Raw genomic sequence first — 55,209 nt, forward strand, 5'->3', positions numbered from 1 at the left:
ACCTCAACCAGAGCCGATGACGGCATTGGAATATGCGCGGCGTCACGCCGATGCGTGCGTGAAGGCGGATGTGGTGCCGGGGCCAGGTGTTCCGGATGGGGATGCCTGTGATGCGGTGGAGGCATCGCATACGCCGGATAAGCGGGACGATGGTTCGCCTCAATAAGCTGACATGTCTGGTCCGAAGATACAGGCAGCTCGCAGGCCGAGGGGCTGCCACGAGGGCGCTCCGCTGGATGCTGGAGATCCGTGGTTCAAGAGCATGCGAGATGCGGTCCGCGTGTCAGCTCACCGGCTCCGCACCGCGCTCCAAAGCGCTTCGCGCAAGGTGGTGCACTGTCGCATGCATTCGATGCGTGGGATGCGCGCCCGCCGGTACTTTGTCTGGGTCTGGGTCTGGCTCTGCATTTCTCACCGCAGTCGCAACCGTCATGCACATGCAGGGGTGCATCGCAAGGCTCCCATGGGGGCAGGAGTGCTCCCGATCCTTGGGCTCGGGCTGCGCCCTCGCCAGCGAGCCGGTGACCGATGACCGATGACCGATGACTACTGACTACTGACTACTGACTACTGACCAGTGACCAGTGACCAGTGACCAGTGACCCATGACCCATGACCCATGACCACACCCCAGCCAGGCGACGTGCCCGTCCACCCATCTTTTATCCATTCGACTTATGCCTTGTGAAACTCAAGAACTCCATCGTGATGCGCCGGCGTTTGACTTCTACTGCGAGCGCTGGACGCACGGCACGCGGCACCTGACGAAGGTGGAACGCTGCGACTACCTGGACCTGCTGCTGCACCAGTGGACGAATGACGGCCTGCCGGCGGACCTGGATCTGCTCGCCCGGTTGGTGGGGTATCGCAAAGGCTCGCAGATATCGCCTCTGGTGCTGGAGAAATTCCCCGTGGCAGCGGATGGGAAGCGGCGGAACGTGCGGCTGGAGACGGAGCGCGTGAAGCAGCGGGACCGCATCCGCAGCAAGCGGCAGGGCGCGGCCAAGACGAACGAACGACGCTGGGGAAGCAAGGCTGGAAAGGGGCGGGTGCCATCGCAGAACGAGTCTCATAGCGATGCGATATCGAGTCGCATAGCGACTCGCTCAGCGACGATTGAGCGACACGATATCGAGTCGCCACCACTCACCACCCACCACCCACCCGGAGATCCTGATATCTATCTATCTGTACCCCCGGAGGGGGCTGGCTGGCCGAAGACAGAGGACCAATGTCGTTCCATGGCTGCAGTTCATGGAGTAGACCCGGAGTATGCGGCCACCGTCTGGAATCAACATGAGTCCACGGGCGACTACACCCAGAAAGACCAGCATGGCAATGCGAGGCCGATATTGAAGTTTGCCAGCTACCTGAAGTTCCGCTGGAACTGCCGGTCGAGAAGGAATGACGACGCCAAAGCCCTGGAAAAGACGAAGGCAGAGCTGCGGCGCCAGGGGATGACGCAGAAAGCACCGCCATCAGCGCACATGCAGAGTCGTGATGGTGGGACTGTTGCGGCCGGTGTCCGAGCATCAGCACGTGATGTGCGAACACAGCGGTCCGGTGAAATCCCGACGGATGTGAGCATGGACAAGGTGAAGGTCTATCGATTGGAGGATTGTGAGCATGAGTGAGAGGTTGTTGTGCTGTTCACGCTGTGGCGGGCCTGTGGAAGGCGTGGATGCGATGGAGGCGGAGGCCCTGCGCTCCGTCTTCAACCGCGCTCCGCTGTTGCTGTGCGGGCCTTGTGAAAAGGCGGATGCGGAAGAGCTGGCGAAGAAGCGGGCGCCACGGCAGGCTCGTGTGCCCCAGGCGTGGCCGGAGGAGTGGCCCCGGCGATCCATCGCCGACCTGGAACATTTCAGAGAGGCTCCGCTGCGCATGGCACGCACGATTCAAAAGAACATCGAGGCGAACCGTGGCACCTTCGTGATCCTCGGCGATCGTGGCCGTGGGAAGACGGTGATGGCCACTTGGCTGGCGGAGCAGCGCCGGCAGCAGGGTCAGAGCCCGGGTGTATATGTGCGCTCGCACGATCTCTTCGCCACCATCCGCCGCGCCTGGCACCCGCAGAGCAAGGAGGATGAATGGGCCGTATTGGAACATTATCGCAAAACCCCGTTCCTCGTGATCGATGAATTCCAGGAGCGCAGCGAGAGCGAGTGGGAGAACCGCACCCTGGTGAACATCCTCGACCACCGCCACGGCAACATCCTGCCGACCGTGCTGATAGCCAATCTCTCCGCCGACGCCTTCGGCAAATCCGTGGGCGCCTCCATGGTCGACCGCATCTCCCAGACCGGCGGGATCGTGGAGTGCGGGTGGGGTGGATTGAGGGGGTGATGAGCCTGCGTGAGCAGCAGGCAGCGAGTGATGGAGAGGCAGTGGGCGTGCTCCATCACTTCATCGGGCCCGTCTTCATGGGAACGAGGTAGTATTCCGGTGGCCGGTACGAGCGGACGCCGGGCTTGCGGAAGCGCCAGGTGATGCGGTCGAACCACATGCTGAACTCGGTCCACTTCTGCTGGGTCGCGGTGTAGCTCTCGACCTTGCCGACGAGTTTGGCGGGATCGAGGTGATGGGAGTTCATCCAGTTTCTCGGCACATCGATCTCGATCTGCATGACGCCATAAGCCGGCACGGGAGGTGTGGGCTTTTCCACCCTGACGAGCCCTGTGAAGGTGAATTTGCTGTACATGCCGTACTCGGTATCCAGCGCACCCTGGGTCGCCAGTCGCAGCTCGCGCAGATACACGGGATAGGGCCGCACATTCCGCACCTCAATGCGGTAAGGCACCATAGACGTCATCGAGGGATCCGCCGGGTCCAAGAGCTTCATCCGTGGCGTGCCCTGCCCGAGGTAGCGCAACTCAAACGCATGCATCGAGCTCCAGGAGAGCACGATATACACTGCGGGCATGCCCAGCAACAGCAGGCACAAGACAAAGCCCAGCAGAATCTTGAGGCGGTGGGACATGGCCCTCCATACCTCACTCCCCTCTACTTCGCCACTGAAGGTGGTGGCTTGGGATTCGCTCTCACTTCATAGGTGGGAGGTGGGGTGCTTCGGGATACGGTGGTGACTTGGGGATTGCGGACGCGGACGTGGCTGCGGACGGCGGGTTCTTGGTAGGGTGGGTCGATGAGTTTCCAGCCGCAGAAGCGGAGGCCGAAGGGGGTGTCCTCCATGTAGACTTCCCAGGTGCCCCAGTGGGCGGTCCAGATTTCCTTGGTCCACCAGTAGTCGGCGTAGACCCAGACCTCACCGTTCTGGTGCTTGTTGAAGTAGGTGGGTGAGCCCATTTCCTCCTTCACTTCGATGGGCGTGGCGCCGAGGCGGAGGTTGGCGGGATTGCCACCCAGCTTGTAGGGCAGGACGCTCTGGCAGGAGGTGAACGCGGCGGCGCAGAGGACCAGCGCGGCCAGTCTGAGGCAGGGCTTCAATAGCGTGGACATGGTGATGAGGTGAATGCTTGTACTGGAGGCAACAGATAACGGGCCACGGGCAGCAGCGTGAGCCGGCGCCGCCGGAGTCACGGATCGCGCTTCCCAAAAATCTTCCAGGGCGCGAACCATTTCTTCTTCTTGGGATTGGTGTCAGGAGTGGGAGGCTTCTCCTTGATGGAGGCATTGCTGCCGCGCACTTCACTCATGGTGGGTGCGCCCTCGGGGACGGGCATCTGGTCGCCCAGGGCCATCTTCACCTTCTCATCCTCCAGCGGGGTGGGATTGTTGGGATCAATGATGCGAGGGGTGATGAGGTAGAGGCGCTGGAATTTGTTGTTCGTGACCCGCTTGTTTTTGAAGGGCAATCCCACGATGGGTATCTTGCTGATGATGGGGATGCCGGCTTCGTTCTTCACGTCTTCATTGCGATAGCGTCCGCCGATGAGGAGGCTTTCGCCATTGCGCACCACGGCCTGGGTGATGACGCGGTTGTCATTCGTAGCCACGGCAATGTTGGGATTGTTGAGCTCCTGGTCGGTGACGTTGCCATCCCCCACTTCGATGCCGAGGTAGACCTGCCGTGTGTCCGGCTTCACATGGGGGTCATGCGGTTCCTTGTCCATGATGCGGGGCAGCACCACGAGATCGAGGCCGGAGGCGACCTTGTACAAATAAGACTGCCGCTCACCGGCCACGGGCACCACGGTGCTGGTCTGGTCCGTCAATCTCGCGGGCTGGCTATCCAGGGTGAGCACGGATGGACGGGAGAGAACCTGCGCCTTGCCCCGCTGCTCGAGCGCGCGGATGTTCGACAGGATGGCGTAGCTGGAGCCGACGATGAGGGTGGTCTGATTGAGCCCCAAGGTGCCGGTGCCGAGTGCGGCGGGTATCTCGGGCGGGTCCTTGTCGAAGGGCGAGCCGATGATTTTTCCGGTGTTATCCGTATCGAAGAACCGGTTCCCAGCATTGAGGCCGATGCGATAAGGCACCTCGCGGCTCTCGATGTTCTGGGTGCCGCGAATCAGGAAGCTGCTCTGCCAGTCGAGTCCATCCGTGACCTCGATGTCCACGATCGCGGCGGTGATCTCCACCATGTGGCGCGGCACATCCAGCTCGCGGATGAGATCTTCGTAGTAGCTCCTGCGGCTTTCGAAATCCACGATGATCACCGCATTGCGCATGGGGTCCGAGGTGATGAGAGGTTCCCCTGCGGCGGGAGGATTGACGGGGTTCGCCAGGAGGATGGTCTTGAGTATCTGCACCACACCGGCACTCTCCTTCACGGCGACTGCGGTGCTCTGGCTGGTGGTCAGCGTGAGGGCGCGCAGGCTGCTGCTCTCCTGCTCTGCGCGGGCATAGCGCAGGGGGAAGAGCATGGGTATCATGCCTGCGGTATTCACCTTGGGCGGCTCCACATAAGCTTCGAGGCAGACGCCGAGGAGGGTGACGGTCTCCATGACGTGGTCCTTGTAGGCCTGGGGGCCATTCAAGGTCAGGACATCGCTGCCATGCACGGGCTCGGTGCCGATGATGCCTGACTTCAGCGCGGTCTTGAGCATGACGGCGTGGGCATCCGCCAGCTTGTATTTTTTCTCCAGCTTGGGGCTGGGCTTGTACACCACCAGCTTGCGCTTGCTCTTCAGGAAATATCCGTCGAGCCCGTTCTTCGCCAGGAGGTCGCACAGGAGCAGGCTGCGGGAGGGAGCCTCGGGAGGCTTGCACTCCTTGAATCCATCGAGGGACTGCGTGACAAATGTGATGCCTTCATCCTGACAGATAGCTTTGAGATAAGCCTCCAGCTTCTGTATCTCAGTTCCCGTCGGTGGTGAGATGGTCACCTTATCCTGCGGTCGCTTCCACGGGATGTCATGCAGTGGAGCTGCCTGGAGGATGGAAGCACACGCCACCACGGTGAAGATGAGCAGAGATGCCAGGCGCATGTGAAAGGGAGGACGGGAGGGACTCATGGATGCAGCATTCAAGAGGAGCAGGCGCACTTCATTCCGTTCAGGGATTCACAGCCTTGCCAGAGGTTTTCCCATCTCCCACGAGATCGTTGACTCCAGCGCCAGACACTTCCGGCAGAGGCAGGGACTCCAGCGGCCCCAGTGGATGCGGCCCTGTGGGCTTCACGAGACGCGGTGTGATGAGGAAGAGGCGCTGCAGCTTCACATTCACATTCCGCCGGTCTTTGAAGGCCAATCCCACGAGGGGAATGCGGCTCAGCAAGGGGATGCCGCCATCCTGCTTCTGCTCGGCATGACGATAGCGCCCGCCCAGCAGCAGGCTCTGCCCCTCACGCACCAGGGCGCGGGTGTAGATGGTGCTCTCAGAAAGGAAGGCGGTGGGCTTGTTCGCAGGCAGCACCGGTGTGGCCACAGCGGGGTCCACCGGCACGCCGGTCACCGTGTCATCCTGGATCTCGATCTCCAGCAGGATGAGCTGCTGCTCGCCGGGATTCTTGGGATGCATCACCACGGGCTTGATGCGGAGGGCGAGCGGCGCATTCACCTTGAAGAGGTCCGCATTGTGCTCGCCGGGCACGGGCAGGAGGAGCGAGTTGTTATCATAGAAGAGCGCTTCCGTATTCGCCACGGTGAGCAGCACGGGGCGCGAGATGACCTGCGCTTTTCCGTCGGTCGCGAGGGCCTGCAACCGTGCGGCCAGCTTCCCGCTGGTACCAGTGATGAGGGTGGAGGCATTCAACCCCACGGGATGGAAGACCTTGTCCGCGCCCAGGGTGCCCGCAGGTGTGGTGAGGACCTTCAATCCATTCGGTGATGCGATGCCGCCGAAGGGAAGACCGCCATCGAAGAGGGAGCTCGCCGTGCCCACGGCCTCGGTGATTTCCTCCTTGCCAAATCCAGCCCAGTCCACGCCCCACTCCACGCCGGAGTTCGCATTGATATCCATGATGGTCGCGCTGATCTCCACGAGATTGGGCGGCACATCGAGTTCATTGATGATGCGCTCGTAGGCCGGCATGCGCTCTTCCAGGTCGCAGATGATGATGCGGTTCGTAGCGCGTTCCGCGATGATGGCGCCGCGCAGCTCGGGCGCCTTCTCCTGGGTGGGCGCAGCCTCATGCATGGCGGCCGACTCCCCTCCGACCAGGCCCTGCCCCCTGCTGAAGACCGTGGCCTGGGTGGCCTCCTGCGGGATGAGGTCGCTCGGGTCCACACGCAGCACGCCCTCAGGAATCAGCTTCTCCACCGTGGGTGAGACACGCAGGCCGCGCCTATTGAGCAGTTCCGTGACTTGATCCTCGCCTCCGGCGAACTCGATGGGCCGGGATTCATTGGCACGCTCGCGCAGACTGGCAGCCTCGCGCAGCTGCGCGGATTCATTGATGCGAATGTCATCATCCAGCCTGCGGAGCTGGTCGATCGTCCCCGTGGGACCGGTGTATCCAGAATAGGCATATGGCTTGTAGTAGTCCGCACTCGTGGCGCTCTCCAGCAGGCGCGAGGCTTCCGTGAGCAGCAGGGCTTTTTCGAAATTGGCATCACCTCCGCTGGAGACGAGCTTCAGCGATCCTGCGCCGTACATCTTGTTCGCAATGGCCACGAGCGTCTTGGCCACACCGGGGATGCGCACTTCCGCGGGGAGGTCCGTAGCGGCATTCCCCGTCTTGGTGAGGGCCTGCCCTTCCACGGAGGCATGGCGGAGCTGGAAGGCTCTCATGCGCATCTTGCCAATGCTCACGCCCTTGTTCAGATCATTCTGGGTGGGGGCGGCCTCCAGCGTGCTCTCGCGAACGCGGGAGTTTCCAGCACCTCCGTCATCGGCAAGCGCATCACTGCCATCCGGCATGAGGCGGGCCCGCCTGCCCATGTCACTCAGGGAGCCGTCGTTGGGCGGCACGTGCTCGTGATGATTTGGAAAGGCCGGGCCGGTGGCTCCGGGGATGAGCACACCGGATTCCTGGCGGCCACCTTTGCCACCAGGTTTCTCCGGGGGTGGCGCGGGCGCCGTGTAGGAGCCGAAGAGTCTGGCGCGGCGCAGTTTCTCCAGCTCGCCATCGAGCTCATCCATGGCTCTGGGATGCCCCTCCGCGCGGCGTCGCGTGTCAGAGTAGGCTTCCATCTGCACATTGGACCGCTTGTTCAGCGGCGTCTTGTCATCGGGAACGTTCAGCGCCTTCTTCCACTCATCATCTGTCGCGGTGAAGTACAGCTCGCCAGACTCCTCCCAGGGGCAGAAGTGCAGCGTGGGCAGTTTGTCCGATGGCACAGCAGACAGGTGGAACCGCACGGGGTACTCGGCCGCCAGCCGATCCATCAGCTGGTGCAGGTTCTCAGGCTGGAAGCTGTCCCTCCACGCGGCGAATGACTCATTCACATGAGTCTCAGAGCGGGGGTCCTGGCCGTGCTTCGTCGCCCATGCGACGTGGAATGCCGACTTCCTCCAATCGAGCAGGGACTCATCATTCTTGGAGAATTCGATCTTCTCGACGAATGCCTTCTTATCACTCTGCGCGCTCTTGAGCACGACCAGAAGCTCCTTCAGATTGCCAGCACCTTGCACGAGGGTCCGCAGCTCATCCATCCTCGGGTCCGGAGCATTCGTGGCCGGGTCGGCTTCATTCGACGGATTGGGTGTAGCAGGATCACCGGCTCCTGGCAGTGCTCCCGGTATGCCACCACCACCACCCTGCCCGTTCTGCGGCAGTGCTCCCGGTATCTGCACTCCCGGAGGATGAGCAGGTGGGGGCGAGGCTGGAGTGCCGTGCTGTGCGCGTGATGCACAGGGAAGCGCCGCGACAAGCAGCGCGCTGAGGAAGAAGGTGGTGGAGGTCGCCGGTGAGAACATTGCGATGGGTTCGCCTCGATGAAGTCGGATCAGGATGATTAAAACGGGAGACCCCACGCGGTGGCCCAGCCCTTGATCTCCGCAAGAACGGTCGGAGTGATGCGCAGAGCCCAGTTGAACTCCACCGTGCCTGTGGTGTGGATGCCCACGGCATGGGCGACTCCTCCACTCAGGGTGAAGGTGGGACCGCCGCTCTGCCCATTCTCACTGTCAATCACGTGAGGCAGCACCGTGGCCGTGGGCGGACCCAACCGGCCTCCCGCCGCCATGAGTCGCTTGCTGTTATTGATGGAGGGATATCCGCCGAGAATCGTGGGAAGCCCCCAGAGCTGCTGATCTGCAAGGACGGTCAGCGTGAAGTGGGCACCTGGATGCGCTGCCGCCGGAGGCACCAGAATCAATCCATAGTCAAGGTGGGCACCCCAGTTGTTGAACCATCCTTGTGGAGTCCGGTACGCCATCGCACTGCTGGACGGCAGGACCGTCGAGCCATCGGCACGCAACCCCGGAAACACATTGACCTTGGTAGCTTTGCCAGCCTCATCCTCCAGGCAATGCGCTGCGGTCACCAGAAGACGCGGAGCTACATAAAAGGCCGTACCGCGTACCGCTCCCCCACCCGACCTCTCCACGGTGATATAGGCGACGGATGGCCACGGATACACCGTCTCCGTCACGAGCTGCATGTCATTATCCCCGTGGACGTTCTCCAGTCCGAAGTTACCCGCCTCCTCCAGTCCGGGGACATCAGTCTTCACCTCCTGCCTGACCTTCTTGACGATATCCGTGGGGATCTCGCTCAATCTCGCATCCATCTCCACCGGAGCTGCTCCTTCGCTGGGCGGCAGCTCACCCTCGAGTTTCTCCGACTGCCATCCTCTCCTGCCGCCTCTGCCATCAGTATGTTCCGAGGGACGCTCCATTCGCCCTCCGTGAAGGTTGCTTGGGTCTTGGGTCATGGCGGATGGGTGAATGGAAGGGGGATGTAGTGCCGTGGGTTATTTCATGGGGGTAGGAAATTTTGAAGCGAGTCTTTTGGGGGGAAGGGAGGAAAAACGCAAATGTTTTCTCCTTCCTTTTTTCCAAAGGTCATCAGGGAATGTTGGTGGACCCCATGCTGTAACCGTGCCAATGCGGACGGATTTCACGCCCGGAGCAGTTTGAATGATCGTGCAGCCATCCGGAGAGGCATGGTTGTGCACGTGCTGACATTACCCAGTGTGTTGCGGCAGGCCCAAGGAACGGGAACGCCTCGTTCCCGTCAGCGGTCGGCATGCCTGGTGATGCAGCATGTCGAGCGCCCTGTATTCCAATGAGTGCTGCGGCAGATACACGCCACAAACCTTTCACCCACGGGAACGAGGCGTTCCCGCTCCCTGGGCCTGCCGCCATGCCATCGATGAATTCATCGCGCCGGGACGACATACGACTGCATCCAGCGTGAGCGGTCCTGGCGCGCGAAGGGAGCGAGGTCGTGCTCAGCTCACTTCCCCGCGTGGTATTCCAACGGAGCGATGTGGCGATCTGGCTGCGGAGATTTCCCAACGGTATAGCCTGTGAGATGCCACACCATGTTATTGAACCAGAGGCAGACACGCTGCCCTCGCTTCTTCGTCACGCTGATGCTGTCATATTTGCTCGCGAGTGATGCGATATCGAGACGCGGCACACTGGCGTCCGGGACCAGGGCCTCAACACGCGCGGTGCCGTAGGGAGGAATGGGAGGCACCGGCTTCTCCACATACCCACCACTGGGCACGAACTCGATCACACGATAGTGACCATGTCCTATGCTCGGATCACGCTTCTCAACGAGGCTCAGCTCCCAGAGGTAGATGGGATAGGGCCGGGTATTCCGCACCTCGATGATGAAGGGGACCAATATCTGCTCCATCTCCAAGCCGGGCATGCTGATCATCTGCCTTGAGGTCGTTCCTTGACCGATGTAGCGGAACTCAAGGGGATTCGCGGGGCTCCATGACATGGCGATGTAGGCCACGGGGATGACCAGCAGCACGAGGAAGACGCCGAGGAGGGTGAGCTTGGTGCGGCGGGGCATCTCTATTGATGATTTATTATTTATGATTTGAGATTGTTGATTTCAGATGACGCGTGGGGAAGACGACGGAGCAGATGCATGTCATTCATGCAGCGCCTGCCCATCCACCGTGGTTCGCTCACCTTCCCAATTGGGAAGGTCCTTGAAGGTCCGGGCGGTCCACTCGGGAGCGCGCCGGTGCATCCATCCGTAGAAGCAGTGGACACGGTTCTTGGTAAGACTCACCCAGGAGCATGACACCTGGACTTTCGTCCAGTCCACGACCCTGGACAGGTCCTCCTTCACCAATAACTGACGGCGGATGATGCCGTAGGAGGAAATGGGCGGGTCCGCATACGCATAGAAGTTGGCCTGAGAATCGGCGTCCCACACGCGCCGCGCACCTTTGAATTCACCCAAGTCGACCAGGTCATCGGCGTTCACGGACTTCACGGCCGGGGAGTGGTCGGCTGCCGGAAGCAAGTCCCGGCGAAAGATATCGATGTAGGCAGTATCGAGATAGATGGCGAAGGGCTGGGTATTCACCACCTCAATCTCGTAGGGTACGAAGATTGCCTTCGCACCGCGTTGCTCTGGATCTGCAGCTTCGACCGGTGTCCCCTTCCCCACCACGCGGAAGCGCAGCGGATCCTCCGCCGACCAGGAGAAATACAGATAACCCGCCATGCCCAAGCCCAGCAGCACGAGGAGAAACGCGGCGACGGTGAGCTTCGTACGGCGGGACATGGGGGGAGTACGATTTGAGATTTTTGATTGATGATTTGTGATTGGGAATCTTCCAGCGCGCACGTCGCGTGGGGATAGGGTTAACAAGACCGGATGGCATCAAAAAAAGAAGGGAGATATACCAAACAAAGTTGAAACCAAATCTCCATATGAAAGACGCCAGACTACCTCAATTGGCTCATGCGACAAGGTTATCCATGGAACATCGACATGGCATGGGCCCAAGGAGCGGGAACGCCTCGTTCCCGTGGGCGAATGGGTTTATGGTGTGTACCCACCGGAGCATTCGTTGGAACACAGCGGCGCTCGACATACAACGTCACCAGGCATGGTGACCGCTGACGGGAACGAGGCGTTCCCGCTCCTTGGGCCACGCAGTCCAGGGCCTTCGGCACAGATTCCATATCCATGACCTCACGTTCGCCCCAGCGGTGCAGTCACTCAGAGGCCTCCAGCGGGGCCGCGGCGCGGTGCACCTCGGGCTCGGGCAACTGCTTGCTCCAGGACTTTGGCAGAAGCAGCCGCAGCGAGCGATACCATGACAGGACGCGATGTCTGCTGCTGGAGACATAGTTGTATCCCACAGCGGACTCCTCCAGTGGCCAGGTCTCCTCCACCGTGAAAGGCAGGTGGATGCGGCCCTGCCAGCGCCCACGCGGCGGGAGCACCACGTCTTCCATCATATCGGTGCTGATGGCGCCATTGACAACGCGGTCCAGCAGAATGGTGCGCTTGCCAGTGCGGGGTTGGATTTCGTGCACCTCGGCCCCGTGCATGATCATAGCGGAGCCCATGCGCACGGTCGTGGAAGCAGTATTCTCCACCTCCAGATAAAGAACCCGGTGCGCTACCTCCAGCGGATGGAACTTGGACGGTGTCTCAATGTTCAGCATGCGGAAGCGCAGGGGATCCACCGGACGCCAGGTGAGCGTGACGTACGCCATGGGAATAGCCAGCAGCACGAGGAAGAGCGCCAGGATGATGAGCTTCGTACGACGGGACATGGGGGGGGATTTATGATTTATGATTTGAGATTTCAGGGCGAGCTCGTGGCAGTGGTGGGAACGGATTCGAATGGATTGATGTAGATGGGAGTGATGTCCGTCTTGTACCCAAGCGGCTTGAGGTGGTTCCGATATTTCTCAGGAAGGAGGGCGCGGCATCGGAAGAGCCATCTGTCCACGCGATGTTGGGTGGAAGTGCGCCATCTGTACAGGATATGAGCCTTGGCGGGATTGAATGCCACGGCGGCATCCCTGGTCATCACGGCGCTGTAGCGCAGGGCACCGTGCGCAGGCACGGGTGGCAGCTCGAAGAACGCGAGGACTGGCTGGGGCTTCGTGTCTGAGACCTGGGGATGGATCTGACCGAGGTACGCGGGGCTTTCCATGACGAACAGAAGCATCGCAGAATCGCTCCAGCCGGCCATGGGTGTTTTCCCCGCCAACAAGTGCGCTTCCCAGAAATGCATGCTGATGGCGTGCGGGTTCTCCACTTCGAAGTCGATGGCCACCAGGGAATCTGGGATGTCTCCCGCGACACCTTTCTCGATCGTAGGCAGGAGTCTGGTGCCGGTGTAGCGGAAGTGCAGCCCCTCCCCTCGCACCGACCAGGTGAGGACCACATATCCACCCAAGAAGCCAGCCACCACGACAAGGAAGCAGGAGAGGATGAGCTTCGCGCGGCGGGACATCGCTATCTATTGATGATGGATGATTTTTGATTTGAGACTTTAAAGCGGAACTGAGGAGGTGGCGCAGACGAAAGTGCAAGCATCAGGGTGCGGGCTCCAGCAGCGTCTGTTCATAGGACTCCACCGGAAGGGGGATGCGGCCCTCAAGGAACTTCGGGAGGTATGGCTCGATGGCATCATGCAGTGCCAGCGCCCTCCGCTTTGAGCGGGTGAGATAGCCATAGGCAATCCTGAGATTTTGCTGATTCACGGGATTGTCCGTTTTCTCAAGCTTCATGAAGAAGATGAAGTGCCCGTGGGCGGAGAGCATGCTCTCGGAAGCACTGCTTCCCGGCAGCGGTCGGGCATCCATGTGATGGATGATCCCAGCGAAAGTCGTGCCTGGGGGCGCATCGCCGTCCTCCACACCCGCCGCGGTCATCTCCACACCTGTGGCGGTGGTGTTGATCACTTCAATGCGCACGAAGTCACCCGACTCGGCTGTGCCAATGATGGATTCCAATTCCTTGCCCACAAGACGGAACCGCAGCGGTTTCTCAACCTCCCAGGTGAGGAAGAGATAGATCCCAGGGATGGACAGCAATACAAGGAAAATGCCGAGGATGATGAGCTTCGTGCGACGGGACATGGGGGAAGGGGGTGATACCTATGATTTGAAATCTCAAAGCCGGGAGGCAGGAGGTGGCGGATGAACTTATCATGTGTCCCTCTCCGGTGAGCTGAAGGTTCGGCGGCACCAGTCCTCGTAAGGTCGAAAGAAATCCTCAAGGCCTCCCTCGATGCGCACGAAGTGGTACGGAGTGCCATAGGTATTCACCCAGTCTGCGCTGGTATAGACAATCTTCCCCCTCCTCCGAGAGACCACCTTCAGCGTGAGCTCTTCCAAGATGGGGACGCTGAGGAAGTACAGGAGCAGTACGCCCATTACTGACGCAGTCCAGATAACATGGACTCTGCAGGACGAGGGGGCATTCATGCGAGGGCTCGGAGGAGAGAGAGGGATGGGTATCGGATTGCAAAGGGAGACCGGATAGGCAGTCGTATCTACGAGTGGCTGATAGCTAATGATCCATGCTGCAAGTGCATCAAGGAATCTTGCGCTCCGCAGGCTGGACTGTAGCAGGTTCGAGCGTGGCGGTGCTGAAGTTGTTGGGAAGGAAGAGAAGGCGGCTGCCGAGACTTTCCGGGAGCACCCCGTAGAGCCACTGACTCCCGCGCCAGACCATCTCTCGTGTACGCGAGCTCCAGGCGTAGTCGACAACCACTTCCCGGTAGGGCGTGTCCTTGGGCACATCCTCTTCGAATACAAGACGGTGCCGGATAGTCCGGCGGGATGGGATGATGGCAGGAAGAGCGTAGACAGCCTTTTGCTCTATCAATGACCCCAGCATTCCCAGGCCAGCGGGTTTTCCCGTGTCACCTTCATCGCGGGCGTAGTCAAGGTAGCCGTACCGCACCATGATCGTAGCGACGGACGTATTCTCCATTTCGACTTCCAGGACACGAAGCGGTTCCTTGTAGGAGGGACTGTGCTCCAGGTGCTCGGATAGGACTCGGAAGCGCAGGGGATTCTCCGGGCTCCAGGTGATCCACAAGAGCGTTGCAGTGCCGATGCCCAGCAAGAAAAAAATGCCGAGGGTGATGAGCTTTGCGCGGCGGGACATGGGGGGGGAAGAGAAAGAGAGACGAAGGCAACAGGCACCCGGGTACTGAGGAGAATGGGCGCAGAGAAGTCTGGTATATCAGGATATGATGATGCGCGAGGTCACTTGCTTCCAGTGTGGGGCGGAACGTCGATGGGAGCGGCACCGCGGCTGGCGGAGGGTTTGGGGAGAAACCGGTGCCAGCTCTTGGGCAGCCGTGCTGCGAGCCAGTGGGAGGCGCGCGTGAGAGTGGCCTTGGGCCCGGATTGGAAGGCATAGCCCACATGTCCCCTGCCCTCTCCCATCTGCTGTCGTCGCTCTGGGGTGAGGTCGAGCAGGATGCGTGCGGAACCGTATGCGGGGACCCGCACGCGCCAGTAGCCCGGCACTCCCATGCTTTGCTCGACCAAGGAGGTCATCAGCAGGCCATGCAGGGAGCTATCGGGCGGTGGACTATCCAGATACCACTCGGCCAGGATATCCACCGGCGTGGCCGTTTGATTCTCCGCGATGACCTCCACAGCGACGGTGCCCAGGGACCTCGTGAGAGGCACGGCATCAGGCGCAGGCGGTACATGGCGGAACCGCAGCGGCTCCACCAGACCCCAACCCCGGGCCACATGCATCACGGGGATGGCCAGCAGCACGAGGAAGATGCCGAGGGTGATGAGCTTCGCGCGGCGGGGCATGGGGAAGAAAAAGAGAGACGAAGGCAACAGGCACAAAGGCACAAAGTGTGCTGTCGCGACACTGACTACTGACTACTGACTACTGACTACTGACTACTGACTACTGACTACTGACTACTGACTACTGACTACTGACTACTGACTACTGACTACTGCATCGGCGTGGTATCAACACTCTTCGCAAAAGAGCTCTCCACCGCAGTCTGCGCCGACTGATTGAAACCCTGGTGCAGCGCCTCGCTCATCGACTCCGGAAGCAGTTCGCAGAGGTGGTGATAGAGCTCGTAGGTGGCCTTCCTGCTGTGAGAGTCGTAGTAGTAGACGATATGTGCCGCGCTCAGGTCAGGAGGGCCTTCTTCGGTCCGCAATAGAAACGCCTTGCCACGCCAGCTCCCGCGGGCTGGTACGCGGACTGGACCATAGAGCTCGGCAGGCTTGGGATAGTCCGCCTCCTGGAGAAGGGACAGGTGCTGTCCCTGCGTCCGTGCCGTGGCACTGTCCCGGTAGAGGATGCCGGTGTAGAGATACACCGGAATGGCGCTGGTGTTCCGCACCTCGATATAATACCAGTTCCAGCTGCCGCCAAAATCCAGATCGCGCTCGAACTCATGGGCCACGATGCGGAAGCGGAGCGGGTCAGGCACCCGCCACGAGTAGCAGACATAGCCGAGGGGTATGCCCAGCAGCACGAGGAAGAGCGCGGCGATGAGGAGCTTTGAGCGGCGGGACATCGTGGCGGATCTATGATTTGAAATTTGAGATCTGAGATTTCAAATCAGAAGAGGTAGATGCGGGAAGTGGGTTGGGGATTTCCAGAGGTGCGACATCATACTGGCCATCGAACACAGGGAAACGGTTCTGAAGGGAGGCAGGGCACCAACTCCGCACAAGGAAGAGCCACTCCAGGAGGCGATATTTGGTGTGAGTGACATGGAGGCTACCCATCTCCGGCTGGATGCTGGTGAGCACTTCGGGCGTACTCCCAGGCGAAGTATAGGTGAATCGGACGGCGTCATGCGCTTTGATGATCACGGGGTCTGACATGCCAGACGTGGCTGCGACACCAAATCCCACGCCCCGATGACTGAACATGCCAGTGGGTATGGTGGCATGACTGCGGCTCGTCACCGCGAGATCGATGAGGTGGATGGCAACGGAACTCGTATTCCGCACTTCGATATCAAAAGGAATCTTGTATACGGTGTCACCGAACAGCCCCGGCCCAGCGACAGGCTCCCTGTGCCCGACCAGACGGAAACTCAAAGGCGCCTCCACCGCCCACGTGAGGCAGGCATACGTCGCGGGAATCGCGGCGGTGAGCACCACGACTGCGACGAGGATGAGCTTCGTGCGGGAGAGCATGGAGGAGGAAGGAGGCAACAGAGCGGGATGAGGCAGGGTAGCGTGTCGTGAAGTCAGTAGTCAGTAGTCAGTAGTCAGTAGTCAATGACCAATGACCAATGACCAATGACCAATGACCAATGACCAATGACCAATGTCGAGCCGGAACGTCACCGTGCGAAGGATGGGGGTGTTATTCAAGGGTGCGTGGCCCACATAGTGACTGGTGAACATCAGGGAGCCTTCGCGTTGTTCACCGAACCCTGCGCAGCACTGAGCTCCACGGGAGCTGTTGCGCGCTGATAGAATTCTACATCGAACCGTTGCTTGATGGAGTCCGAAAGGTAGAGACACGCGCTCCAGTAGCGGTGCAGGATCTCAAGCCTCGGGGGTGAGGCGTATTGATAGCGCATGGTGAGCTGACTGAGATCCACGACATCCGCATTGGGCCGCCGCCCGCGAGCCCTGCCGCGCCAGGTACCGTGAGCCGGGATGTACACCGGTTCACGGATCCCGTCGAACTCCGGAAGCAGGCCATCCTCCGAGTCGAGTGATGTGAGTTGCATCCATGGCCGGTACATGGCCGCGGCAGTCTTATCGTGGAAGAGCACTCCGCTCGCAAGATAGACCGGCACGGAACTGGTGTTCTGTACCTCAATCCGCAGGTGGTGCGTGGTTTCGGGTACTGGCACCTCAGGCTCGACCTCATGCGCCACCACCCGGAAGCGCAGGGGTTCCGGAACATTCCACCCATAGAGCACATAGCCGATGGGTATGCCCAGCAGCACAAGGAACAGTGCGGTGATGAGGAGCTTCGAGCGGCGGGACATGGCGGAGTGCCTAGGATTTGAAAATTGAGATTTGAGATTTCAAATCAAGAGAGGGATGAAGGAGGGCGAGGTGGTAGGGAGGGTTGGCAAGGCAATGACCCATGACTTCGAGGAGGAGAACGAGTACGAGCACGAAAGAAGGGTCCATCAGGGAGCCTTCGCATTGTTCACCGAACCCTGCGCAGCACTGAGCTCCACGGGAGCTGTTGCGCGCTGATAGAATTCTACAACGAACCGTTGCTTGATGGAGTCAGAAAGGTAGAGACACGCGCTCCAGTAGCGGTGCAGGATCGCAAGCCTCGGGGGCGAGGCGTATTGATAGCGTATGGTGAGCTGACTGAGATCCACGGCATCCGCATTGGGCCGCCGCCCGCGAGCCCTGCCACGCCAGGTACCGTGAGCAGGGATGTAGATGGGCTCACGGATGCCATTGAAATCCAGAGTCAGGCCGGTCAGCGAGTCGGGGGGCTCCAGCGAAGTCCACGGATTGTACATGGCGGCATTTGCCTTATCCCGGAAGAGTACTCCACTCGCAAGATAGACAGGCACGGAACTGGTGTTCCGCACCTCAATCTGCATGTGGTGCATGGTCACAGGGACTGACACCTCAGGCTCGGTTTTGTGCGCCACCATCTGGAAGCGCAACGGGTCCGGAATATTCCACCCATAGAGGACATAGCCGATGGGTATGCCCAGCAGCACGAGGAAGAGCGCGGCGATGAGGAGCTTCGAGCGGCGGGACATGATTCGCGAAAAGATGACTATGGATGGATACCACGCGGTGGCGTGCTTGCGGAGCGCAGGATGCCCACATTCTCCAGAGGAGCATCGCCATGGCGCCAGGTGGGAAGAGTGACACGTCCCCTGATGAATACGGGACTGTAGGGCGAGAGCCTGTCACCGAGCTGCTTGAGGCGATGCTGGAAGGCGGTTTGATAGAAGTAATAGATATTGAGAGGAGACCGCTCCAGGATGTCCCGCTCGCCACCCCTGACGATGGCGGTGTAGTAGACCTTGCCCCGGGATGGAATGGAGGTGAATGCGGCCGGCTTCGCAGGTGTGTAGTGCGGCGGGATGACCCGGTCTCGCAGAAAGGGAAATGAGGCATAGGTGGCCCCATCCACGTGCGCCCCCGTATTGAGCCAGTTGAGCCCGGCAGTGCTGAGGACCACGCGTGTGGCGCTGCGATTTCTGACCTCGACGATGAACTCCCGCTCCAGGTCACCCGGCGGCCTCGCACGCTCCTCCACCAGGCGGAAGCGCAAGGGATACTCCACCTCCCACGTGCGCGCGAGATGGATCACGGGAATACTCAGCAGTACGAGGAAGACCCCGAGAATGAGGAGCTTCGTGCGGCGGGACATCGTTCTCTATGGATGATGGATGACTTGAGATATCACTCAGGGAGCGTAGCGCGGGTACGCGTGTCAGTGTGGCGGCACTTCGTTGGGCATGTCCAGCGGAGTCTCGCCGGGGGTCGTGGTATCAATACCGGAGTGCTCCACGGGGATGAGGTCATGGTGCACCGCTGGCAAGGGCAGGTTGTACTCGAAGAGGAACCGAAGCCACCGGGCCACCGCCACCATACACAGGCGTACATATTCCCTGGTGGTCGTGTCCCAATCGCAGTCCATGAGCATCTCCTTTCCCACCAGGCTCAGGGCCACGTCCGGAGGGACATGGAGCTCCCGGCGAAGGGTGTCACCGGGTGACAACTGGTCCATCCCAAAGGGTGTGAAAATCGTGTCCGAGGGATCGTTGCGCACTTCGCGAATCAACCAGCACCTGTAGAGGCGGAGGCTCGCGTGGGAGGTATTCTCCGCTTCCAGGTAGATGGGGACCATGAGCGCTTCCGTGGACTCGAAGATGCCCTCCTCCCGGTGCCTCTCCGGCTTCCCCTGCCCCACGTAGCGGAAGCGCAGGGGATTCGTCACCGTCCAGGTGAGTGCCACGTAGCTGATGGGCACCACGAGCAGCACGAAGATGAGGCAGAGAAGGGTGCGCTTCGTGCGGCGGGACATCAGGCAGTTATCGTTAGAAAGTTGGACCGTGCGATTTCAGACTGGCACATGGGGAGACCTGAACCTCCGTGGCAAAAGCTTCATTTGACTTTTTGTCCACCAGAAGGAGAAAGGGAGAAGATGATCCATGCTACGCTTGAACAAGACATGTTTGAGGCGTTTTCCAATGAGAAGTTCATTTGGTTCTGGTCAGCCCACAGTTATGGCACGCGCTGGCTTTCCTTCTTTGGCGAGGTCGACCGGAAGCCTCCCCTCCATGCACGCTACATTGTAGAGCTCGAGGGCGGCCTCTACGCATCCACGCAGGCCATCCGGCGGGGCACGAGAGTTCGCAATGCGGGGGAGATTCTTGGCACGCTCAACGTGATGGCCGGCAGCCTCTACTGCCACGGCGCGCGCCTCACCTTCGACGAGCCTGGGATGCCCCAGCGGAAATGGACCATCAAGAGAGACGACTTCGCTCTCATCGAGATCGAGGGTGATACCGTGTCATGGAAGATCGAGTACACCGAGCTCGACAACGAAGACTGGACGCTGGCCTGCTTCTCGGAAGGCAAGCTCGTCTTCCAGTATTGCGTTCCCAGCTTCCGGGACATGTTCACGCGGAAATACTGGAGTCGCATTTCCCAGTTTGAGTGGGGATGGCACGGTGTGGCCCGCGGCGGGCCGGATTTCTCAAAGCACCTGCCCGCACTGCTGTTTCTCCTCCAGTATGGGAACAACGGCTGCCCCGACCGCTGCTGAGGGTGGAGCTCACGGTGTGGTCTCCAGGGGTGCGTAGGATTTGTTGTATGTGGCTGGCTCTATCGCACCACTCCAAGAATCCGGGACGAGACTGCTGAGGGACCAGTACCAATCTACCAGCAAGTATCGCGTGCTGGACATGTAGCCGTAGCCCACCACGAGATCGCTGGGATCTGCAGTCTCCGTCTTGTGCCAGGAAACCAGGGCGCGTTCACGCCAGACTCCGCCGGCAGGAATCAGGATCTCCTCCGGAAGCTCTGCACTCGCCATGCTGCGCTCTGCAGTCTCCGGCTGAAGCTCAAGCCTCCCATACGGTGACCTCGTCAATTCCCGGTGATGGAAGAATACGGCATACGCGAGCCGGATGGCCGTGGAGCTGGTATTCCGCACTTCGATGTGCAGCTCGCGGTGCACCAGCGAACCCGGCTGCTCTGGCAGGTTGCGCTGGCTCAGCACCTGAAATCGCAGCGGGTTCGCAGGCGACCATGTGAGAAACAGGTGCACCAACGGGATGGCGAGCAACACGAGGAAGAGAGCGAGAATGAGGAACTTTATCCGGCGGGACATCGCGGGGGTATTTATGATTTTTGATTGATGATTTGAGATTGGGGATGGAAACCCTAGTGTGAATGGACGTGGGCGGACCCAGCCTACCACCAGCACTGGGGGTGTTCACAGCGTTTTGATTCAAACTGTATCCCGATGGAAATTCGCGTCGGAAGATCCATGCATACTCTTCGGTCCGACCGTGGGCACAGGCATCACACCAGCAGAGCCTGTGTGTGCGTGTGTGGCACCACGGGGGAAGCGAGATATACACCCATGATGCGGAAGCCGTGACGCGCAGCGTCCCTGGACTGCGCGCAGCCCTGCTGCCGCTTTCCTCAAGTGCAGCCCTGCTGCACGCTTCCCAGCGGCGCAGTCGCCAAGCTCATCCAGATGCATCACGCTACAAGCGAGTGTCACCATCGCTGCAGCAGGCTGCAGACTCTTCAAAGCGGTCCCGCAGAGCGCATGTGCGTCAGGATAAGGGATGGAAACTGCGGGCGTATCCAACAACGACCCTGGTGCGCTTTCATCTGGCACGTGGAAGGAACGCTTTGCGTCGTGGAGTGCGTGTGGCAAGCGTTAGCGCGACACCGCCTTGAGCGGAAAGGATGAGCATCATGGATCGGAATCACGGTCCAAGTTCCAAGGTGCTCTCTCTCCACGGAGGCTCGTATGCTGGACTCCGCCAAAATGCCCCGTCATATCTGGACTGCAGCCCTCCGTTCAAGGCGGTGTCGCGGCCTCAAGGGAGGCTCTTGCCACCGCACTCCATGACGCAAAGCGAACTGGTGCGATGAGCGAATGTCCCTTGCGCCGTCTCCCTGCTGGAATCCTTCACGGTTTCTTAGCCTGACGCTCATGCGCAGAGCGGGACTGCGCGCAGTCCAGGGCCTTCAGCACGGTTTCCGTATCATTACCCTGACGTTCACGCGCACGCATTTTCCATGAAACGCTCCATGCCGGAGGGATAGGAACCGTTCCCCTCCTCCGCGATGGTTGCATCGTCAGTCATCTCGATTCGTCAACAAACGTACGCTCACACCAGGCGTCGTAGGGCTTGAGCACCTTGCCGAGCGGCGTGTGATCGCGGGTCCACCTCCAGGGTGTCGCAAGGGCATGAAACCACTTGGGACACCCATACAAGACCACGGCCTTTATCTTGAAAGGCATTCCGATGCGCTTTTCCATGATGGGGACGCCCAGGAGATACAGGAGAATGGTGCCCACGACGGCCAGTGACCAGCCAAGGGTGTGCGTGCGGTGGGCGGAGGGTGTTTGCACGAAGCGAGCGAATGGGGTCTGATTTCTCAGGGACCAGAGGCAACACGCACAAGGACACCGAGTGCGACGCTGACTACTAACTACTAACTACTAACTACTAACTACTAACTACTGACTCTCTGAACTCACGGAGCGGGTACGGCATGCACGGGTGATGAAGGCACGGAAAGCGTGCCAGGAATCTCCAGAGGCGCGGCGCCCTGCTGGCCATCGAAGCTGGGCAGGTAGTCTTCCATGAAAGCAATGTAGTCATACACGGCATCCAGCCAGGTCATGAAGCGGACCTGGGTCTGCGTCATGCCATCATAGCCGACGCCGGGCTGGACGGTGGTGAGCACACTGGGTGACTCTCCAGGCATGTAGCAGGTGAGTCTTGCCGTGCCACGAGCCGGAACGGGCTCCGGCAGAGCATGCTCCCTATGCCAGCCCGCGTATGTGGGTGTCACGCCCTGCCGCACAAAGACACCGGGAGCAATATCCGACTGCACATCACTCGTCACATACAGCGTAAAGACATGCATGGGAACGCTGCTTGTATTCTGCACCTCCAGGTCAAACCTCATGAGCTGGATCGGTGTGCCAAGAAGAGGCTCCGTCGCGGTGACGGGACCACCATGCCCCAGCAGGCGGAAGCGCAGCGGGTCGCGCACGGTCCACGTGAGGCAGGCATACGCCACGGGAATGGCGATGAGCAGCAGCACGACCGCGAGGAGGAGGAGCTTCGTGCGCGAGAGCATGGTCATTTATGATTGATGATTTGAGATTTCAAATCCGATGTAGTGGTCAAGGTGAGATCTCCAGGGGTGCCGTATTCCATTGTGACCTCAGCTTTGGCGCCTTCTTTCTCCATGACTCAGGGAGCCGAGTCACGATGGACCAGTACAGCGCCGAGATCTTCCCCTCCGTACTGGAGTGGCTGAGGTACAGTACATGAATGTTGTGCTGGTCCGGCTTCACGCCCTCAGGCCACGTACCGTAGGACTCTGACAGAATACGGGCGCCGGGATAGAGTGTGCCGTCTGCATCCACGCGCCCCGAGACGTGTGTGTGCACGATTTCGCCGAACGAGGTCAAGATGGGTCCCGTGGGCAGTGAGCCTCCCCTCACGGTGGCAGCGGTCAGCCGTACAGGGACAGGGCTTGTATTGATGACCTCCATCTGGACGACATTCCGAAAGTAGCTGTGGTCAGTCGTGGGATGCACCCCCACGAGGCGGAAGCGCAACGGATTCCGCGGGTACATGGTGAAGCAGATGTAGGTCGCGGGAATGCCGACCAGCAGGACGAAGAGTGCCATGAGGAGGTATATCTTGCGGCGGGACATGAAGGAAAGGCAGATGACTTTTCGAATGATGTCTATGGAGAGGGTGTCACAGGGTGTGATGTGGAATGCTCCGGCTGGAGGTGGGTGACGGAGAGCGGGGCCTGGTTTCCCCACATGCTGAATCTGGGCAGTCGTCTGGCCATGCGGTCTGGCAGATGCTCTGCGAGATAACGACAGACGCTGTGGCACCTCTCCTTCCCACGGGTGGTCCATGCGTAGATGACATGCATGTCCTCCCCACCCTTCCCCGCATGGATGCTCTGGAGTTCAGGCGCACCGATGAGCAGCTTCGTGCGCACGGTCTCGCGCGGACCAATGATCAGGGGCTTGCACTGGGGCAGCACGGATATCTGCACCTGCGCGTCAAGGCTTCCCGCAGGAAAAGGAGGGGCGCCATCCACCTGCTTGACCCTGCCCATGTAGAGCCAGACGGTCGCGCCGGAGGTATTCTCCACCTCCATCTCCTGCATCAGGAGAAGGCTCTTGCGAGCCTCGTAGGGGACAGGAGGCTGCACCTGCTGCGTGATGAAATGGAAGCGCAATGGATTCCGCGGACGCCACGTGTAGATGCTCCACGCCATGGCGATGCCGACCATCAGCAGCAGGACGAGGAGACAAAGCCCCCTGGCTCCCGGGATGAGATGACGTGCGCGGTGCATGGCAGCGGAGAGTCTCATGGAGCGTGCGGGGACGCAACGCGCGTGAACTCCACGCCCGCACTTCCCACCTTCAGCGGCTGGACGAAGTAGAAGCGGGGAAAGTCCTGGGGCAGCTTTTTGGCACTCCAGATGGAAAGTCGATACCCCAGCAACCGCCACCGATCCGACCAGTGATACTCGAACTCCATCGAATCGAGATCCATGCGCCTCGCGTACGAGGGTCTCACCTTCAGCTCAAAGCGGCTCGTGCCATGCGCGGGAATGATGTGCGCACCATCACTCGTGGCAGCAGCCAGCATCGTTTCCGTGTTGGCCCACATCTTGAACTCGACCATGACCTTGTCCCTCCCAGGCAGTGGTGGGGGAAAGGGCTCGCCCGCCGCCAGCTCGTGGCGCTGCGCATACAGCCACATGTACTCCAGATGCACGGGACATGAGGCGGTATTCTCCACCTCGAAGTAGAAGGGGATCATATACGTGCTCTTGGAATAGGGCTCCTTGTTCAGCATCTCCATCCCGACACCCACCAGACGGATGCGCAGGGGATTCTCCACAGACGCGATATAGCACACATATCCCACGAGAACGCCCAGCAGCACCAGCACGAAGGAAAGCAGGGCAAGCTTGGCGCGGCGGGACATGGTGGCAGGTGGATGATTGCGGCGGTCTGATTTCAGGGGATGCAGTGGTATCGCAATCGACCAGCCAATCACGGACTCTCCGCCTGCATCTCCACCTCCAGCGATGCTCTGCCTCGTTCATGCTCCGGGTCGGGCACCCACCCCTGCATAGGAGCTGGCAGGATATTGCGCAGCGCAGAGCAGAATCTCTTGAACTGCATCTCGGCGCGTCCCATGTAGTAGTAGTCCACCCTGAGTGTGCTCAGGTCGGCCGGGAGGTCACTCGTATTCACATAGAACAAGAAATGCCCACGGGCCTGGGGACGGAGCAAGCCATCAGCATCCAGCGCGGAGCCGGAGAGTGCATAAAAGGAGCGGGGCTCCATGGTGGCAAGCCTGCGGGCAGACCCTGCAGGATGCAGCATGACATAAGGAACGCGCACAGGCACGTGGCAGGTATTCAGCACATCCACTTTCATGGTGGAGAGATTTTTAGAATAGCCGTGATCCGGAGTCCTGTTCAGCACGAGAACGAAGCGCAGGGGATTCGCTGGTGGCCACTGCAGGTAGAGATTCCCGCAATACGCCCCCAGAAGGATGACGAACGTGACGGCGAGGGTGACCTTCAGACGATAGGACATGACCGTCTAGGAATCAGATTTGAGTTTCGAGGTTGGAAATTTCAAACCGGAGTCGTGGTGGTGATAATGGTGCCCCAGCATGGAGGTGACGCATTTTACTGTAGGGAATCGCCGGACGCTTGGGAACAGGAATCGTGTATCACGCGTCCATCGGGATGAAGCACGGTTCACCTATCCACCAGACCGCCACTCCCCCGCCCTGCCACGTCCACCCAGTCGCCACACGCGCACGCCTCCCCTGATGGCACGGAGATGAAGGTCAATCCCGTTGCCATTTCGCGAAGGCACAGTGTGGTACAACTATTGCTGTGACCGCATGTGGTTGCCTCACTGTTGCCACGTAGCATGAGGGATCGGCAAATTTGGAATGCTGGAGCTTGCTCCAGCTTTCAGGAGCAGAGCTTGCTCTGCGTGAAGCCGCCCACGATGTAAAATGATATGCTGGGAGACAGTCACCTCAGGTCTGGCTTCACGGCTGCAAGCTGCCTGCGCAAAGCTGTCCCGCATGCGGGATCCAGCACCCCAAATCACTGACCCTCGCGTGATGCGTTGCTGCGCATTTCAAAAGGTCCCGTGAAACAGGTACAGACGAACTTGAAAAGCTCTGGATCATGCTCATCAAGGCCGCGGCTGTGCATGCGGCAAATGGAGCCCGCCACCCGTACAGGTCCCCCAGCCTTATTCGATATCCACGTTATCCATCGAGGCGGAGAGGCTGGGCACGTGTGGCTGCAGGGAGCGCGGGCTGCGCGAGTGCAGCCACTCCAGGGCGCGGCCCACGAGGTACTGCGTGCGCGGCTGCCAGAGCACATTCATGCGCAGATGCCCGCGTGAGTTTGCCGCGAGCACACCTGCCACCGGCACACCGGAGGTGGCATAGACGGTCCCTTTCGCCGGGACCACGATGACCTCAGAAGCAGGACCACCGGACACTGGCGCAGATGACGACGGCTCGGGCGCAAGGGTGATATTGATCGCCGCTGTGCCAGACGTATCCGTCTCCGTGACCCACATGCCGATGAGATGAATGGGCGCCGCGCCAGTATTCTCAATCGCGATGCTCTCCACACTGCACGGGCCGGAGAGTCCCGGCAGGAGCTCACGGGGCCCGGTGGTTTCCACGATGGAGAAGCGCAGCGCATCCGCCGGTGGTTTCCTGGTCATGAAGTACACCATGGAAATGCCCGTGGTCACCACAAAAAGGGCCACAAGCGCAAGAAGAGCGCGACGGACGTGAGACATACGGGGGGGAACGAAGCGGTCTGCGGCAGAATAACTCAGGCGGAAGGCGCGTTTCGTAAAGTGCAGGTAAAGATAGAAAAGTGATGCTGCAGAAGTCTGCAAGCCGGGGCACTCCGGAAGAATGCATGACCCGTGCCATCACTCATGCGCCGCGATTCATTGGAACCCTTCACGATAAATAAGGTTTCATCCCGCCTTGGGTTTCCAATCGCATTCTCCTTCTGCGGGCGATATGCACGAAGCGTTCGCGTGATCGCTTCAAGCCTTTTGCAAGGTGATGGTGTGAGGTGGATGACGTGCAAAGCGGGTCCCATGTACGGCTCGGGCTCACAGAGACGTACGACGCGAAATTTTATTAGAAGCCCGCGCAACCCCAGCTCACGACACACCATCGCGGACACCCTGATCCACGAGAATCATCGACGGATCATGTGTGTGTGCCGAAATGTGGTTTCCCGTTCTTCCGCTTTACCATGCCACTCGAAGGCAATTCTTTTTGATCTGACATTTCCCTCCTGCAATCCCCTCGCGCTCCATGATCATCCTGCGCACCCGCCCATTCGTCGCCATCAAGGAGCCGCCACGTGCGTGCGTGTCATCAGGATGATGGGGTACGAGAGTTTTTCCTTGAGTGCCCCGGGAGCATGCTGATACACCCACTGGCTTGGAGCCTGGAGTCGCCGCCGGGCTTTGGTGGTCCACTGATAGTGAATGGCCCTCTGGTGCTCCCGCAGAGAATCGTAAGTGAGCTCTGGAGCCAGCGCCATGATGCAGCGCACCGTGCCGTGCGGAGGAACCACCCGCTCCTCCGGCTGCGGTGTGGAGCCCGCACCCGAGGTCCATCCAGTGCCGGGAAGGATGTACAAGCTCCTGTCTGACGAGACCTGCGCGCCAAAAAAGACGACCTCCACGCCGGAGGTATTCTCCACCAGCACTTCCACCTTTTGATACTCGATACCTCTCAGGTGCTCACGCGGAAGCGGGCTCACTTGATCCGGAGCCACACTGAAGCGCAGGGGATCTGCGGGCGTCCACGACCATGACAAGCCCACCGCCAGGACTCCCAGCAACGCGACCACAACGACGGTGAGGAGGAACTTCGCGCGGCGGGACATCTGGGAGGTGGGAAATGGGAGATGACTTGATGCGATTGCATTTCATTTCACTTCACCACACTTCACTTCACTCCACCTCGCATCACGGAGCGGGTGTGGTGCTGCGTGTCGCCGGCAGGTGCAGTCCCTGGGCATTCACGAGGGCGGTATTTCTGTCCGTGGAAGGAAAGGACGGTGGCGCGGTGGCGCCTCTGGCGAGCAGATGCTTCTGCACCCAGGAAGTGACACCCAGCATCACCTCCTTCGTACCGGACATCCATTCATACGCAATGTGTATCTGACCCGTGCTCATGATGGCCGTGGCATCCTGGTAGATGCCCGCAGTGCACCGCACCTTCCCATACGCCGGCACCGTGATCGCATCCTCCAGGATGGTGTGGGAGAGCGTGCGGTCCGCGAAGTGCGCCGTGTCATCCTTTCCCAGGAATCCCACAATGCCGGAGCTGCTGATGGGACCCAGTACGGTGTCGTACTCCAACCCCACCTCGCCGTGGAGGATGCGGATGGGCACGCCGCTCGTATTCTCCACCTCGATCTCGTACACCTGGAAGTCGACATGCTCCCGGCTCCGGTAGTGCTGCTCCCGCAGCGCCGTCGCCCGGAAGCGCAGCGGGTCCACCGGCCTCCACGTGAACCACGCATAGCCCAGCGGAATGCCGAGCAGCACGGTAAACAGACAGGCCAGGATGATTTTCGCGCGACGGGACACGAGGAAGGGAACAGGTGAAACCGGAGGATGAAAAGTAAAAAGTGAAAGACGGTTATGTGGAGTACGAACGAGCCCCGTGCCTGCTTTGTAAAAAACAGGGGTACAAGCACACAGACACGCACACCTCGCGTCGGGCATCGCAGACCTGGCTACTTGCTCATTCCATTCTACGGCAGGCGCTCAGCGGCTTCCAGCACCGCCAGAGAAAGACAGCACCACACACGATTGATCCGGACGCTGTGACGCGCAGCGTCCCTGGACTGCGCGCAGCCCTGCTGCCGCTTTCCAGAGTCCGCAGCCCTGCTGCAGCGATGGCGACACTCGCTCGCAGTGATGCCCCTTCCAGAAGAGCTTGGCGACTGCGTCGCGGTGAAACGTGCAGCAGGGCTGCACTTCAGGAAAGCGGCAGCAGGGCTTCCGCAGTCCAGGGCCTTCGGCACGGCTTCCACATCGTATCGCTGACGTTCATGCGCACTACCGACCCAGATCAAAAGAGCAGGACTATACCAGAGAAGCACGGCACCACACATGAATGTTCCGGACACTGTGACGCGCAGCAGCCCTGCTGCCGCTTTCTGGAGTCTTTTAGAGCGTTTCAGGTTGAACTGCAGCCGTTTTTACGCCGAAGGCGTTGTACATTGTCCAGCCCAAGGTCAGCCTGCGAAGCAGGCGCCACCTTGGGTGAGATGAAGGAACCATCGGAACTCTGAAAGAGTTCTACAAAGACACGGCCAACGTTGACATAGGGCATTTATCCCCCCAGCAACGCTTCTGTGGAACGCTTTCAGCGTTCAGCGTTTCGATGTCACAACCCAAGGTGGCGCCTGCCGCTTCGCGGCGAAGCTTACCTTGGGCTGCACAGTGTACAACGCCTTCGGCGTACTCCTGAATCAGGCTACAGTTTTAGTGAAAATGCTCTAATTGATACTGTAGCCATCCTCCCACCATCCCGAAGGGATGATAGCCTGTAGCCGGTGGTTGAGCGTAGCGACACCACCGGAAAGGTGATTTTCCCCTTTGCTCCCCGGCAGGGGTGCCAGCGGGGTTGTGGGATGCTCCATACCGCACTTGCTACGGCGCTGGCATCGCCTTCGGGATGCGAGTGATGCTCTATCTTTTCCGGTGGTATCGCTACGCTCAACCACCGGCTACAAGCTGCCATGCCTCCGGCATGAAAGGCCACCCGCTTTGTTTCAGGTCACGGCTATCATTCAACCTAACATATTCCTGAGTCCACAGCCTGCTGCAGCGATGGCGACACCCGCTCGCAGGATGACGCTTCCAGAAGAGCTTGGCGACTGCGTCGCGAGGTAACACATGCATGCGTCGGGTCAAACAACTGGGATGTTTCAACAGCGAGATGGCGCCTTGCATACAGATGCATGCCTCCAGGTCGCTTTGCGTCGTGGAGTGCGGTGGCACAGGCCTCCCTTGAGGCCGCGACACCGCTTTGAGCGGAGGGATTTCCCTTGGACGTCCTGGAGAACGTGAGTGGAACCCAGCTACCGAAGTTGCCAGGTGGGAATACACCCCTGGAAACTGGACCGTTACACCGATGCATGATGCTCGTCCTCTCCGGTGAGAAGCGGTGTCGCGCTAACGCTTGCCACACGCACTCCACGACGCAAAGCGAGCTCTCCACGTGCCGGATGAATGCGGGCCGAAGTCGTTGCTCGAAGTGACTGCTGTTTCCAGGTATCGGCTGTCATTATTGCAGCTTCTATTTCTGCGACTGCTCCGGCTTCTGCTGCTCCGGCTCCGGTACGCGCGTGGGAGTGGGCACTTCCACATCGGCAGAGGAGAAGTCCATGATGAGGATATCGTCACTGCTGGTGGGATGCTTCTTCAGGCGGCGCAGGGCGGCATTCATGGCACGCACAGCCCGCTCGCGCACGTTCGAGACCCAGGTGTACTTGATGACCGCGCGACCCGAGGTGAACAGCGGAGCGAAGTTTTCATGCACACACGCGTGGCCTCGCACCGTGCTGTGTGCGGGGACGGACAGCGCGACGTACTGGCCGGACGCGAGCTTCGTGCCGCTGGCCCTGTCCAGATAGCCAAGGGAGCCGGGCATGAGACCTCCAACGGCATTCTTCACATGGATGCTGCCACCATCGAGGTGGATGGCGGCAGCACTGGTATTCACCACCTCCACATCATAAACACGCATGCTGTTGTCATAGCGATACTCACGATACCGACCGTCGTCAGGAATGACGCGGAAGCGGAGGGGACGCTCCGGACTCCAGGCGACGATGGCATACACAATCGGCACGCTGAGCAGCGCGAGAAATAACGCGGTGATGAGGACCTTCGTGCGGCGGGACATGGATAAGGGAGAACAAAGGGTGGCCGGATCACGGTGGGGAGACGGCCATCTCCAGCGGCGTGGTGGCACTGTCCGTCCTCGGCTTGGGCACGTGGCGGGCGAGTTTCAAGGGCACCTGCTGGATCAGATACAGGGAAAGGTCAAAGCCCCACTGCTTGGGCCCCGAGAAGTACACGTAGGCGATGGTGGGGGCGCTGGAATCGAACCGCGCAGCCGCCTCCTCTGGAATACGAACCTCCGTACGTCGCGAGGTGCCAGGCAGCATGGGCGCAAGCTTTGCGGCAAAGGGATCGCCGCTGAATGAGGTGATGGGAAGATAGAACTTCTCCAACTCCGCATAGACGTGACGACGCCCGCGAGCGGGATTGTAGGCGAGGAGCTTCGCGTCCGAAAGATAGATGGGCACGGTGCCGGTATTCGTGATCTCGATGGTGAGCGTGCGTGCGCTGAGGGGACCAGCATTCCCCTCTGGCGCTGTTTGCCCGACCATCCGGAAGCGCATGGGATTCACCGGAGCCCATCCGCGAGCGACGTGCACCACAGGAATGGCAAGCAGCACGAAGAAGACACCGAAGATAAGAAGCCTTGCGCGGCGGGACATGGGTGGAAGGGCTGAGGCAACAGGCAACAGGCAACAGGCAACAGGCAACAGGCAACAGGCAACAGGCAACAGGCAACAGGCAACAGGCACAAAGGCACAGAGTGCGTGGAGACTGACTCAGACCACCGACTATCAACGACGTGCCCACCGTTTGTCCATCCCTACCGTGCGGAGCTTGAGCGTCAGGGTGAGCGCGCATCCACGCGTGGTGCAGGTGGAGGAAGGCCCTCCGGGCTATCCGCCTTCACTCGATAGAAAGCAGCGGTGCCCGCGGGAATGGGCAGGGCGATGATGGATTCATCCAGGGTGGAGACTGGCAGGTGACGTCTCCAGGACTCCGGCAGGCAGTGGGGCACCCATGCCACGCACTTGAATACCGTACCCCTGCTTCCTGAGATGCTTCGAAAGCCGACCCACAGGACGTCGTTGTCCACCTGGGCCAGGGTGAAGTCATCCGGGAGCAGGTAGGTGCGCACACTGCCATGAGCTGGCACGGTGCGCCAGATGTCCTTGAGCGATCGCTTATCCACCACGGCAGCTTCCCTTTTTCTGCCCAGATGATCGCGGGTCATGATCCAGCAGTTTTTGATATGCACGGGGCTGGCACCGGTGTTCTCGATGATGACGGGCAATGGCACCATGTCATCACGACGCCGCTTGCGAGCCTCCTCCGCCATGTCCAGATCCAGCCGGACCTTCAAGACATCTCCAGACCTCCACGTGCGTCCGACATGGATCACGGGAATGCCAAGCAGCACCAGGAATAACAATAGGAGGACAACCTTGGTTCGGCGGGACATCGAGGAAGCAGCTACTACCGGACGCTGGTGGTGGCAACTCTCCCCTGCCCCATTCCCGGCGCCGATTCGAGCTGCTCTTCCTGATAATCCACGGTGCCACTCTCGTCTTCGAGTTTCAGCATGGGGAGGCGCGGCTTCAGCGAAGCGGGCGCACGCTGGCGAATCCAGGACATGGCGCTGCTGGTGAGATGACGCGGCTGCGAGATCCAGAGGTATCTGATGCGGAGATGACCGCCCTGCGAGATCACTCCGTCTCCCTCCAGCATGCGGATGCGGCAGGTGCGGACACCGTGTGATGGGATGACGAGGCCCCTGCCGGGTAAGAGGCGATATCCACGCGCCGACTTCGCGCTGCCCGGGCGGGAGCTCCAGCCACTCAAGGTCGCCTCGATGTCGAGCTGCGCAAAGAACGGTGCAGGTGCTGGAGAGGAGACAGGCGCACCGGAAATGCCGCGGCTCGATGCGTTGCCGAAGTCCATCCAGAGAATGCCATCATACAGCCGGATGGGGACGCCACGGGTATTCACCACTTCCACTTCATACACCTTCACATCTGCATGGCTCTGCCCCGGCACAGGTGCAAGGCGGAAGCGCAGCGGCTCCTCCGGACTCCAGGTGAAGGTGAGATACACCATGGGGATGACCGCCAGCCCAAGGAAGAGGGCGAGGAACCAGAATCTGGCGTGGCGGGACATGGCATGTCACGGCTGGAAGGTTTCTCAATATAGAGGCAAGGAACGTGGGAAGTGTGAGGCTCTTGGCAGGCGGCGCATGCAGGAGCACCGCAGCATGCCGCAGGATGTATTTCGGCAGTTATATCAGATGGCACTGCCCATGACGAGATCGCAATTCATGCCGCCGACGCGGGTTGACGCAAGTTTGGCAGATGATGCTGAACCCTTCTGGCAAAGAGTGCGATTCCCCTTTTCGAGTTGGCTATGCAGCAGAGACATCGCATAGGCCCAGGGAGCGGGAACGCCTCGTTCCCGAAAGGTGTCGCGCATTCGCGGATTCATCCATCTCCCACTGACCATGCACACGTTCAAGGAGTGGGGACATTCCTGTCCCCATGGTGATCTGTTACGTGGCATCACTTGGGGAGCTGGATCTCCTGACTCGACTGTGGCTGGCCGGTTTCGCCACCCGCCATCGCATGTGCATTTCATCTCAAGACGCGGCGGCGTCATGCATGGGGACAGGAATGCCCCCACTCCTTGAGAGATGCCATGTCCTGGAGGAAAGTACACCTGGAGACGCGCGGCACCTTCCGGGAACGAGGCGTTCCCGCTCCTTGGGCCTGCTGCAATGTCATGGGTGGAAACTCGCGTGACGCCTCCCCTAGGGAGATGGTGGATGCACTTTGGATGATGCATCCACAGGGAGTGGATTCAGCGGGCTGTGGTCCCTTCCAAATTCCACCTCTGGTATCACGGGATCAAAGGCCTCCGGCAGGCGTATGCGCAACCACTCGCACGCCTTTCTCAAGTGAAGCCGGGGATATGCGCACCAGATGTAGGCCATCGTGATGCCCGTGGTCTCCTTCTCACGCAGAGCCGGGACCTCCTCGGGCGGGACATAGCCCATGGCATACAGGCTGCCGTGCGGCGGCACGCGGAGGCTGTCATACGCTCCAAAGGTGCGCTCCATCTCCGGAGGCCTCATGAGGTTGATTGAGCCAATATCAGGACGCTGCCCGAGAGCCGACTGCATCCTCATCAGTGTGGCAGATGCCATGTAGATGGGCGTCTCACTGATATTCGTCACCTTGACGAAGATGGTCTTGAAGTGCGTTGCGACAGGCGGGTCACTCCACATCCACGGCACCTCCTCCACCATCTGAAAGCGCAGCGGATTCTCCGGATGCCACACGTGCACGATATGAATGGCAGGAATGCCCAGCAGCGCGAGGAAGATCGCGGCGATGATGAGCTTTGTGCGGCGGGACATGGGGGATATTTATGATTGATGATTGATGATTTGTGATTTGTGATTTGTTATCTCAAACTGAGACCTGCCTTGGGTGGACCGTCAGGGTGAGCGGGAGACCACTCGTGGCGCAGGTGGGCGAAGGCCCTCGGGGCTATCCGTGGTGCGGTGGAATGCATGGGCTCGCCTCTCGCTCATGGTGTAGCGGGTGGTGCACTGGTCTTCGGAGGCGAAATCGTCATGGCGCCCGCGTTCGCATTGACCAAAGGCACGTGCTCACGCCAGGATGCCGGCAGACGCGCTGAGACCCACAAGCTGCCCTTGATGAGCCAGGCCTTCGTCCGGGAGACATAGAGGTACTGTACCTCGGAGTCCTTCGTACGCGCTGCGCCCATGGATCCCACCAGCACGGAGGTGTGCACCTGCACGGTGCTGTGTGCTGGAATCTCCTCACCCCACCAGATGATCTCCGGGGGCACCTCAGTATGGTAGTGGGGAGACGCGCTATAGACGGGCGTGGTGCCGGCGGACTCCGGGACATGAGACAAACCCAGAAGGTGAATGGGCGTGGAGCTGACATTCTCCACAAGGACGGGAACCGAGAAGAAATTCCCCTCACCTTCACCTTCCGTGGAGATGGAGTCCCAGGCAAAGGCAGGATCCCACCGCATGTGGAACGGATGCCCCGGAGACCATGTGAGGAACAAATACACCACGAGCGCGCCAATGGGCAGCAAGAAGAGTGCGGTGATGAAAAGCCTGGCGCGGCGGGTCACCGGCCCAGTGTGATGAAAATACGATGCGTGGGAAGAAAAAAGAGGCGCGGACAAAGTATCCGCAACGTGACGATCTAGCCTCTGGCGTGGCGACACCCATGCGGAGCACTACCACCCAGCCCTCATGCACCCACCGCGACAACACCTCAGGGAGGCGGTGGATAGTCACGGAGCCGGGACACATCCAGCGGTGCTTCCGTAAGGTGCACCGTGAGAATGGCCCAGTCACCCTGCAGGAATGCCGGGAGTTCCTTCTCCACCTTGAGCAGCCATTCGTTCAGGCGGTGCTTCCATGCCGGGATCGAGATATGAGTGATGACGTACTCCTCATCTCGGGAGAACCACTCAGGAGACTGCGTGCCCTCGTGGGCAGTAAACCAGGCAGTGCCCCCAGCGGGGATGGGAGCCTCCCCGTCGAAGAGCGCGGCAAACGTTCCTGGCGGCGTGTGTTGCATATCCAGGAAATGCATCACCTGCGCGGGAGGATTCGCAGGCTTCCGCAGAAATGAATGCCTCAGCACCATATCGACGCGGCCCTCATTGCGCACCTCCACCAGGAAGATGGAGCCCCCGTAGTTCGGATCCAGCTTTTTGTGCCGCGAGTCCTCGACAATGCGGAATCTCAAGGGCTCACGCGTGCCCGACAGCCACACCACATACGTGAGCGGCAGGACGAGGAGCACGAGCACTCCGCACAGGATGATCTTGGCACGACGGGACAGGGACATGCGGGATGAGGAGGAGTAGGGCGATTTTGGAGCAGTCTAAACTATACTACAACCGCATGTGGTTGCCTCACGATTGCCATGTAGCATGAGGAAGCGGCACTCCAAATCACTGACCCATCGCGTGATGCGCTGCCAGCGTTGTAGAAAGCGGTGCGCTGCACGTCTTGCACCGCTATGACATCCATACCCCCCACCAGCACCCATCAGCCGGCCGTGTGCGAATCTCCCGAGCCCTCACTCCGCGCGGCGGGAAGCAGAGGCGCGGAGCCTTTCGTCATTTGCGGATACGGAAGGCGGGCGCGCCAGGACTTGGGCAGGAGATCGAGGCACCAATAATAGACAACCCGGCAGCCATGCCGGGGCCGGGAGTTCCAGCCGTAGCTCACCCGGGAGTTTGCACTTCTCAGGGAGCGGGAGTCGATGACGGGGCCGACCTTCTGCTGAAAGCGTCCACCGGGTGGGATGAGCTCATAGGGCTTGCGTCCCTTCACCTTCCGGGACTGGGCCGCAAAGAGGAGTGCCGAGATATTCTGTCTGCTGGAGCCGATGGGATCATTGGTGGTGAATGCCGAATAAACAATCACCGGGAATCGGCTCGTATTCTCCAGGGTGATGATGTCCGCATCTGCCGCGATGGTGCAGCGCAAGGGATTCTCCACCCGCCAGGCGCGCACCATGTCCACCCCCACCACGCCCATCAACACCATGAAGACGGTGAGGATGACGATGCGAACGCGGCGGGACATCGAGGTGGACACTACAGCCTCAATCCAAATGCTCAAGCGGCTGCGCGCCTCATACCATATCACATCCTACCCCATCACATCACCTCATCCCACTTCAGGACCGGGGCGCAGTCTGCAAGGGGCAGATATTCCAATTGTCCGCGAGGACGGGCACCTTCGACTGGAGGCTCTGGGGGACGGAGGCGTGCAGCCAGCGCAGGCCGGCGGCGGCTTTGCGACGGGTGTCTGACATCCACCGGTACTGGCACTGGAGTCCGCCAGCCGTGGCCTCAGCGAGCTTTTCATGCTCGACCCGTGCGGATATCTGAACGGAGCTGTGGCCGGGGATGACGATCATGGAACGCCCGTCTTCCATCTGCCTCTCCGGATGCTCCATGGGGTGGAAGAGACCCACCCGGCCTGCCGAGTCTGGAGGCACCGGTTTTACCGCACCTGCCCCCGTGGACGCCGCAGGGGTCAGGTCCGCCTTGAAGAGGCAGACGGGAGTGGCGCTCGTATTCTCAATCACGACGCCGACGGAAGTGAAGGCAGCGCTCGATGTGGCGGTGGAAGTCGCGGTCGCAGTTTGCGGCTCGACGATACGGAAGCGCAGCGGCTCATGCGGCGCCCACGTGAACGCCACATACAGGAATGGAATGACCACGAGCGCGAGGAGGATGAGCTTCGTACGGCGCGAGATCAGCGGTGTCTGCCGTGCGATGGCGGACAGCAAGTAACCAGAAAACCGGAGGGGCGGTTGATTCGCCCGGTGCGAGGCGGAGGAGGAAGGCGAATTCATGGAATGTGGAACTCGAGATGGAAGGACTCTTCCCACGTCAGGCCGTGAGGAGGGACGCTCGCTGCAGGGTGCTCGTGCCACCCAGTGCACCATTCACTGAATCGTTGCAAGAAAAGAAACGTTCAACGATGGCGCGGAGCCGCGCCGGATACAGGCGGGTGCTCACGGTGAAGGCCGACGGCCCGCTCCTGTCATCTTCTGGTGAACCCAGTAGGAGTACTCTGCCATCAGCGGCTGGAGGAAGGTGTGATCCCCCAGCCACACCCACGGCCGCACGTACGCCTCCAGCCAAGCCGGACTTCTCTTCAGCTCCACGGCATATTTCTCCCACAGGATGGGCACGCTCAACAGATAAAGGACCGGCACCGCGAGGACGGACAAGGACCAGCCCATGATGGACGCGCGGTGTGGTGAGGAGTCAGCCATGGATGAAGGGAGGAAGTTATCTAGAGCAGTTCAATTGATACCAAAGGCATTCATTCTACCACCATCCCGAAGGGATGATAGGCCACCCGCCTTGTTTCAAGTCACGACTATCATTCAAGCTAAGATCCTCTACCATTCCAAGAACCGCAGAGCATCGCAGGGAGCACGCACTGGGCAAGGAACGCGCGAATCGTTCCGCGCACTCTCACCGACCGGCTCCTGCCCCTGCCCCTGCCCCTTCACCTCACCTTATCTCCTCTCACCTGCCGCTGGCAGGCGCACTCGCTGCAGGCAGGGTGGAGACAGGCGCATCCAGCGGGCAGCGCGCCACTTCCAAGGATGGCTTCCCGATGCGAGAGCCCAGACGCTCAAGGTCGAACTTCTTGCATAAATCACGCGCATGGCCCACCAGCGACATGACCTTCAGTTTCGTCCGCGATATCCAGCGCAACTCCACCATCGTCCCGGTGTCGGTGAGAAACGCCGTCTGATTCCCGGCCCTGATATGCGCCGTGCACAGCTGGGTACTACGAGCGGGTACCATGCCCGCGCCAACGACCCACTTCTGCCGGGGAGTCGGGAGCGACTCCACCGTGCCGTAAATCGTCATACGGACCTTTCCCGCACCTCGCGAGACCAGGTATGGCCCGCCCACGATCTCGATATCCGCCGCGCTGCTGTTCTTCACCTCCACTTCATAGAGGCGCAGGCTCCCCCACTTCGCATCAGGGACCGTCGTCCCGAGATCACGGACAACGCGAAAGCTGAGCGGCTCCACCGGCGACCAGGTGATGCACGTCCGATACGCGAGGAAGACCGCCAGCAGGACCACCAGCAGCGCAACGGCGAAAATCAGTCGGCGGTGCATATGGTCTCACTCAATGTCCCTGCGCAGGACCTGTGCTCGCGAGAGTCAGCCCGGCCTGCCGCGGAGTGAAGAACGTGAAATACGTATCGAACCCCTCTCCAAAAAGCAGGCTCTGCCGGGCAAACCACGCATGCGCCCGGTAGCGGCGCTCAGAGGCCCAGTAGTATTCGATGTGGGGCTCCTTGTCACCGATGATGAAGTGGCACTCCAGTCGGGCGGTGCTGCGCGGTGGAATGACCATGGGATACCAGACGGAGACGGACGTGGCTGAGCTGATATCTGACCCCATGCCGCGTATGGAGACCGGCTGAAAGCCCCCGCCAGGCGAGATCCCCTCCGGGTCCGGCAGCACCGGGCTCATGTAGGCGCTATGCAAATGCACCGGCGCATCGCTGGGATTCTCCACATCAATCTGGTAGCGATGCCCCTGCAGCACGCCCACACCCAGATACTCCCTGGAGGCCACCTGGATGCGCAGGGGATTGGCTATCTCCCGCTTCAGATACACCCATGCAGAGCCCAGGAGCAACAACGGGAGGACAAGCATCCCAATAAGGACGCGCTTCTTACGTCGGGAAAGATACATGACGCCATCAGCAGGTTTACACCGGCATTCTCCCATGACGCGCGCGGGATGTCAGTAGAAAAATTTTCGGCACTGATGCACCTCTTTCTTGTCAACGGAGCCGTCTTCCGCGCGAAGCTACCTTGGAGCATTTTAGCTAAACCTGTCACTGATGACGCATTTAAAAAATGCGCGTATTTGTCCCGGAGGGACATTGGAAGGTAGCCGGTGGTGGAGGCCTGTAGTCAGGCCGGGAACCACCGGATCATGGATGCCAAAGCTACTCCGTCCCGGATGGGACGGCGGAAGAGGCGGCCATGGTTTCTTTCTCGTGCCGGGAGTTTATGGCGCTTTTCCCGACGTCCCATCCGGGACGCATGAATATTTGGCTTGTTGATCCGGTGGTTGCGGTCGCTGAGGCTCCCTCCACCACCGGCTACCTTCCAGTGTTCCTCCGGGACAAGCTGCCCACGCCAATCCCATGAGGCCATAACTCACAGAACGCCGTCGAACGGCATCTTCGAAACTGCCGCCTGAAGGGCTGCGGGAGTCCAGCCGAGGTTAGGGAGTCTTGGCGACCGGCACCCTGGGTGGTGTACACAAATACATCCCACCCTGAAGGGGTGGAGAAGCACACAGCTGCTTGTGCCGGGTAGCGCGTCAACAACCACGTCAGAAACTATTGAGCCTTGTGCAATAGACTGACTTCGAATGCACATCCGCGAGGCAGTTCCAGGCCGAAGGCCTGAGATATGCCAGCCCAGGGCAACGCCCTGGGAAAACGGCCCAGACATCCAAGCCCTGAAAGGGCGTGACAGAGCGTCCACCTGAGGTGCGCCCATATTTCGCCCTTTCAGGGCTCTGTTCATTTGCCACTTATCCCAGGGCGTTGCCCTGGGCTGGCATATCGCAGACCTTCGGTCTTCAGGAAGGCAGAACATTCCACCCAACGTCAGTCTATTGAGCAAGCCTCAATAAGCCGGTGAAACGCCATGGAAGAGACACTCATGGCATCGACGGCTCGGGTGCCATGTTGATATTTGAGGAAGGATATGGCAGATACGAGTGGAGGGATGCAGGAGAGTGCTCGCGAAGCCAGCTGACAGCCTGCACGGCCTGCGCGTTCACCCAGGAGCGCCACATGTACTCGACCCAGTGCCTTCCTGCATACGCATCCAGCTCGGCGCGCGTCACTCGCAAGCTGGTGCGATGCGTGCTGCGTGGAGGGATGCTGGCAAACATCGGGCTGCTCATCTGGCGAAAGCCGCTCGAGTCTGGAGAGAGGTCCCCGGTGAAGGAGGACCAGAGATAGAGGAACTCGACGGTCGTGGCGCTGGTATTCTCAATGGCGATGATGAATGTCCCTCCATCCTTCTGGCTCGTGTCCGGCTCAAGACGGAAGCGCAAGGGATTGCCCGGCGACCAGGTGAGCGCGACGTATGCGGCCGGGATGGCGAGCAACACCAGGAAGATGGCAAGGATGATGAGCTTGGCGCGGCGGGACATGGAGGCATCAAGGGACGCGGGAAGCAGCAGCAGGGTCAAGGCCCCACCGCCTCCAGGGAGGTCGCATCCACTCCGAGGGCGGGCTCGGGCAGGAAGCGGGACATGCTCTTGGGCACTCGACGCACCATCCATTGCGAGACGGAGTGGATGAGAAACTTGCCGACGGACATCCACTTGTACTCCGCCACCAGCTTCCCGGCTCTCGCATCCTCCACGCGTTCATTGAGGATAAACGCCGCCGTATGGATGGTGCTGTGCGCGGGCACCAGCAGGTAGTTCTCCTGCGGTCCGGCCTTGTGCGCCCGCTGCTCCCGGGAAACCACGGCGCCAGACACCTTTCGCATATGGGGAGCCCACGCGGGACTCGGGATGGTCATGTACCGGAGATAGATGGGTACGGAGGTGACATTCTCCACGGCCACGGTGACCTGCGTGTCCGTGTGATAGTAGGCCATGGGTGGCAGTGCAGTCTCCACCACCCGGAAGCGAAGCGGACTCCGCGGATGCCAATGGAAGGCGAGATACACCGCGGGGATGGCGAGCAGCACGAAGAAGATCGCGAGGATGATGAGCTTCGTGCGGCGGGACATCGGTATAGGTCATGTATGACTTGAGATGGATGATTTCAAATCATTCATTCGGAGTCACCCGCGGACAGATGGAGAAGACAGTTTGAGGGCTCGAACGTCAGAGTGAGTGGGCATATCCATGGAAGGAGGCGGCACTGGCTATGGCGCGGGCTTGCAGGGGACGACTTGGATATTTGGGCGGACCTCCGGGATGATCGGATGGAGAAACGCGGGACTGCTATCATAACACCAGTCCAGGAACTGAATGGCAAGGGCCTTGGTGGAGGAAGCGTAGGCACACAGGAGACTCTCGGGAGGTGCAGCAGCGGACAGGGTGCCTTTGGTGAACAGCTCCGTGGGAAGGGTGCTACGCGGAGGAATGACGTCGTGCCGGTCCTGCTGGAAATCAATGCGGTCCTCCCGGGAAAGCATGGAGTAGAAAGGGACACCGAAGTGCTCGAAGGGTCCGTCCCGCCTGAACACATACACATGCAGAGGCACGGAGGACGTATTCTCCACCAGCATGTGATGCTTCACAAAGCCGACAAAGTCTGATTCGTGAGCTTCCGGAAACACGCGTATGCGGACCTGCTCGTGTGGGCTCCACGTGAGGGCGATGTAGATGCCACCTGCAGCGATCACGAGCAGCAGCATGACAATGAGGGCACGTCTGGTCCGGCGGGACATGGAGTAGATCTCTGGTTCTTGGCGAGGCCGGGGAGGTTCGATCACATCGGTATCACAGAGCTACCACCTCGCACGCGATCGGCCACCTTGGTGGCAAAGATTTTCTACGGTGCCGGTGGGGTGCCCTTCCCCGCAGTCTCGATGACGCCGCTGCCCAGGGAGCATGCGATCCCAGGCATGCTATGCTGCCAGAACGTGTGCTGGGGCCAGCGCCGAAAAAGCCACATCCACCCCTCTACAAAACGGAACTTCGTCTGGGAGATGTACACATACCCGGCCCTGACTCCCCCTGCTTGGGCGCTGGCAGCTTGTTCCGGCGTCACGAGGACTACTGTGCGCTGCGTGCTGTGCGGCGGAATCGTCTCTGCCGTCCACGCCTTGATCTGCGCCAGGTGGAGAGGCGAGTTCATGGAGGCCCGGACGCGGGCGTCCGATGCGGCATCCAGGTCATCCTCATGCCAAATCCCCAGGAGATGCATGGGAGCAGAGCCCGTATTCTCCACCAGCAAGGAGAGCATGACGCGCGCCTCACCGCCTGCCGTGGCCGGCCCTGCTTCCATGGGCGTGGCTGTATCCACCCGGATGCGAAAGGAATTCTCCGGTGACCATGTGAGAAACAGATACACCACAGGGACCCCGAGGAGCAGGAGAAACAGGCCGGACAGGATGAACTTCGTGCGACGGGACATCGAGATGGATGATTGGGGATTTCAAATTGGGGAACGATAGCCGGGCAGCGCCGTTACTTTGCTGTGGCGCCTTTTGCATCCCCGGGGGCCGGTGCCTCAAGGTCAGCATAGTCGAGTTCGAATCCCGCGGACATGAAGGTGAATCTATACACCCAGTTCAGCCTCTCGCGAATCCAGTAAGAAATGCGATAGGCGCGGCCCTTGGTGGCAGAGATCCACACGTAGAGCATGCTGAGCTCGTCATCGCGAAACTGGTGCGCCACTCCCGGGGCCGTCCACATGCGCACGCGCATCACACCATAGGCTGGGATGGGTGGCGGGAGAGGTCGGGCATGGTTGGACACTGTGCACAGGTCCTGGATGCTGATGACAGTCTTCCGATCAAGATCACCGGCAGCGAAAGGGTCCGAGTTTTTGGGGTTCCTGGGCGCAATGAGCCTGAGATGCCCGAGATGAATGGGAAATGGCTGCGTGTTTTGCACATCGAGGTCGAATGCCACCGCCTCGAGCTCTGGAGTGCGTGAGGCACCTGCTTCATCAGATTGCTCCTCCGGCACCCGGGCGATGACATGGAAGCGCAGCGGACGCTCTGCAGACCACGAAAGGCCTACATATCCCATCCAAAGGGCGATCACAGCAGCGGTGACTACAAAGAGGATGACCTTGGCGCGACGGGACATGGGAGGCTATTGATGACCGATGATTCGAGATTTCAAATCCCAAATTTCAAATCAGAATCCATGTGACAGCAGAGAGTGCAGGATATTCCACACAGTGGCAGAGCACTACTGACCACTGACCACTGACCACTGACCACTGACCACTGACCACTGACCACTGACCACTGACCACTGACCACTGACCACTGACCACTGGCTTCAAGGCAAATGCCTCACTGAAACGTCTCGTGACACGAGCAGACCACGTGAGTCTATCGAGGCGAGGCCTTTCGACCAGCCACCGTTTACAGGATGACAATTACACAACTCGTGTGGCGTCACATATGTTGCTTTCACTATGTCGAGTCCTTGTGTCCACCTCCAGATGACTCAGCTATCATGCAAAGATATCGCACACCTCCAAGGAGTGGGGGCATTCCTGCCCCCATTTGGGTGTCGCAGCCGATTACCGATGAAGCTTCCGATTTGAGTACCATGGCACCTCGCGGACGCTTGATGTGAAGACGCGCTGCTGGGATTCCCATGGGGACAGGAATGCCCCCACTCCTTGGGCCTGTGCGATGCCTCTGCCAAATGGTTGGCTCATCAGGAGGTGGACACATTCTTGAGCAAAAGGATTCGATCCTATGGAGGGGGTCACGTACGTGACACCACACCAGGCTGGCCACCTCACGAGACTTGCCAGGAATCTGTGGCAACCTTTCATGGCAGAACGTCAGCGTGAGCAGGTGTCTACCCGTGGTGCGGGTGGAGGAAGGCCCTCCGGGCGGCTCGCTCCTATCGATTCAAGAGCTCGGAGGACCAGGCTTCAGCGGGACTGAATCCTTCCCGAAGGTAGGCATGGGCACCAGCGGCTTCCATCGCAGGGGCAGCTTCTCCTCCAGCCATCCGCAGACGATCAGGGCATAGTGCTTCGTAAAGCGCAGCACACCGTGCGATGGTGCCCGCACGCCGCCCGGAGAAGTTCACCCGCAACTGCAAGGACTGGCTGGTACGGATGTGGTTCCCCCTGCACCTCTGGGAATGCCCCGCCGACGGCGAGGAAGCGTGGTCACGCTTGATACAAGCGGCTGCATTGCAGCGCCGGCCCGTGGTGACGCATGCCCAGTTTTATGCGGCGTGGAGGAATCTCAGGAGTGGGATGAAGGGGTGAGTAGTGGTGCAAAGAATGCACGCCTCAACCCGGCAATCGATAGGGTGTCGCCAGCCAGAGGATCAGCATGAATACAATGCCCCAGAACGACAGCTTGTCGTTCCAGGGGAAAACGCAGATAGCGGCCGCAAGGACGATGAGTGCTCCAGATTCCTGCATCTCCTCAATCACGAAAGGCTCGGTCCACCATGACAGGTCGCGGGGCATGCCGAACCTCAGCAATGCTGGCAGCATGAAGAGGCTGTAAGCTCTGAACATCACCACGGACACAATGACGGTCCAGAAAGCCACGCAGGCCATGCGTTTGAAAGAAGGCCGCTTGAGGAAGGAGGAGGAATTCACGTGCGAGTTTTGCCTCTTGAGATTCTGAGCGGAAACTGCCGCATAGAGAAGAGATATTCGATGCGAATGACAAGACGGCGCCATCCCCCTCAACAACGCACACGCTGAAGCCCCACGCCGAAGGTGTTCCACAAAGACAGCCTATCGGCAAGCCACACCGTCCCGCCTTCGCATCGGTTTGTACAACGTCTCCGCCATAAAGGCTTGCGGGCAGAACGTCAGCGTGAGCAGGTGTCTACCCGTGGCGCAGGTGGAGGAAGGCCCTCCGGGCGGCCCGCTCCTATCGATTCAAGAGGACTCAAGAGCTCGGAAGACCAGGTTTCAGCGGGACTGAATCCTTCCCGAAGGTAGGCATGGGCACCAGCGGCTTCCATCGCAGGGGCAGCTTCTCCTCCAGCCATCCGCAGACCATCAGGGCATAGTGCTTCGTATTCGACGCCCAGACGCATCCCACGCAGAGCTCATCGGAGGCGAGGTCCTTTGCCGCATCCCGCACCGGCACCTCAAAGCGCAGCACACCGTGCGATGGCGCCCGCATCGGGTACTGGCCTAGCACTCCCACACCCGTGAGGCGTAGGGGTTGCCCCTGGGGCGCAAGAATCACTCCCCGCGGTCCGTGCGCTCCAGCGGCGGCAGTTCTCTCCAGCATGGCAGCGTAGATGTGGAGCGGTACGGAGCTCGTATTCTCCAGCTCGATCTCCAGCACCTGAACGCCGCGCATGGAGTCAACCTGCGCCGTCACCTGACGGATGCGCCAGGGATTCCGCGGATGCCAGGTGAGGGCGAGATACACCACCGGGATGGCAAGCAGCACGAGGAAGATCGCGAGGATGATGCGTTTCGTGCGGGGGGACATCGACTGCTTATGATTGTTGATTTCTGATGTGAGATTGATCCCGTGTGGATGAAGGCCCCGGGGCCATTCATTCTCTGGAAGGCACGCTCATGGGCACACTGTCATAATACAAATGCTGCGTGGGAAAATAGCCGCGGAGCCACTGGGGGCTGTGGGCGTGCACCCAGCCCAGGACTTTCAGCCCACGCATCTTGGTCGAGGTGTAGCAGGCGTACTGCATCCAGTAGCGGCCATTCTCTTCCTTCAAGTCAGCCTCCCTGATGAAGTGCCAGGTGCGCACCTCTCCTCCCGCTGGGATGAAACGCGCCTGCGAATGCGTGCTATCAAAAGGGCCCCTGGGCTTATACCCGAGGGGTATGGAGTAGGTGTACGAAGTGCCCACGGTGTACTCCAAGAGGTGGATGGGAGCGGGGCTGACATTCTCCACATAGATCTCCAGATTCCGCCAGCCCACAGGTGCGGTGCTCCCCTCCACCAGCACGGCCCGGAACCGGAGCGGATTCTCCGGACTCCAGGTGACCGCCACGTACACCACGGGGATGGCGAGGAGGATGAGGAAGACGACGAAGACCAGAACTCTCAAACGGGGGCTCATCGCGATGTTGGATGGGTGAGTTCTTGCTGAGGCATTGCCGGCCTTCCTTGCAGGCGTGGTCACGGAGCACCCATCATGCTGCGGCACCACTCGCTGTACTTGCGCATGGGGTCCTCAAAACTTGTGCCGGTAATCATCCACTCCGCCGGCGCCACGTATACGACCAACCACTTCGGAGGGCCGTAAACCCCGGGAGGTCGTGGGGCGACATCCAGCGCATAGATGACCACAGGCGGCACGCTGAGGAGGTAGAGCACCGGCACGGCGACCAGCAGGCACAGCCCCCATGCGAGCCCGCGCGTGTAGGATGAGCCGTCGGCATCGGAGGAGGCGGGGTCCGGTTCGTCCATGGGATTCTCAACTCTGTACCCCACCCCATCATGCCAGACGCTCCCGGTGTCAAATCCTGAGCGGGCTGGGAGATGGTCGGTGTAGCACGCTATGATACTTCCTGATAGGCCACGTGAGGTGGAGCGTCAGGCACCGTGGGAGTCCACTCGCGGCACGGGTGGAGGAAGGCCCTCCGGGCCATCCTGCGCATTCATGAGGCCCGGGCAGGTCTGGCGGCCGGCGGAAGGATATCGGTGGCATCCAGATGCATGGGGAGATACGGGATGATGCGCCTCAACGCGACGGGACTGTGCCTATACAGCCAGTGGCAGGCGCAGGCGGTGTGGTAGCGGGTGCTGGAGTACCACATGTGATACATGCGGATGCGGCCCCTGGCTGCACGCGGGATGGTGCTGACTTCGAAGTTGCAATCGGCATAGCTCACGCCGTGCGCAGGTACGATGAGCCACGGAGTCTCCCGGAAATTTGCCGTCTGCACCGGGTTGAACGTAGCGGGCTCGAAGCGGACGGTCCTGGAGTACTTCTCAGCGTCGTCAGAGTCCCACATGGAGAGCACATAGATGGGTGTGGGGGTGACATTCTCCACGGCCACCACGACTCTGCCAAAGGTGCGCTCCGCACCGACGGCAAAATTTTGCGGACCATGCAGCTCCACCATCCGGAACCGCAGCGGCGCACGCGGATGCCACGTGAGCGCCACATACGCGCCGATGGCCATGGCAAGCGCAAGGCCGGTGGCGAGAATCATGCGACGGAGTCGACGGGACATGGGGACATGAAAGAGAAAAACCAACCGGGTGAAAAGCGAAAAGGCGTGCCGCCAGCCGAATCCCGTGGATTCGCGAACTCAATATATCCACGACTTTTCAAGGAGCGGAGCTACCGCGAAGTGCTCCCCGCTTCACCGGCTTGCAGATGCGTCATTTCGCTCTGTGACTTCGGAGTCGGGAGAAAGCGCTTGGTCAATTCCGGGAAGTGCTGGACCATCCAGAACCAGCGCAGCGAGTATACTTCGTAGGTCCGCGAATCGAAATGGTAGCGCACCACGAGACCGCCCTCTCGTGCGATATCCACGGCCTCAGTGGTCACCGCGCCGGACACGAGGACGTCCTTGTAGGCGGGGATGATGAGTTGTCGTGGCGGGAACGACCGATAACGTCCCAAGCGAAGGTCTTGTGCGAGAATGCTGCCTGCACCGAAGCCCATCCTGCCGAGGCTCATGCCGGGCGCTTCCAGCTCCGCAGAATGAAAAATGATGGAAGCGGGGCTGGAGTTCTTCACGCGGACCTCGATGGGACGATAACCGTCCAAAGGATAGTCCGCCGCGGCAGGATCCATGGACTCCAGATGGAACTCGAGCGGCGCACGAGGGCGGAAGGTCAGGGCGACGTAGCCGGCGGGAATGCCGACCAGCATCAAGAGGACAATCAGAGTGGCGATCTTGATGCGAAGGGACATGAGCTATTTGTGATCTATGATTGATGAATTGAGAATTCAACCAGGCAAATCCCTTATGGAGTGAGCGGAGCGTCAGGGCGGGTCGATGGCGAAATGGGGGTGACATCCACATTCGGTGGCACGTGCGGGAGGAGATGGTGTTTCTGCAGAGACTTGGGAGTGTGGCGGTGGATCCATGCGAGGATGCCGATGACGGTGCGCTTGGGCGCGGATGCCCAGACGTAGCTCGCTGATTCGTTCACTCTCTCTCCTTCCTTTGGCCAGAGTTCCGTGAAGACGACTGAGCTGTGGGCTGGAATCATGCCGGAGGAAAGGTGCGTGCGGAGGTCGCTATCCAACTGCGTGGCCGTCACATACGTGAGGTGCTCGTGGAGGTTGGCAGTCTCCTCGGAATGGGCTGTGCGAAGGGATATCAAATACACCGGGATGGGACTGGTGTTTTCCACGGTGAACTCGATGTAGGTGTAGCCGTCATTTCGCAATATCTCCGGGGTCTCCACCAGCCGCTCCATGCGGATACGCAGGGGATTGGCGGGTGACCATGTGAGGAACAGAGCCACCACAAGGATGGTGAACGGCACCAGGAAAAGCGCGGCGACGAGGAGCTTCGTACGGCGGGACATGGCTATCTATTCATGCATGGAACCTCAGGCATCCACAGAAACTTTGAATGCCCAGCTTGAGCGAAGTCTTGGGAAGCTTGTTTCTTTGTACGGAGCTCCTCGCGAAAAATGATCCAGGAGAGATTCCACCCAGAAACGTTCAGGGGTTACCCATTACCTTGTTCAAGATACCTTCCGCCAGACCTGTCTTGAGCACCGGGAGCTTTCCGGGCGTGCCTTTACTCATGCTATTCTTGATGCTCTTCAGATCCTCAACAAACGATGGAATGTGCACGCTGAGTCTGTTGTCATCTTTTACAGCGAACGCTCCATCATAGATGTCTGGCAGCGTCATCAACGTGATGTCACCACCATCGGCAATCGCTTCTGTGGGCTGGACGACAAGCAACCAGGATGTCCCCATGGCTGGATAAAGGTCTGAATCGCCGATATCCGGCTGCACTCTAGACCGGTGGGCTGGCGAAGCTGCGTAGAAGAAGACTTTGCTGAATCCAGTGACAGATTCCGTAACCTCGAAGAAATAGAAACCATACCCCTTGTTGAGCAGGCCTTCATATTTCCTCAGGTCAATGACATCCAACTTCAACTTCCTGGCGGCGTCGTCCATTGAAATAGTCCTGGCCAGAACGATATGCTGATCCTTGCTCGTCAACGCATGGCTGAACAGTTCGATTGCCCTGTCCATGTTCCCCTGGTCCGTTGGGCCACTTTTGCTAGGCTCCGCTCCCCATGCTGCGTGAAGCAAGCACATGAAGATGATTGAAGGAAAGATGCAGGGGTTCATCTGGCAAGTTCGGCTATTTGGCATGGTGGATATCTGCATTCAAGGTGAAGCCTGTGATTCCCGACTCTTCGGGGAGTGATCTACTGCCCGCTCACTTCGACGGGCACGAAATCTCCATCCACATGTGGGTACCAGCGCGAGGAGACTGTGTGCGGCCATTTGCCGGACACATAGTCCAAAAGGTCCAGGTAGTTTTCCTTGGACCTTGAAAGGAAGGTGTAGGTCATTTCAGACCGGGCAAGTCCGGTGACATACGTGGCCTCGAACATCTCAAGGACAAGGCGACGAGAGCCGTGTGGGGGAATGACCAAATCGTCCTCCGAGGCTGCAGACATGGTCTGCACGATGCTGAAGTGGACTCGACTGCCATCGGAATCCTCTGGACTGACCAGCTCCGCCCTCAGCAGATGGATGGTGGCGCCTGTGGTATTCTCCACGTCCACCTGGTAGCCCCCGACTTGGGCCGTACCGGCGCTGAATGATTTCTCCAGTTTCTCCGATGATGGCGGAATGATGCGGAAGCGCAGGGGCTTCTGTGGGGACCAGTTCACCATGAGATCCCCGACCGCGATGCTGAACGCCAGCAGCAGGATGGCGGTGATGAGGAGCTTCGGGCGGCGGAACATCGCTATCTATGATTTGAAATTTCAGATTTCAGATCGATTTCGGGTGGAGCGTCAGGGTGAGTGGGTGGCGACTCGTAGGGAGGATGGATGAAGGCCCTCGGGGCCATCCTGCCTGAGCGGTGCGGTGGGAGCAAGGCTTCTGGAGAAGCCTTCTACGTTTTCTGCTCCTGCAGGATGTGGCCGCGCGCGAGTTCGTAGGGCCACTTGCGCAGGCGGCCACGCCGGGCCCACACGAGCCAGGGGAGTGGATACGGGACGTATTGGAAAAACTCCGCGAGATCACCGGCGGCGAGCCAGACGAGCCAGGCATCGCACTCATGCGCATCCCACGTGTCCCAGGGCTCGTGGTATTCCCGTGCAGACGGCACCGCCTTCGCAAGGAGGATGCATGTGGGCGTGATGTACACGCGACCGGTATGGATGAAGGCGGCGAGGTCCTCCTCGAAGGTGCGTGTGGAATCGTCCCTGGTGTACAAGGCGAGAGCTTGCTGGAGGACGACGGTATTGGCGCTCATGCGTGGAGCAGGAATGCAAAGTGGCGGTGTGGGCGTGGGTGGGCCGGAGGAGATGGCTTATGATATCTGGATATGGAACGTGCATCCGCCTTCGTTATGGCCCGCCCTCAAGGGGGATGACCTCCTCCCACTCCTTGAGCTTGGGCACACGGTCGGTCAGCCATCTTGGCCCATAGTTCAGCAGCCATTGCTGGATGCTTGAGCGTGGGGAGGATTGCCACCGGTACAGGGTCCACACCTGCCCCTTTGGCACCTCGCTGATCAGTTCGGGAAGCAGGAGGGCATCTGCCACTACATGTCCGTTAGCAGGAATGACCAGGACACTGGCTCCACGATCGGACTGGGTCAGGCTTTGAGCCAAGACCATGCCCGGTGGCGCATCCCGAAAGACGATGGCTCCGCCCTGGCTCAGGAGCGTGGCTCCGTGAAACTCGATGCTGCCGGGGCTCGTGTTCCCAATGCGCACGCGGCGGGCCCGGTAGCTTCCGAGTTTGTTGTCATTTCCCACGGTTGGCTCGGTACTCTCGAGATGAAAGGTGAGAGGTGAAGCAGGATGCCACGTGATGGCGAGGTAACCGGCTGGGATACCACATAGCACAACGAATATGCTCAGGATGGTGAGCTTCGTGCGGCAGGACATGGGTGCTTATGACTTTTGACCTTGTTTTATGATTTGAGGTTCTGCATCTCAAATCTCCTCGGATGGAGCGTCAGGGTGCACGGGTGGCCACTCGTGATGTGGGTCTTCGAAGGCCCTCCGGGCTGGCCAGAGATGCTCAATGCTCATGGAGGCGCTGCCAGGAGAGCCTGTCCATATTGCCTGGCCGGGCGCTTGAGTTTTCCGCCAATGTCTGACGGCAGGACCTTCCACAGCCACAAGACAAGCGCATCTGCTTGGATCGCCATCCGACTGTTCCAGGTGTACTTGACAGAGAATTCGTGAAGCGGCTTGTCCATGGGCACCCCCTCTTCCACCAGGAATTTGCGGAGGATTTTGCGGTGCGCAGGTATGATCACCGGCGGAGGGGATTCGTAGGTGATGATCAACGTGTCCATGCCCCCCAATATCATGGGCTTGGCAGTAGCGGCCGCCTCCCCCAGATAGGCCCTGCGAATGCCCACGGTGACTGCGGAGGTATTCTCGACTTCCACCGCAAGCACACGGAGCTCCTCAGCATATGCGGGCATGTACTCCATGCGCTCCCCCACCACGTGAAAACGCAGCGGGTCCTCAAGCCGCCACGCGAGGACCACATAGGTCACCGGGATGGCGAGCAGCACCAGGAGGGACGCAGCGATGATGAGCTTCGTGCGGCGGGACATGGGGTTGATTCGCAAGCGATGAACTCAAGACGACGGAACTCAAAGACTGAGCTTCCTCCAACATACCACGCATCAATCCTGGAGCGGATCCAAATTGGCCTCGAAGCGATCCACATTCGGAAAGGGCACCTCCCCGGCGAAGCTCAGGACGTCGATGCTATTCAGTGTGTTGGAAAGCCAGAGGCACAGGGTGGTGACCTTGTGCTTGGCATCGGTGACACAGGTGTAGCGCACACGCATCTGCCCGGCATTGGCAATCGCCACCTCGTCCTCTGCCACGAAGGCGACGGTCTCGATGGCACTCTTCGCAGGTATTCTGATACCATCGGTGGTATCCGGCAGGTCTCCCGCTCGGATGCCGCCGAGGCTGCCTGTGGCCCACCCCTCGGGCTGGCTGATGTACATCAAGTCGGCGTAGTTGATGAAGATCGCTGTGGAAGAGGAATTCTCCACGCGGACTCCGAGGGGTACGAGGTCCTTGTTGACCTGCAACGTCCGTTGCACTGGGCCGCGCAAGGGCACCACTCGAAAGCTGAGGGCATGCGACGGAGTCCAGGTGGCGGCACCCCAGACGATGGGAATGCCCAGCAGCACCACGAAGATGCCGAGGATGATGAGCTTCGTACGGCGGGACATGGGGGGCGAAGATGGCTACTTTCCGGGAGCCTGCAGGGGTGTGACGTCCTCCTCTGCCGGGAAGCGAGGGACCAGGCCTTCCAAACTCGCCGGAAGGCGGGCACGAAGGTGCAAGGAGAGGACGGTCACCTTCCACTTCAACTTGGACGTCCATGTGTAGTGGACGAAGATGCCGTCCACAGGCGGAGTCTCCAACGTGACGGGATCGATCGGCGCGGTGACGTCGACGCTTCCGCGGGCAGGAATGGTGAGCGTGTATCCACCGGGAGCGAACCAGGGAGCAGGATAGATGGGCCCGGAGTGATCCCCTGCTATCTCACCTGTCCCATTTCCCAAGCTGGCAGATACCAGATGAATTGGCGTGGAGCCCGCGTTCCCAATCTTGATGTGAACCGTGCGTAGCGCCGCCGGATCGTCAGCTGCGGCTTCCTCCACCCGCTCCATACGGAACGTCAGAGGATTGGCCGGACGCCACATGAGCATGGCATACACCGCCGGAATCCCAAGCAGTAAGGGAAGGAGGACGAAGAGGATCAGCTTGGTGGGGCGGGACATCACTATTGATGATTTTTTGATTTATAATTTTAGATTGGGAGTTGGGGCATTTTAGGGAGGAGTCGAAGGCGACTGAACACTGGAGACATCGAGCGGCACCAGGGTGGTAGTTACGTCGATGAGCGGGAGATGTTCGGACCATGCCTCGGGCGCGTACCGCTCCAGGCCATTCTCCAAACAACTCTCCAGCTTGTCGAGGACGCTGGGTGTCCAATTGTATCGGACGTCAGGCTTCTCCTTGGCCATAGCAGGCACGTTGAGAGTATTTGGGTGATATGTGATGCGAAGGCTTTCGTGACCTGCGATGGTGATCTGGGGGTAGCGAATCAAGTCTTCCGGCTCCATCCCTGGCGCTTTCACATAGCTGAACCCTCCGTCATATCCGGCGACACCCGGGCCTTCGAACTCGATGTAGTACAGCACGATCGGGAAGGAACTGGTGTTCCGCAATTCTATCTCAATGGGGGTGCTGTCCGTGTCACCAAAGGTGGGAGAATTCACGAATGCAGGTGCGCTGAGCAAGCGGAACTGCAGGGGATCACGCACCCTCGCGGCGAGGAGCAGGTAGCCGACCACGATGGCGAGCGTGATGCCAAGAATTGCGAGCGTGGCCAGTTTGATGCGGTGGGGCATGAGGGGGCAAATTTGTTTTTGTAATCTACCCCGATGGAGATGTCGATTCTTGGGAAGAAACCAGGGACCAGGGAATTTCGGTGGGGGCGTGGAACGTTCCGCACCCCGCTTGCGACGGTGCTGGCATCGCCTTCGGGATGCGAGTGATAGCCTTTCTCTTTCTTTTCCGGTGGTATCGCTACGCTCAACCACCGGCTACAAGCTGCCATGCCTCCGACATGAAAGCCACCCGCTTTGTTCCAGGTCACGGCTGTCATTCAACTTAACATGCGCAAAGATTCCAAATCTGCAGTGCGCAAGGGTGGAACGTCAGGGTGAGTGGGTGGCTACTCGGGCCACGAGTGGACGAGGGCCCTTGGGGCTATCCGTGACCTGACGTGGGAGGACATGATGCGTGAAGGTCAAGGGCTGGCATGTGGAGTTGCAGAATCGGGAACGCTGGGCTCAAGTTCACTTTCCAACGGGGCCACGTCGGTAATGGGCCGTAGGGAGTTGATGGAGTTCTGAACCAGCGGTGGGCTGTGCTTGTGGAGCCACGTGAGGAATCCGCTCCATGTTCTCCTGGGTTGGGATTCCCAATAGTGATGACCAAGAAGGTCTCCGCGCTGTGCAGCGCGAATGTGCTCCGGGAGAAGCTCTCCCTCGAGCTGAACCCTGCGATGGGGTCCGATGATCATGGCGCCTGGAACGGTCGGGACGGAACCTCCGCTCTGGTACTCTTCGATGACGATGCCGGTCGGATTGGCCCAACTCGGCTCCTTACCCGGCACTTCGATGAGGATGGCCACCAGATAGATCACCGCGGGGCTGGTATTTTCCACGCTGATGCGGATATCGCGATAGCCCAGAGGGTCGTGTTCGCTCATGGGCGCGATGTGCTCGAGACGGAGGATCAGAGGTTTGTACGGTTGCCAGGTGTACGTGAGATACACCGCTGGGACGGCGAGCAGCACGAGGAAGATCGCGGCGATGATGAACTTGGTGCGGCGGGACATGGAGACTTGTGAGGTTAGACGGCCATCAAATGGGATGGAAGACTGGAGAGGCGAAGCTGCTGCGAAGGTCGGGGTGCGAGCTGCATGACGATAAGGATGCTTCGGGGCAATCAGTTACTTGAATGCCGCATCCACCTCTACTGGAGCGGAGCCGGAGGGGAACTCAAACGTGGGAAACTTGCTCCACCAGGGCGCGGGACACAGATCATGCAGCCAGTTGAATACCGAGCTGACTTGCTTCTGCGTCTGCGACAGTGCGTAGTAATTGGCGCTCAACCTGCCCTGCTTCGCCTCTTTCACAAGGTTTGCCTGCAGAGAAGCAGTGGCAAGGATGGCACGCCCTGGTGGGAGAATGAACGCACCAGCTTCGGCATGAGTGCCGGCTTCCTTCTGATGCCGTGGGTCGATCGTTCCTGGCGGAATCATGGTCAATTCAGGAGTGTCTCCAGTAAACTCCAAGCGGACAAAATACACATGAATGGGCATGGAGTTTGTATTCTCGACGCGCATCCGGACCATGCGGAAGCCGAACTCATCCTGATGCTCCTCGGGATAGAGATGCATCAACCGGAAGTGCACCGGTCGGGAGATGCGCCATGTAAGGGCGACATAGATCGCAGGAATCGCCAGCAGCACGAGGAAGAGCCCGAGGATGATGAGCTTCGTGCGGCGGGACATGGGACGCTGTCTATGATTTGAGATTACAATTCTGAAGGAGGGTGGATATCAAGACGCGATTCGGGAATGCGCTGTCACTTTGCATGTTTCATTTCTCACTTTTCATTTTGCATTGGGAGCGGCACTTCACCACTGAAAGGCTTCTGGAAGAGCCTTCTACGTTACGTGTCACGCGGGTGTCTGATTTGCCTGCTGTCGGGTCGGAAGACCCAACGCCCACTGTCAGGCCAGAAGGCCTAACCTCCGTCATTCAAGTGCCGCGGACGCC

The 55,209-nt window shown here is 59.9% G+C and carries 69 protein-coding genes (2 of these 69 only partly in view); 5 read left to right on the forward strand and 64 right to left on the reverse strand.

Annotated elements, in window-relative coordinates:
* The 3 genes from DES53_RS33295 to DES53_RS28230 form a co-directional block, all read left to right on the forward strand.
* Positions 1-166: the 3' portion of a hypothetical protein gene (locus DES53_RS33295; RefSeq protein ID WP_170157488.1), read on the forward strand. 17 nt of this gene lie to the left of the window's left edge; 166 of the gene's 183 nt are visible here — the last part of the coding sequence; the start codon falls outside the window, past its left edge; it ends in the stop codon at positions 164-166.
* Positions 167-677: 511 nt separating this feature from the next.
* The gene (locus DES53_RS28225; RefSeq protein ID WP_113961699.1) at positions 678-1,634 is read left to right on the forward strand and encodes a DUF1376 domain-containing protein; all 957 of its coding nucleotides are present in this window, start codon (positions 678-680) and stop codon (positions 1,632-1,634) included.
* Entirely contained in the window at positions 1,627-2,343 is a 717-nt protein-coding gene (locus DES53_RS28230) for an ATP-binding protein (protein WP_113961700.1), read from the forward strand. Before DES53_RS28225 ends, DES53_RS28230 begins: the two co-directional genes overlap by 8 nt.
* Positions 2,344-2,398: 55 nt before the next feature.
* On the opposite strand, the gene DES53_RS28235 is transcribed toward DES53_RS28230, so the two are convergent.
* The 19 genes from DES53_RS28235 to DES53_RS28325 form a co-directional block, all read right to left on the reverse strand.
* Entirely contained in the window at positions 2,399-2,977 is a 579-nt protein-coding gene (locus tag DES53_RS28235) for a hypothetical protein (RefSeq protein WP_113961701.1), read from the reverse strand.
* A 23-nt stretch (positions 2,978-3,000) separates the two neighbouring features.
* Complete coding sequence (locus DES53_RS28240; protein WP_113961702.1) at positions 3,001-3,456, reverse strand: hypothetical protein; 456 nt, start codon at positions 3,454-3,456, stop codon at positions 3,001-3,003.
* Positions 3,457-3,533: 77 nt separating this feature from the next.
* On the reverse strand, positions 3,534-5,387 hold the full coding sequence (locus tag DES53_RS28245) for a secretin N-terminal domain-containing protein (RefSeq protein ID WP_170157489.1): 1,854 nt from the start codon (positions 5,385-5,387) through the stop codon (positions 3,534-3,536).
* Between the two features lie 67 nt (positions 5,388-5,454).
* Positions 5,455-8,259, reverse strand: coding sequence for a secretin N-terminal domain-containing protein (locus tag DES53_RS28250; RefSeq protein WP_113961704.1), 2,805 nt, complete (start codon positions 8,257-8,259; stop codon positions 5,455-5,457).
* 38 nt (positions 8,260-8,297) lie between these two features.
* The gene (locus DES53_RS28255) at positions 8,298-9,218 is read right to left on the reverse strand and encodes a trypsin-like serine peptidase (protein ID WP_147263678.1); all 921 of its coding nucleotides are present in this window, start codon (positions 9,216-9,218) and stop codon (positions 8,298-8,300) included.
* Positions 9,219-9,742: 524 nt separating this feature from the next.
* Positions 9,743-10,318, reverse strand: a complete 576-nt coding sequence (locus tag DES53_RS28260; RefSeq protein WP_113961706.1) for a hypothetical protein — start codon at positions 10,316-10,318, stop codon at positions 9,743-9,745.
* An 81-nt stretch (positions 10,319-10,399) separates the two neighbouring features.
* The gene (locus DES53_RS28265) at positions 10,400-11,044 is read right to left on the reverse strand and encodes a hypothetical protein (RefSeq protein ID WP_113961707.1); all 645 of its coding nucleotides are present in this window, start codon (positions 11,042-11,044) and stop codon (positions 10,400-10,402) included.
* 437 nt (positions 11,045-11,481) lie between these two features.
* Positions 11,482-12,048, reverse strand: coding sequence for a hypothetical protein (locus DES53_RS28270; RefSeq protein WP_113961708.1), 567 nt, complete (start codon positions 12,046-12,048; stop codon positions 11,482-11,484).
* Positions 12,049-12,080: 32 nt separating this feature from the next.
* Positions 12,081-12,737: a hypothetical protein gene (locus DES53_RS28275; RefSeq protein ID WP_113961709.1), complete on the reverse strand. Its 657-nt coding sequence runs from the start codon at positions 12,735-12,737 to the stop codon at positions 12,081-12,083.
* A gap of 82 nt (positions 12,738-12,819) precedes the next feature.
* On the reverse strand, positions 12,820-13,365 hold the full coding sequence (locus DES53_RS28280; protein ID WP_113961710.1) for a hypothetical protein: 546 nt from the start codon (positions 13,363-13,365) through the stop codon (positions 12,820-12,822).
* Between the two features lie 69 nt (positions 13,366-13,434).
* Positions 13,435-13,662, reverse strand: coding sequence for a hypothetical protein (locus tag DES53_RS28285; RefSeq protein WP_113961711.1), 228 nt, complete (start codon positions 13,660-13,662; stop codon positions 13,435-13,437).
* Between the two features lie 160 nt (positions 13,663-13,822).
* Positions 13,823-14,401, reverse strand: a complete 579-nt coding sequence (locus DES53_RS28290; protein WP_113961712.1) for a hypothetical protein — start codon at positions 14,399-14,401, stop codon at positions 13,823-13,825.
* A gap of 101 nt (positions 14,402-14,502) precedes the next feature.
* The gene (locus DES53_RS28295; protein ID WP_113961713.1) at positions 14,503-15,069 is read right to left on the reverse strand and encodes a hypothetical protein; all 567 of its coding nucleotides are present in this window, start codon (positions 15,067-15,069) and stop codon (positions 14,503-14,505) included.
* 149 nt (positions 15,070-15,218) lie between these two features.
* Positions 15,219-15,800 (reverse strand): hypothetical protein, encoded by a 582-nt coding sequence (locus DES53_RS28300; protein WP_113961714.1) that lies wholly within the window; start codon positions 15,798-15,800, stop codon positions 15,219-15,221.
* Between the two features lie 10 nt (positions 15,801-15,810).
* Positions 15,811-16,431, reverse strand: coding sequence for a hypothetical protein (locus DES53_RS28305; protein ID WP_113961715.1), 621 nt, complete (start codon positions 16,429-16,431; stop codon positions 15,811-15,813).
* A 212-nt stretch (positions 16,432-16,643) separates the two neighbouring features.
* Complete coding sequence (locus DES53_RS28310) at positions 16,644-17,240, reverse strand: hypothetical protein (protein WP_113961716.1); 597 nt, start codon at positions 17,238-17,240, stop codon at positions 16,644-16,646.
* Positions 17,241-17,387: 147 nt separating this feature from the next.
* Entirely contained in the window at positions 17,388-17,984 is a 597-nt protein-coding gene (locus DES53_RS28315; RefSeq protein WP_113961717.1) for a hypothetical protein, read from the reverse strand.
* 17 nt (positions 17,985-18,001) lie between these two features.
* The gene (locus tag DES53_RS28320) at positions 18,002-18,604 is read right to left on the reverse strand and encodes a hypothetical protein (protein WP_113961718.1); all 603 of its coding nucleotides are present in this window, start codon (positions 18,602-18,604) and stop codon (positions 18,002-18,004) included.
* A gap of 63 nt (positions 18,605-18,667) precedes the next feature.
* Positions 18,668-19,261 (reverse strand): hypothetical protein, encoded by a 594-nt coding sequence (locus tag DES53_RS28325; RefSeq protein ID WP_113961719.1) that lies wholly within the window; start codon positions 19,259-19,261, stop codon positions 18,668-18,670.
* A 120-nt stretch (positions 19,262-19,381) separates the two neighbouring features.
* On the opposite strand from DES53_RS28325, the gene DES53_RS28330 reads away from it, so the two are divergent.
* Positions 19,382-20,005, forward strand: coding sequence for a hypothetical protein (locus DES53_RS28330; protein WP_113961720.1), 624 nt, complete (start codon positions 19,382-19,384; stop codon positions 20,003-20,005).
* A gap of 9 nt (positions 20,006-20,014) precedes the next feature.
* On the opposite strand, the gene DES53_RS28335 is transcribed toward DES53_RS28330, so the two are convergent.
* The 27 genes from DES53_RS28335 to DES53_RS28465 all read right to left on the reverse strand — a co-directional run bounded on the left by DES53_RS28335 (position 20,015) and on the right by DES53_RS28465 (position 42,818).
* The gene (locus DES53_RS28335) at positions 20,015-20,572 is read right to left on the reverse strand and encodes a hypothetical protein (RefSeq protein WP_113961721.1); all 558 of its coding nucleotides are present in this window, start codon (positions 20,570-20,572) and stop codon (positions 20,015-20,017) included.
* A gap of 990 nt (positions 20,573-21,562) precedes the next feature.
* On the reverse strand, positions 21,563-21,835 hold the full coding sequence (locus DES53_RS28340; protein ID WP_113961722.1) for a hypothetical protein: 273 nt from the start codon (positions 21,833-21,835) through the stop codon (positions 21,563-21,565).
* A 125-nt stretch (positions 21,836-21,960) separates the two neighbouring features.
* Positions 21,961-22,572 (reverse strand): hypothetical protein, encoded by a 612-nt coding sequence (locus DES53_RS28345; RefSeq protein WP_147263680.1) that lies wholly within the window; start codon positions 22,570-22,572, stop codon positions 21,961-21,963.
* Between the two features lie 46 nt (positions 22,573-22,618).
* Positions 22,619-23,158, reverse strand: coding sequence for a hypothetical protein (locus DES53_RS28350; RefSeq protein WP_113961724.1), 540 nt, complete (start codon positions 23,156-23,158; stop codon positions 22,619-22,621).
* Between the two features lie 32 nt (positions 23,159-23,190).
* Positions 23,191-23,835, reverse strand: a complete 645-nt coding sequence (locus DES53_RS28355) for a hypothetical protein (protein WP_113961725.1) — start codon at positions 23,833-23,835, stop codon at positions 23,191-23,193.
* The gene (locus DES53_RS28360; protein WP_113961726.1) at positions 23,832-24,458 is read right to left on the reverse strand and encodes a hypothetical protein; all 627 of its coding nucleotides are present in this window, start codon (positions 24,456-24,458) and stop codon (positions 23,832-23,834) included. The genes DES53_RS28355 and DES53_RS28360 overlap by 4 nt, the downstream gene beginning before the upstream one ends.
* A gap of 68 nt (positions 24,459-24,526) precedes the next feature.
* Complete coding sequence (locus DES53_RS28365) at positions 24,527-25,078, reverse strand: hypothetical protein (RefSeq protein WP_113961727.1); 552 nt, start codon at positions 25,076-25,078, stop codon at positions 24,527-24,529.
* Between the two features lie 678 nt (positions 25,079-25,756).
* Positions 25,757-26,320 carry a hypothetical protein gene (locus DES53_RS28370; protein ID WP_113961728.1) on the reverse strand — a complete coding sequence of 188 codons (564 nt, stop codon included), beginning with the start codon at positions 26,318-26,320 and terminating at the stop codon, positions 25,757-25,759.
* Between the two features lie 569 nt (positions 26,321-26,889).
* Complete coding sequence (locus DES53_RS28375; protein ID WP_113961729.1) at positions 26,890-27,435, reverse strand: hypothetical protein; 546 nt, start codon at positions 27,433-27,435, stop codon at positions 26,890-26,892.
* 82 nt (positions 27,436-27,517) lie between these two features.
* The gene (locus tag DES53_RS28380) at positions 27,518-28,144 is read right to left on the reverse strand and encodes a hypothetical protein (protein WP_113961730.1); all 627 of its coding nucleotides are present in this window, start codon (positions 28,142-28,144) and stop codon (positions 27,518-27,520) included.
* Between the two features lie 1,720 nt (positions 28,145-29,864).
* Entirely contained in the window at positions 29,865-30,473 is a 609-nt protein-coding gene (locus DES53_RS28385) for a hypothetical protein (RefSeq protein WP_113961731.1), read from the reverse strand.
* Between the two features lie 28 nt (positions 30,474-30,501).
* Entirely contained in the window at positions 30,502-31,074 is a 573-nt protein-coding gene (locus DES53_RS28390) for a hypothetical protein (protein WP_147263681.1), read from the reverse strand.
* 182 nt (positions 31,075-31,256) lie between these two features.
* Entirely contained in the window at positions 31,257-31,874 is a 618-nt protein-coding gene (locus tag DES53_RS28395) for a hypothetical protein (protein ID WP_147263682.1), read from the reverse strand.
* Positions 31,875-31,888: 14 nt separating this feature from the next.
* On the reverse strand, positions 31,889-32,569 hold the full coding sequence (locus DES53_RS28400) for a hypothetical protein (RefSeq protein WP_113961734.1): 681 nt from the start codon (positions 32,567-32,569) through the stop codon (positions 31,889-31,891).
* A 643-nt stretch (positions 32,570-33,212) separates the two neighbouring features.
* A complete protein-coding gene (locus DES53_RS28405; protein ID WP_113961735.1) occupies positions 33,213-33,821 on the reverse strand; it encodes a hypothetical protein in 609 nt (202 codons plus the stop codon).
* Positions 33,822-33,994: 173 nt separating this feature from the next.
* A complete protein-coding gene (locus DES53_RS28410) occupies positions 33,995-34,576 on the reverse strand; it encodes a hypothetical protein (RefSeq protein WP_113961736.1) in 582 nt (193 codons plus the stop codon).
* Between the two features lie 146 nt (positions 34,577-34,722).
* Positions 34,723-35,304: a hypothetical protein gene (locus tag DES53_RS28415; protein ID WP_113961737.1), complete on the reverse strand. Its 582-nt coding sequence runs from the start codon at positions 35,302-35,304 to the stop codon at positions 34,723-34,725.
* A 203-nt stretch (positions 35,305-35,507) separates the two neighbouring features.
* Positions 35,508-36,050 (reverse strand): hypothetical protein, encoded by a 543-nt coding sequence (locus tag DES53_RS28420; RefSeq protein ID WP_113961738.1) that lies wholly within the window; start codon positions 36,048-36,050, stop codon positions 35,508-35,510.
* Between the two features lie 94 nt (positions 36,051-36,144).
* Complete coding sequence (locus DES53_RS28425; RefSeq protein WP_113961739.1) at positions 36,145-36,828, reverse strand: hypothetical protein; 684 nt, start codon at positions 36,826-36,828, stop codon at positions 36,145-36,147.
* 162 nt (positions 36,829-36,990) lie between these two features.
* Complete coding sequence (locus tag DES53_RS28430; protein WP_113961740.1) at positions 36,991-37,254, reverse strand: hypothetical protein; 264 nt, start codon at positions 37,252-37,254, stop codon at positions 36,991-36,993.
* 259 nt (positions 37,255-37,513) lie between these two features.
* Positions 37,514-38,122 carry a hypothetical protein gene (locus DES53_RS28435; protein ID WP_113961741.1) on the reverse strand — a complete coding sequence of 203 codons (609 nt, stop codon included), beginning with the start codon at positions 38,120-38,122 and terminating at the stop codon, positions 37,514-37,516.
* A 10-nt stretch (positions 38,123-38,132) separates the two neighbouring features.
* Positions 38,133-38,669 (reverse strand): hypothetical protein, encoded by a 537-nt coding sequence (locus DES53_RS28440; protein ID WP_113961742.1) that lies wholly within the window; start codon positions 38,667-38,669, stop codon positions 38,133-38,135.
* Positions 38,670-39,692: 1,023 nt separating this feature from the next.
* Complete coding sequence (locus DES53_RS28445; protein WP_147263683.1) at positions 39,693-40,193, reverse strand: hypothetical protein; 501 nt, start codon at positions 40,191-40,193, stop codon at positions 39,693-39,695.
* A 35-nt stretch (positions 40,194-40,228) separates the two neighbouring features.
* Positions 40,229-40,783, reverse strand: a complete 555-nt coding sequence (locus DES53_RS28450; protein WP_113961744.1) for a hypothetical protein — start codon at positions 40,781-40,783, stop codon at positions 40,229-40,231.
* Positions 40,784-40,921: 138 nt separating this feature from the next.
* Positions 40,922-41,449, reverse strand: coding sequence for a hypothetical protein (locus DES53_RS28455; protein WP_113961745.1), 528 nt, complete (start codon positions 41,447-41,449; stop codon positions 40,922-40,924).
* 104 nt (positions 41,450-41,553) lie between these two features.
* Positions 41,554-42,138 (reverse strand): hypothetical protein, encoded by a 585-nt coding sequence (locus DES53_RS28460; protein ID WP_113961746.1) that lies wholly within the window; start codon positions 42,136-42,138, stop codon positions 41,554-41,556.
* Positions 42,139-42,191: 53 nt separating this feature from the next.
* Complete coding sequence (locus DES53_RS28465) at positions 42,192-42,818, reverse strand: hypothetical protein (protein ID WP_113961747.1); 627 nt, start codon at positions 42,816-42,818, stop codon at positions 42,192-42,194.
* A 937-nt stretch (positions 42,819-43,755) separates the two neighbouring features.
* Between DES53_RS28465 and DES53_RS33300 the strand changes: the two genes are divergently transcribed.
* Entirely contained in the window at positions 43,756-43,971 is a 216-nt protein-coding gene (locus DES53_RS33300; protein ID WP_113961748.1) for a hypothetical protein, read from the forward strand.
* 24 nt (positions 43,972-43,995) lie between these two features.
* Here the strand turns inward: DES53_RS33300 and DES53_RS28475 are convergent, their stop codons facing one another.
* The 18 genes from DES53_RS28475 to DES53_RS28560 form a co-directional block, all read right to left on the reverse strand.
* Entirely contained in the window at positions 43,996-44,313 is a 318-nt protein-coding gene (locus DES53_RS28475; protein WP_113961749.1) for a hypothetical protein, read from the reverse strand.
* A 298-nt stretch (positions 44,314-44,611) separates the two neighbouring features.
* On the reverse strand, positions 44,612-45,169 hold the full coding sequence (locus tag DES53_RS28480; RefSeq protein WP_113961750.1) for a hypothetical protein: 558 nt from the start codon (positions 45,167-45,169) through the stop codon (positions 44,612-44,614).
* Positions 45,170-45,236: 67 nt separating this feature from the next.
* Positions 45,237-45,764: a hypothetical protein gene (locus DES53_RS28485; protein ID WP_113961751.1), complete on the reverse strand. Its 528-nt coding sequence runs from the start codon at positions 45,762-45,764 to the stop codon at positions 45,237-45,239.
* 59 nt (positions 45,765-45,823) lie between these two features.
* On the reverse strand, positions 45,824-46,114 hold the full coding sequence (locus DES53_RS28490; RefSeq protein ID WP_113961752.1) for a hypothetical protein: 291 nt from the start codon (positions 46,112-46,114) through the stop codon (positions 45,824-45,826).
* 191 nt (positions 46,115-46,305) lie between these two features.
* On the reverse strand, positions 46,306-46,884 hold the full coding sequence (locus tag DES53_RS28495) for a hypothetical protein (RefSeq protein WP_147263684.1): 579 nt from the start codon (positions 46,882-46,884) through the stop codon (positions 46,306-46,308).
* 110 nt (positions 46,885-46,994) lie between these two features.
* On the reverse strand, positions 46,995-47,573 hold the full coding sequence (locus DES53_RS28500) for a hypothetical protein (protein ID WP_113961754.1): 579 nt from the start codon (positions 47,571-47,573) through the stop codon (positions 46,995-46,997).
* A gap of 53 nt (positions 47,574-47,626) precedes the next feature.
* Positions 47,627-48,196, reverse strand: coding sequence for a hypothetical protein (locus tag DES53_RS28505; protein WP_113961755.1), 570 nt, complete (start codon positions 48,194-48,196; stop codon positions 47,627-47,629).
* Between the two features lie 139 nt (positions 48,197-48,335).
* Complete coding sequence (locus DES53_RS28510; RefSeq protein WP_170157490.1) at positions 48,336-48,881, reverse strand: hypothetical protein; 546 nt, start codon at positions 48,879-48,881, stop codon at positions 48,336-48,338.
* A gap of 179 nt (positions 48,882-49,060) precedes the next feature.
* The gene (locus tag DES53_RS28515; RefSeq protein ID WP_113961757.1) at positions 49,061-49,606 is read right to left on the reverse strand and encodes a hypothetical protein; all 546 of its coding nucleotides are present in this window, start codon (positions 49,604-49,606) and stop codon (positions 49,061-49,063) included.
* 152 nt (positions 49,607-49,758) lie between these two features.
* Positions 49,759-50,121: a hypothetical protein gene (locus DES53_RS28520; protein WP_113961758.1), complete on the reverse strand. Its 363-nt coding sequence runs from the start codon at positions 50,119-50,121 to the stop codon at positions 49,759-49,761.
* A gap of 94 nt (positions 50,122-50,215) precedes the next feature.
* Positions 50,216-50,761 carry a hypothetical protein gene (locus tag DES53_RS28525; RefSeq protein WP_113961759.1) on the reverse strand — a complete coding sequence of 182 codons (546 nt, stop codon included), beginning with the start codon at positions 50,759-50,761 and terminating at the stop codon, positions 50,216-50,218.
* 143 nt (positions 50,762-50,904) lie between these two features.
* The gene (locus tag DES53_RS28530) at positions 50,905-51,444 is read right to left on the reverse strand and encodes a hypothetical protein (RefSeq protein ID WP_113961760.1); all 540 of its coding nucleotides are present in this window, start codon (positions 51,442-51,444) and stop codon (positions 50,905-50,907) included.
* 72 nt (positions 51,445-51,516) lie between these two features.
* On the reverse strand, positions 51,517-52,080 hold the full coding sequence (locus DES53_RS28535; RefSeq protein ID WP_113961761.1) for a hypothetical protein: 564 nt from the start codon (positions 52,078-52,080) through the stop codon (positions 51,517-51,519).
* Between the two features lie 15 nt (positions 52,081-52,095).
* Positions 52,096-52,635: a hypothetical protein gene (locus tag DES53_RS28540; RefSeq protein ID WP_113961762.1), complete on the reverse strand. Its 540-nt coding sequence runs from the start codon at positions 52,633-52,635 to the stop codon at positions 52,096-52,098.
* A gap of 51 nt (positions 52,636-52,686) precedes the next feature.
* Positions 52,687-53,268: a hypothetical protein gene (locus DES53_RS28545; RefSeq protein ID WP_113961763.1), complete on the reverse strand. Its 582-nt coding sequence runs from the start codon at positions 53,266-53,268 to the stop codon at positions 52,687-52,689.
* Positions 53,269-53,669: 401 nt separating this feature from the next.
* The gene (locus DES53_RS28550; RefSeq protein WP_113961764.1) at positions 53,670-54,263 is read right to left on the reverse strand and encodes a hypothetical protein; all 594 of its coding nucleotides are present in this window, start codon (positions 54,261-54,263) and stop codon (positions 53,670-53,672) included.
* Between the two features lie 114 nt (positions 54,264-54,377).
* Complete coding sequence (locus DES53_RS28555) at positions 54,378-54,941, reverse strand: hypothetical protein (RefSeq protein WP_113961765.1); 564 nt, start codon at positions 54,939-54,941, stop codon at positions 54,378-54,380.
* 250 nt (positions 54,942-55,191) lie between these two features.
* A protein-coding gene (locus tag DES53_RS28560; protein WP_113961766.1) for a hypothetical protein crosses the window boundary here: on the reverse strand, positions 55,192-55,209 show its 3' portion. 1,563 nt of this gene lie beyond the right edge of the window; 18 of the gene's 1,581 nt are visible here — the last part of the coding sequence; its start codon lies off the right edge, out of view; its stop codon occupies positions 55,192-55,194.

This window comes from Roseimicrobium gellanilyticum, assembly GCF_003315205.1.
Classification (GTDB): Bacteria; Verrucomicrobiota; Verrucomicrobiia; order Verrucomicrobiales; family Verrucomicrobiaceae; genus Roseimicrobium; species Roseimicrobium gellanilyticum.

Coding starts and splice junctions, on each gene's coding strand:
- DES53_RS28225 (WP_113961699.1), top strand. CDS start 678: ATGCCTTGTGAAACTCAAGAACTCCATCGTGATGCGCCGGCGTTTGAC.
- DES53_RS28230 (WP_113961700.1), top strand. CDS start 1,627: ATGAGTGAGAGGTTGTTGTGCTGTTCACGCTGTGGCGGGCCTGTGGAA.
- DES53_RS28235 (WP_113961701.1), bottom strand. CDS start 2,977: ATGTCCCACCGCCTCAAGATTCTGCTGGGCTTTGTCTTGTGCCTGCTG.
- DES53_RS28240 (WP_113961702.1), bottom strand. CDS start 3,456: ATGTCCACGCTATTGAAGCCCTGCCTCAGACTGGCCGCGCTGGTCCTC.
- DES53_RS28245 (WP_170157489.1), bottom strand. CDS start 5,387: ATGCGCCTGGCATCTCTGCTCATCTTCACCGTGGTGGCGTGTGCTTCC.
- DES53_RS28250 (WP_113961704.1), bottom strand. CDS start 8,259: ATGTTCTCACCGGCGACCTCCACCACCTTCTTCCTCAGCGCGCTGCTT.
- DES53_RS28255 (WP_147263678.1), bottom strand. CDS start 9,218: ATGACCCAAGACCCAAGCAACCTTCACGGAGGGCGAATGGAGCGTCCC.
- DES53_RS28260 (WP_113961706.1), bottom strand. CDS start 10,318: ATGCCCCGCCGCACCAAGCTCACCCTCCTCGGCGTCTTCCTCGTGCTG.
- DES53_RS28265 (WP_113961707.1), bottom strand. CDS start 11,044: ATGTCCCGCCGTACGAAGCTCACCGTCGCCGCGTTTCTCCTCGTGCTG.
- DES53_RS28270 (WP_113961708.1), bottom strand. CDS start 12,048: ATGTCCCGTCGTACGAAGCTCATCATCCTGGCGCTCTTCCTCGTGCTG.
- DES53_RS28275 (WP_113961709.1), bottom strand. CDS start 12,737: ATGTCCCGCCGCGCGAAGCTCATCCTCTCCTGCTTCCTTGTCGTGGTG.
- DES53_RS28280 (WP_113961710.1), bottom strand. CDS start 13,365: ATGTCCCGTCGCACGAAGCTCATCATCCTCGGCATTTTCCTTGTATTG.
- DES53_RS28285 (WP_113961711.1), bottom strand. CDS start 13,662: ATGGGCGTACTGCTCCTGTACTTCCTCAGCGTCCCCATCTTGGAAGAG.
- DES53_RS28290 (WP_113961712.1), bottom strand. CDS start 14,401: ATGTCCCGCCGCGCAAAGCTCATCACCCTCGGCATTTTTTTCTTGCTG.
- DES53_RS28295 (WP_113961713.1), bottom strand. CDS start 15,069: ATGCCCCGCCGCGCGAAGCTCATCACCCTCGGCATCTTCCTCGTGCTG.
- DES53_RS28300 (WP_113961714.1), bottom strand. CDS start 15,800: ATGTCCCGCCGCTCAAAGCTCCTCATCGCCGCGCTCTTCCTCGTGCTG.
- DES53_RS28305 (WP_113961715.1), bottom strand. CDS start 16,431: ATGCTCTCCCGCACGAAGCTCATCCTCGTCGCAGTCGTGGTGCTCACC.
- DES53_RS28310 (WP_113961716.1), bottom strand. CDS start 17,240: ATGTCCCGCCGCTCGAAGCTCCTCATCACCGCACTGTTCCTTGTGCTG.
- DES53_RS28315 (WP_113961717.1), bottom strand. CDS start 17,984: ATGTCCCGCCGCTCGAAGCTCCTCATCGCCGCGCTCTTCCTCGTGCTG.
- DES53_RS28320 (WP_113961718.1), bottom strand. CDS start 18,604: ATGTCCCGCCGCACGAAGCTCCTCATTCTCGGGGTCTTCCTCGTACTG.
- DES53_RS28325 (WP_113961719.1), bottom strand. CDS start 19,261: ATGTCCCGCCGCACGAAGCGCACCCTTCTCTGCCTCATCTTCGTGCTG.
- DES53_RS28330 (WP_113961720.1), top strand. CDS start 19,382: ATGATCCATGCTACGCTTGAACAAGACATGTTTGAGGCGTTTTCCAAT.
- DES53_RS28335 (WP_113961721.1), bottom strand. CDS start 20,572: ATGTCCCGCCGGATAAAGTTCCTCATTCTCGCTCTCTTCCTCGTGTTG.
- DES53_RS28345 (WP_147263680.1), bottom strand. CDS start 22,572: ATGCTCTCGCGCACGAAGCTCCTCCTCCTCGCGGTCGTGCTGCTGCTC.
- DES53_RS28350 (WP_113961724.1), bottom strand. CDS start 23,158: ATGTCCCGCCGCAAGATATACCTCCTCATGGCACTCTTCGTCCTGCTG.
- DES53_RS28355 (WP_113961725.1), bottom strand. CDS start 23,835: ATGAGACTCTCCGCTGCCATGCACCGCGCACGTCATCTCATCCCGGGA.
- DES53_RS28360 (WP_113961726.1), bottom strand. CDS start 24,458: ATGTCCCGCCGCGCCAAGCTTGCCCTGCTTTCCTTCGTGCTGGTGCTG.
- DES53_RS28365 (WP_113961727.1), bottom strand. CDS start 25,078: ATGTCCTATCGTCTGAAGGTCACCCTCGCCGTCACGTTCGTCATCCTT.
- DES53_RS28370 (WP_113961728.1), bottom strand. CDS start 26,320: ATGTCTCACGTCCGTCGCGCTCTTCTTGCGCTTGTGGCCCTTTTTGTG.
- DES53_RS28375 (WP_113961729.1), bottom strand. CDS start 27,435: ATGTCCCGCCGCGCGAAGTTCCTCCTCACCGTCGTTGTGGTCGCGTTG.
- DES53_RS28385 (WP_113961731.1), bottom strand. CDS start 30,473: ATGTCCCGCCGCACGAAGGTCCTCATCACCGCGTTATTTCTCGCGCTG.
- DES53_RS28390 (WP_147263681.1), bottom strand. CDS start 31,074: ATGTCCCGCCGCGCAAGGCTTCTTATCTTCGGTGTCTTCTTCGTGCTG.
- DES53_RS28395 (WP_147263682.1), bottom strand. CDS start 31,874: ATGTCCCGCCGAACCAAGGTTGTCCTCCTATTGTTATTCCTGGTGCTG.
- DES53_RS28400 (WP_113961734.1), bottom strand. CDS start 32,569: ATGTCCCGCCACGCCAGATTCTGGTTCCTCGCCCTCTTCCTTGGGCTG.
- DES53_RS28405 (WP_113961735.1), bottom strand. CDS start 33,821: ATGTCCCGCCGCACAAAGCTCATCATCGCCGCGATCTTCCTCGCGCTG.
- DES53_RS28415 (WP_113961737.1), bottom strand. CDS start 35,304: ATGTCCCTGTCCCGTCGTGCCAAGATCATCCTGTGCGGAGTGCTCGTG.
- DES53_RS28420 (WP_113961738.1), bottom strand. CDS start 36,050: ATGTCCCGCCGCGTTCGCATCGTCATCCTCACCGTCTTCATGGTGTTG.
- DES53_RS28425 (WP_113961739.1), bottom strand. CDS start 36,828: ATGAATTCGCCTTCCTCCTCCGCCTCGCACCGGGCGAATCAACCGCCC.
- DES53_RS28430 (WP_113961740.1), bottom strand. CDS start 37,254: ATGGCTGACTCCTCACCACACCGCGCGTCCATCATGGGCTGGTCCTTG.
- DES53_RS28435 (WP_113961741.1), bottom strand. CDS start 38,122: ATGCACCGCCGACTGATTTTCGCCGTTGCGCTGCTGGTGGTCCTGCTG.
- DES53_RS28440 (WP_113961742.1), bottom strand. CDS start 38,669: ATGCTTGTCCTCCCGTTGTTGCTCCTGGGCTCTGCATGGGTGTATCTG.
- DES53_RS28445 (WP_147263683.1), bottom strand. CDS start 40,193: ATGTCCCGCCGCGCCAAGCTCATCATCCTTGCCATCTTCCTGGTGTTG.
- DES53_RS28450 (WP_113961744.1), bottom strand. CDS start 40,783: ATGTCCCGCCGCACGAAGCTCATCATCCTCGCGATCTTCTTCGTGCTG.
- DES53_RS28455 (WP_113961745.1), bottom strand. CDS start 41,449: ATGTCCCGCCGGACCAGACGTGCCCTCATTGTCATGCTGCTGCTCGTG.
- DES53_RS28460 (WP_113961746.1), bottom strand. CDS start 42,138: ATGTCCCGTCGCACGAAGTTCATCCTGTCCGGCCTGTTTCTCCTGCTC.
- DES53_RS28465 (WP_113961747.1), bottom strand. CDS start 42,818: ATGTCCCGTCGCGCCAAGGTCATCCTCTTTGTAGTCACCGCTGCTGTG.
- DES53_RS33300 (WP_113961748.1), top strand. CDS start 43,756: ATGGTGCCCGCACGCCGCCCGGAGAAGTTCACCCGCAACTGCAAGGAC.
- DES53_RS28480 (WP_113961750.1), bottom strand. CDS start 45,169: ATGTCCCCCCGCACGAAACGCATCATCCTCGCGATCTTCCTCGTGCTG.
- DES53_RS28485 (WP_113961751.1), bottom strand. CDS start 45,764: ATGAGCCCCCGTTTGAGAGTTCTGGTCTTCGTCGTCTTCCTCATCCTC.
- DES53_RS28490 (WP_113961752.1), bottom strand. CDS start 46,114: ATGGACGAACCGGACCCCGCCTCCTCCGATGCCGACGGCTCATCCTAC.
- DES53_RS28495 (WP_147263684.1), bottom strand. CDS start 46,884: ATGTCCCGTCGACTCCGTCGCATGATTCTCGCCACCGGCCTTGCGCTT.
- DES53_RS28500 (WP_113961754.1), bottom strand. CDS start 47,573: ATGTCCCTTCGCATCAAGATCGCCACTCTGATTGTCCTCTTGATGCTG.
- DES53_RS28505 (WP_113961755.1), bottom strand. CDS start 48,196: ATGTCCCGCCGTACGAAGCTCCTCGTCGCCGCGCTTTTCCTGGTGCCG.
- DES53_RS28510 (WP_170157490.1), bottom strand. CDS start 48,881: ATGGACAGGGCAATCGAACTGTTCAGCCATGCGTTGACGAGCAAGGAT.
- DES53_RS28515 (WP_113961757.1), bottom strand. CDS start 49,606: ATGTTCCGCCGCCCGAAGCTCCTCATCACCGCCATCCTGCTGCTGGCG.
- DES53_RS28520 (WP_113961758.1), bottom strand. CDS start 50,121: ATGAGCGCCAATACCGTCGTCCTCCAGCAAGCTCTCGCCTTGTACACC.
- DES53_RS28525 (WP_113961759.1), bottom strand. CDS start 50,761: ATGTCCTGCCGCACGAAGCTCACCATCCTGAGCATATTCGTTGTGCTA.
- DES53_RS28530 (WP_113961760.1), bottom strand. CDS start 51,444: ATGTCCCGCCGCACGAAGCTCATCATCGCTGCGTCCCTCCTGGTGCTG.
- DES53_RS28535 (WP_113961761.1), bottom strand. CDS start 52,080: ATGTCCCGCCGTACGAAGCTCATCATCCTCGGCATCTTCGTGGTGCTG.
- DES53_RS28540 (WP_113961762.1), bottom strand. CDS start 52,635: ATGTCCCGCCCCACCAAGCTGATCCTCTTCGTCCTCCTTCCCTTACTG.
- DES53_RS28545 (WP_113961763.1), bottom strand. CDS start 53,268: ATGCCCCACCGCATCAAACTGGCCACGCTCGCAATTCTTGGCATCACG.
- DES53_RS28550 (WP_113961764.1), bottom strand. CDS start 54,263: ATGTCCCGCCGCACCAAGTTCATCATCGCCGCGATCTTCCTCGTGCTG.
- DES53_RS28555 (WP_113961765.1), bottom strand. CDS start 54,941: ATGTCCCGCCGCACGAAGCTCATCATCCTCGGGCTCTTCCTCGTGCTG.